This is a genomic window from Nonomuraea sp. NPDC005730 (genome assembly GCF_040630865.1).
In the GTDB taxonomy this organism is placed as follows: Bacteria; Actinomycetota; Actinomycetes; order Streptosporangiales; family Streptosporangiaceae; genus Nonomuraea.
In genome coordinates this window covers 1-55093 of sequence record NZ_JBEXYK010000067.1, presented here as the reverse complement: position 1 = coordinate 55093, position 55093 = coordinate 1, and the positions used below count along the sequence as shown (strand labels likewise).

At 71.8% G+C, this 55093-nt stretch carries 52 protein-coding genes; 23 read left to right on the top strand and 29 right to left on the bottom strand.

Annotation, left to right across the window (positions count from 1 at the left end; translation table 11 throughout):
- From ABZ444_RS43595 to ABZ444_RS43570, 6 genes are all read right to left on the bottom strand, one after another.
- The coding region (locus ABZ444_RS43595) for a type IV secretion system protein (RefSeq protein WP_358010065.1) at window positions 1–1810 on the bottom strand (1810 nt) is incomplete at its 3' end.
- Complete coding sequence (locus ABZ444_RS43590) at window positions 1807–4284, bottom strand: ATP-binding protein (protein ID WP_358010064.1); 2478 nt, start codon at window positions 4282–4284, stop codon at window positions 1807–1809. The genes ABZ444_RS43590 and ABZ444_RS43595, both read right to left, overlap by 4 nt.
- 47 nt (window positions 4285–4331) lie before the next feature.
- Window positions 4332–7352, bottom strand: coding sequence for a TcpE family conjugal transfer membrane protein (locus tag ABZ444_RS43585; RefSeq protein ID WP_358010063.1), 3021 nt, complete (start codon window positions 7350–7352; stop codon window positions 4332–4334).
- Between the two features lie 55 nt (window positions 7353–7407).
- Window positions 7408–7653: a hypothetical protein gene (locus ABZ444_RS43580; RefSeq protein WP_352325464.1), complete on the bottom strand. Its 246-nt coding sequence runs from the start codon at window positions 7651–7653 to the stop codon at window positions 7408–7410.
- A gap of 81 nt (window positions 7654–7734) precedes the next feature.
- The gene (locus ABZ444_RS43575) at window positions 7735–8487 is read right to left on the bottom strand and encodes a conjugal transfer protein (RefSeq protein WP_358010062.1); all 753 of its coding nucleotides are present in this window, start codon (window positions 8485–8487) and stop codon (window positions 7735–7737) included.
- A 624-nt stretch (window positions 8488–9111) separates the two neighbouring features.
- Window positions 9112–9411 (bottom strand): hypothetical protein, encoded by a 300-nt coding sequence (locus tag ABZ444_RS43570; RefSeq protein ID WP_352325459.1) that lies wholly within the window; start codon window positions 9409–9411, stop codon window positions 9112–9114.
- Between the two features lie 197 nt (window positions 9412–9608).
- On the opposite strand from ABZ444_RS43570, the gene ABZ444_RS43565 reads away from it, so the two are divergent.
- Window positions 9609–9908, top strand: a complete 300-nt coding sequence (locus tag ABZ444_RS43565) for a hypothetical protein (protein ID WP_358010060.1) — start codon at window positions 9609–9611, stop codon at window positions 9906–9908.
- Window positions 9909–9914: 6 nt separating this feature from the next.
- On the opposite strand, the gene ychF is transcribed toward ABZ444_RS43565, so the two are convergent.
- Window positions 9915–10991, bottom strand: a complete 1077-nt coding sequence (gene ychF / locus ABZ444_RS43560; RefSeq protein WP_357974518.1) for a redox-regulated ATPase YchF — start codon at window positions 10989–10991, stop codon at window positions 9915–9917.
- 11 nt (window positions 10992–11002) lie between these two features.
- Window positions 11003–11728 carry a hypothetical protein gene (locus ABZ444_RS43555; protein ID WP_358010059.1) on the bottom strand — a complete coding sequence of 242 codons (726 nt, stop codon included), beginning with the start codon at window positions 11726–11728 and terminating at the stop codon, window positions 11003–11005.
- A gap of 86 nt (window positions 11729–11814) precedes the next feature.
- On the opposite strand from ABZ444_RS43555, the gene ABZ444_RS43550 reads away from it, so the two are divergent.
- Window positions 11815–13080, top strand: coding sequence for a DNA recombination protein RmuC (locus ABZ444_RS43550; RefSeq protein WP_358010068.1), 1266 nt, complete (start codon window positions 11815–11817; stop codon window positions 13078–13080).
- Between the two features lie 14 nt (window positions 13081–13094).
- Complete coding sequence (locus tag ABZ444_RS43545) at window positions 13095–13604, top strand: DUF6542 domain-containing protein (protein ID WP_358010058.1); 510 nt, start codon at window positions 13095–13097, stop codon at window positions 13602–13604.
- Here ABZ444_RS43545 and ABZ444_RS43540 read toward each other — a convergent pair.
- Window positions 13601–14566 (bottom strand): 4-hydroxy-3-methylbut-2-enyl diphosphate reductase, encoded by a 966-nt coding sequence (locus ABZ444_RS43540; protein ID WP_357974529.1) that lies wholly within the window; start codon window positions 14564–14566, stop codon window positions 13601–13603. The genes ABZ444_RS43545 and ABZ444_RS43540 overlap by 4 nt on opposite strands.
- Window positions 14567–14666: 100 nt before the next feature.
- Between ABZ444_RS43540 and ABZ444_RS43535 the strand changes: the two genes are divergently transcribed.
- Window positions 14667–15785: a hypothetical protein gene (locus tag ABZ444_RS43535; RefSeq protein ID WP_358010057.1), complete on the top strand. Its 1119-nt coding sequence runs from the start codon at window positions 14667–14669 to the stop codon at window positions 15783–15785.
- A 26-nt stretch (window positions 15786–15811) separates the two neighbouring features.
- On the top strand, window positions 15812–17014 hold the full coding sequence (xseA, locus tag ABZ444_RS43530) for an exodeoxyribonuclease VII large subunit (RefSeq protein WP_357974535.1): 1203 nt from the start codon (window positions 15812–15814) through the stop codon (window positions 17012–17014).
- Here the strand turns inward: xseA and ABZ444_RS43525 are convergent.
- Entirely contained in the window at window positions 17011–17616 is a 606-nt protein-coding gene (locus ABZ444_RS43525) for a TetR/AcrR family transcriptional regulator (protein WP_358010056.1), read from the bottom strand. The genes xseA and ABZ444_RS43525 overlap by 4 nt on opposite strands.
- An 82-nt stretch (window positions 17617–17698) precedes the next feature.
- Between ABZ444_RS43525 and ABZ444_RS43520 the strand changes: the two genes are divergently transcribed.
- Window positions 17699–18112 carry a nitroreductase family deazaflavin-dependent oxidoreductase gene (locus ABZ444_RS43520; RefSeq protein WP_358010055.1) on the top strand — a complete coding sequence of 138 codons (414 nt, stop codon included), beginning with the start codon at window positions 17699–17701 and terminating at the stop codon, window positions 18110–18112.
- Window positions 18113–18116: 4 nt separating this feature from the next.
- On the opposite strand, the gene ABZ444_RS43515 is transcribed toward ABZ444_RS43520, so the two are convergent.
- From ABZ444_RS43515 to ABZ444_RS43505, 3 genes are read right to left on the bottom strand one after another with little or no spacing between them, the layout of a single operon-like run.
- The gene (locus ABZ444_RS43515) at window positions 18117–18344 is read right to left on the bottom strand and encodes an exodeoxyribonuclease VII small subunit (protein WP_352325447.1); all 228 of its coding nucleotides are present in this window, start codon (window positions 18342–18344) and stop codon (window positions 18117–18119) included.
- A 36-nt stretch (window positions 18345–18380) separates the two neighbouring features.
- A complete protein-coding gene (locus tag ABZ444_RS43510) occupies window positions 18381–18911 on the bottom strand; it encodes a DUF4245 domain-containing protein (RefSeq protein WP_358010054.1) in 531 nt (176 codons plus the stop codon).
- An 11-nt stretch (window positions 18912–18922) separates the two neighbouring features.
- Window positions 18923–19531 carry a TetR/AcrR family transcriptional regulator gene (locus tag ABZ444_RS43505; protein ID WP_358010053.1) on the bottom strand — a complete coding sequence of 203 codons (609 nt, stop codon included), beginning with the start codon at window positions 19529–19531 and terminating at the stop codon, window positions 18923–18925.
- Between the two features lie 248 nt (window positions 19532–19779).
- On the opposite strand from ABZ444_RS43505, the gene glpX reads away from it, so the two are divergent.
- On the top strand, window positions 19780–20814 hold the full coding sequence (glpX, locus tag ABZ444_RS43500) for a class II fructose-bisphosphatase (protein ID WP_358010052.1): 1035 nt from the start codon (window positions 19780–19782) through the stop codon (window positions 20812–20814).
- Between the two features lie 6 nt (window positions 20815–20820).
- On the opposite strand, the gene ABZ444_RS43495 is transcribed toward glpX, so the two are convergent.
- On the bottom strand, window positions 20821–21471 hold the full coding sequence (locus tag ABZ444_RS43495; RefSeq protein ID WP_358010050.1) for a DUF1707 domain-containing protein: 651 nt from the start codon (window positions 21469–21471) through the stop codon (window positions 20821–20823).
- Window positions 21472–21684: 213 nt separating this feature from the next.
- Here ABZ444_RS43495 and ABZ444_RS43490 point away from each other — a divergent pair, with 213 nt between their 5' ends.
- Window positions 21685–22347 (top strand): DUF998 domain-containing protein, encoded by a 663-nt coding sequence (locus tag ABZ444_RS43490; RefSeq protein WP_358010049.1) that lies wholly within the window; start codon window positions 21685–21687, stop codon window positions 22345–22347.
- On the opposite strand, the gene ABZ444_RS43485 is transcribed toward ABZ444_RS43490, so the two are convergent.
- Window positions 22322–22927: a TetR/AcrR family transcriptional regulator gene (locus ABZ444_RS43485; protein WP_358010048.1), complete on the bottom strand. Its 606-nt coding sequence runs from the start codon at window positions 22925–22927 to the stop codon at window positions 22322–22324. The two genes, ABZ444_RS43490 and ABZ444_RS43485, sit on opposite strands and share 26 nt — an antisense overlap.
- Window positions 22928–23032: 105 nt before the next feature.
- On the opposite strand from ABZ444_RS43485, the gene ABZ444_RS43480 reads away from it, so the two are divergent.
- A complete protein-coding gene (locus ABZ444_RS43480) occupies window positions 23033–24196 on the top strand; it encodes an MFS transporter (RefSeq protein WP_358010047.1) in 1164 nt (387 codons plus the stop codon).
- A 16-nt stretch (window positions 24197–24212) separates the two neighbouring features.
- On the opposite strand, the gene ABZ444_RS43475 is transcribed toward ABZ444_RS43480, so the two are convergent.
- Window positions 24213–25151 carry a Gfo/Idh/MocA family oxidoreductase gene (locus tag ABZ444_RS43475; RefSeq protein ID WP_358010046.1) on the bottom strand — a complete coding sequence of 313 codons (939 nt, stop codon included), beginning with the start codon at window positions 25149–25151 and terminating at the stop codon, window positions 24213–24215.
- Window positions 25152–25176: 25 nt separating this feature from the next.
- The gene (locus tag ABZ444_RS43470; protein ID WP_358010044.1) at window positions 25177–26553 is read right to left on the bottom strand and encodes a PLP-dependent aminotransferase family protein; all 1377 of its coding nucleotides are present in this window, start codon (window positions 26551–26553) and stop codon (window positions 25177–25179) included.
- Between the two features lie 68 nt (window positions 26554–26621).
- Here ABZ444_RS43470 and ABZ444_RS43465 point away from each other — a divergent pair, with 68 nt between their 5' ends.
- Both ABZ444_RS43465 and ABZ444_RS43460 read left to right on the top strand, forming a co-directional pair.
- Window positions 26622–27488: a DMT family transporter gene (locus ABZ444_RS43465; RefSeq protein ID WP_358010043.1), complete on the top strand. Its 867-nt coding sequence runs from the start codon at window positions 26622–26624 to the stop codon at window positions 27486–27488.
- 31 nt (window positions 27489–27519) lie between these two features.
- Complete coding sequence (locus ABZ444_RS43460; protein ID WP_358010042.1) at window positions 27520–29169, top strand: fumarate hydratase; 1650 nt, start codon at window positions 27520–27522, stop codon at window positions 29167–29169.
- Window positions 29170–29251: 82 nt separating this feature from the next.
- On the opposite strand, the gene ABZ444_RS43455 is transcribed toward ABZ444_RS43460, so the two are convergent.
- Together ABZ444_RS43455 and ABZ444_RS43450 are read right to left on the bottom strand one after the other, a co-directional pair.
- Window positions 29252–29440, bottom strand: coding sequence for a DUF5999 family protein (locus ABZ444_RS43455; RefSeq protein WP_352327892.1), 189 nt, complete (start codon window positions 29438–29440; stop codon window positions 29252–29254).
- Window positions 29441–29903: 463 nt separating this feature from the next.
- On the bottom strand, window positions 29904–30575 hold the full coding sequence (locus tag ABZ444_RS43450) for a CHAP domain-containing protein (RefSeq protein ID WP_358010041.1): 672 nt from the start codon (window positions 30573–30575) through the stop codon (window positions 29904–29906).
- Between the two features lie 341 nt (window positions 30576–30916).
- Between ABZ444_RS43450 and ABZ444_RS43445 the strand changes: the two genes are divergently transcribed.
- The 9 genes from ABZ444_RS43445 to ABZ444_RS43405 all read left to right on the top strand — a co-directional run bounded on the left by ABZ444_RS43445 (window position 30917) and on the right by ABZ444_RS43405 (window position 42391).
- Window positions 30917–31525, top strand: a complete 609-nt coding sequence (locus ABZ444_RS43445; protein WP_358010040.1) for a superoxide dismutase — start codon at window positions 30917–30919, stop codon at window positions 31523–31525.
- A 70-nt stretch (window positions 31526–31595) separates the two neighbouring features.
- Window positions 31596–32705 (top strand): serine/threonine-protein kinase, encoded by a 1110-nt coding sequence (locus ABZ444_RS43440; protein ID WP_358010039.1) that lies wholly within the window; start codon window positions 31596–31598, stop codon window positions 32703–32705.
- A 35-nt stretch (window positions 32706–32740) separates the two neighbouring features.
- The gene (locus ABZ444_RS43435; protein WP_358010038.1) at window positions 32741–34456 is read left to right on the top strand and encodes a protein kinase; all 1716 of its coding nucleotides are present in this window, start codon (window positions 32741–32743) and stop codon (window positions 34454–34456) included.
- 87 nt (window positions 34457–34543) lie between these two features.
- Complete coding sequence (locus ABZ444_RS43430; RefSeq protein ID WP_358010037.1) at window positions 34544–35941, top strand: class II fumarate hydratase; 1398 nt, start codon at window positions 34544–34546, stop codon at window positions 35939–35941.
- A 75-nt stretch (window positions 35942–36016) separates the two neighbouring features.
- Window positions 36017–36769: a 3-hydroxybutyrate dehydrogenase gene (locus ABZ444_RS43425; RefSeq protein WP_357974593.1), complete on the top strand. Its 753-nt coding sequence runs from the start codon at window positions 36017–36019 to the stop codon at window positions 36767–36769.
- Window positions 36770–36965: 196 nt separating this feature from the next.
- Complete coding sequence (locus ABZ444_RS43420; RefSeq protein WP_358010036.1) at window positions 36966–38936, top strand: GAF domain-containing protein; 1971 nt, start codon at window positions 36966–36968, stop codon at window positions 38934–38936.
- Window positions 38937–38967: 31 nt separating this feature from the next.
- Entirely contained in the window at window positions 38968–40242 is a 1275-nt protein-coding gene (locus ABZ444_RS43415; RefSeq protein ID WP_358010034.1) for an MFS transporter, read from the top strand.
- The gene (locus tag ABZ444_RS43410; RefSeq protein ID WP_358010033.1) at window positions 40239–41240 is read left to right on the top strand and encodes an alpha/beta hydrolase; all 1002 of its coding nucleotides are present in this window, start codon (window positions 40239–40241) and stop codon (window positions 41238–41240) included. The genes ABZ444_RS43415 and ABZ444_RS43410 overlap by 4 nt, the downstream gene beginning before the upstream one ends.
- The gene (locus ABZ444_RS43405; RefSeq protein ID WP_358010032.1) at window positions 41240–42391 is read left to right on the top strand and encodes a tannase/feruloyl esterase family alpha/beta hydrolase; all 1152 of its coding nucleotides are present in this window, start codon (window positions 41240–41242) and stop codon (window positions 42389–42391) included. Before ABZ444_RS43410 ends, ABZ444_RS43405 begins: the two co-directional genes overlap by 1 nt.
- Here the strand turns inward: ABZ444_RS43405 and ABZ444_RS43400 are convergent.
- Entirely contained in the window at window positions 42381–44381 is a 2001-nt protein-coding gene (locus ABZ444_RS43400; protein ID WP_358010031.1) for a glycosyltransferase family 2 protein, read from the bottom strand. The genes ABZ444_RS43405 and ABZ444_RS43400 overlap by 11 nt on opposite strands.
- Before the next feature lie 71 nt (window positions 44382–44452).
- Window positions 44453–45055 carry a lytic transglycosylase domain-containing protein gene (locus tag ABZ444_RS43395; RefSeq protein ID WP_358010066.1) on the bottom strand — a complete coding sequence of 201 codons (603 nt, stop codon included), beginning with the start codon at window positions 45053–45055 and terminating at the stop codon, window positions 44453–44455.
- A gap of 378 nt (window positions 45056–45433) precedes the next feature.
- On the opposite strand from ABZ444_RS43395, the gene ABZ444_RS43390 reads away from it, so the two are divergent.
- The 3 genes from ABZ444_RS43390 to ABZ444_RS43380 are packed head-to-tail and all read left to right on the top strand — an operon-like array spanning window position 45434 to window position 48050.
- A complete protein-coding gene (locus ABZ444_RS43390; protein WP_125636689.1) occupies window positions 45434–46108 on the top strand; it encodes a response regulator transcription factor in 675 nt (224 codons plus the stop codon).
- A complete protein-coding gene (locus ABZ444_RS43385) occupies window positions 46105–47520 on the top strand; it encodes a HAMP domain-containing sensor histidine kinase (RefSeq protein ID WP_358010030.1) in 1416 nt (471 codons plus the stop codon). The genes ABZ444_RS43390 and ABZ444_RS43385 overlap by 4 nt, the downstream gene beginning before the upstream one ends.
- A gap of 8 nt (window positions 47521–47528) precedes the next feature.
- Window positions 47529–48050: a hypothetical protein gene (locus tag ABZ444_RS43380; protein WP_358010029.1), complete on the top strand. Its 522-nt coding sequence runs from the start codon at window positions 47529–47531 to the stop codon at window positions 48048–48050.
- A 12-nt stretch (window positions 48051–48062) separates the two neighbouring features.
- On the opposite strand, the gene ABZ444_RS43375 is transcribed toward ABZ444_RS43380, so the two are convergent.
- The 8 genes from ABZ444_RS43375 to ABZ444_RS43340 all read right to left on the bottom strand — a co-directional run bounded on the left by ABZ444_RS43375 (window position 48063) and on the right by ABZ444_RS43340 (window position 54909).
- A complete protein-coding gene (locus ABZ444_RS43375) occupies window positions 48063–49382 on the bottom strand; it encodes a PhoH family protein (RefSeq protein WP_358010028.1) in 1320 nt (439 codons plus the stop codon).
- Between the two features lie 207 nt (window positions 49383–49589).
- Window positions 49590–50351, bottom strand: coding sequence for an isoprenyl transferase (locus tag ABZ444_RS43370; RefSeq protein WP_357974621.1), 762 nt, complete (start codon window positions 50349–50351; stop codon window positions 49590–49592).
- Window positions 50352–50406: 55 nt separating this feature from the next.
- Window positions 50407–50955, bottom strand: coding sequence for a hypothetical protein (locus tag ABZ444_RS43365; RefSeq protein ID WP_358010027.1), 549 nt, complete (start codon window positions 50953–50955; stop codon window positions 50407–50409).
- A 25-nt stretch (window positions 50956–50980) separates the two neighbouring features.
- Window positions 50981–51808, bottom strand: a complete 828-nt coding sequence (locus tag ABZ444_RS43360; protein WP_358010026.1) for an amidohydrolase family protein — start codon at window positions 51806–51808, stop codon at window positions 50981–50983.
- 27 nt (window positions 51809–51835) lie between these two features.
- On the bottom strand, window positions 51836–52714 hold the full coding sequence (locus tag ABZ444_RS43355) for a hypothetical protein (protein WP_358010025.1): 879 nt from the start codon (window positions 52712–52714) through the stop codon (window positions 51836–51838).
- A gap of 36 nt (window positions 52715–52750) precedes the next feature.
- A complete protein-coding gene (locus ABZ444_RS43350) occupies window positions 52751–53149 on the bottom strand; it encodes a hypothetical protein (protein ID WP_358010024.1) in 399 nt (132 codons plus the stop codon).
- A complete protein-coding gene (locus tag ABZ444_RS43345) occupies window positions 53142–54002 on the bottom strand; it encodes a DUF692 domain-containing protein (RefSeq protein WP_358010023.1) in 861 nt (286 codons plus the stop codon). Before ABZ444_RS43345 ends, ABZ444_RS43350 begins: the two co-directional genes overlap by 8 nt.
- A gap of 1 nt (window position 54003) precedes the next feature.
- Window positions 54004–54909 carry a TIGR04222 domain-containing membrane protein gene (locus ABZ444_RS43340; RefSeq protein WP_358010022.1) on the bottom strand — a complete coding sequence of 302 codons (906 nt, stop codon included), beginning with the start codon at window positions 54907–54909 and terminating at the stop codon, window positions 54004–54006.
- Window positions 54910–55093 lie beyond the last annotated feature (184 nt).

The following is a 55093-nucleotide window of genomic DNA, read 5'->3' as shown; positions in this document are numbered from 1 at the left end:
GACTCCACGACGTTGCGGGAACTGCCGCCGTTCGGTCACGTCGTGATGGGCAGGTCCTGCCGGGCTGGCCGCCGAGGTTGAGCGGGGGCGCGGTGCCCCTGCGGGGTTCGAGCGGGGGCCGGGCCCCCGCCTTGCCGCCGTGCTGGTCGGTGTCGAGCGGCGCGGCCGCCACCGGCATGCGGGTGCCGGCCGAGACGCCCTCGCCCTCCTCGCCGCGCATCCGCGCCTGGGCGACCGCGGCCCCGGCCGCCGCGCCCGCGCCGCTGCCGGCCGCCGCCGCCCTGATGAGCGGCTCGGCCTTGCGCAGGCCCCACCGGCCGAGCTTGGCCCCGGCGACCGGCGGCAACACGTTCGCGGCCCGCTCCAGGACGGGCGAGCTGGCGGCGTCGCCGAGCATGCGGGTGGTGACCGTGTGGCCGCTCAGGGACGCGAACAGGTGCTGGAACGGACGCCGGTAGAAGAACACCGCGATCGTCAGCAGGGCCATGAACAGCACCTGGAGCCCCCAGGGCATGGCCGTGGAGATGATCAGCGCGTACCCGTAGACCAGGACGCTGAGCACGAGCGTCAGCACCGCCTGCCTGAGCAGCGTGCCGACGAGCATCTCCACCCACCGCATGGCGATGATGCGCCCGCTGCCCGGATGTACGCCGACCAGCAGGAACACCGGCCCGAGTATCAGCAGCAGCAGGAAGCCCACCTTGAGCACCAGCAGCGAGACCGCCACCAGGAAGATCAGCAACCCGGCCACCACCGCCGCGATGAGCGCGCCGACGGCCACGCCGAGCCTGCTCGACCAGTCGCGGCCGGAGAAGACGGTGTAGCGGGAGTCGTTCTTGAGCAGCTCGGCGACCTTGGCGTACTCGGCCTGGTGAGCGGCGATGTCGGGGGCAGGCTGTCCGGCCACGGCGGGGGCGATCGACTGGGTCTCCAGCATCTTGCGCCCGAAGTCGCGCACGATCGGCTGCTGCGGGTCGGAGGTGCCGAACATGCCCACCAGCCACGGCTTGCAGACCAGCGTGGACCACAGGGCGTCGGCGTTCTGGTCGACGCCGGCGGTGCCGACCTGGCCGTAACCGCCCGGCTTGACCTGCGGGTTCGTCTGGCCGGGTGGCGGCAGGCAGGACGCGCCACCGGCGCCCGGCAGGCCGGAGAAGGCGGAGTTGACCACCTCGCCCGTCTTGTCGGTCACGACCTTGCCGAGCCCGGTGAAGTCGCCGGGCCTGCTGAAGAACCACACGGCCACGGTGACCGCGAGGACCATCCAGATCACGCCTTCGGCGGTGGTGGTGGCCCGCTTGCGGATCAGGCCGTACCAGGCGAGCCAGATGGCGCCGAGGATCACGATCGGCCGCAGGAACGGCCAGTACATGGCCTCGGACAGGTTCTGGACGATGTCGTCGACGACGTCCTTGATCGACTGGAGCGGTCCTTCCGTCGCAGCCGCCTGGTACGTCGTGATCGTCAGCCGGTCGATGGCCTTGGCCGCGGTGAAGACGCCGTTGGCCCACATGTTGCCGAGCACGGCGACGTAGTCGGAGCAGCCGAGCCCGTGGGTCTGCCAGAACTGGCCGGCCATGCCGAACTGGCCGTAGTTCGTCGTCGGGGCCTGGACGCCGCCCGCGGGAGGCGGCGGCTGGATCATGCCGTCGGTGCCGCCGCCGATCATCTCGGGGTTGAGCGGCCCCGACAGGTCACAGGGCGCCGCGGCGACGGGCGTGGAGAAACCGCCCACCACCAGCGGAACCACGAGGACGGCACTGACGAGCGCGAGCGCCAGCGCCAGTCGTCGGGATAGTCGGATCTTCATGACCGTACCTCCTGCGCCCTGCCCACGCCCCCTCGAAGATCATCATGCCCGCCACCGTCTGGTTTGTCGTGTGTCGGGTTCGTGTCGAGCCAGCGGAGCAGTTCTTCGGAGATCAGGTCTACTCCGATGCGCCCGGCTCTGCCATCCAGATCACGGAATACGCATTCACCGTTGCCGAGCGAGCGGAGCACGGCCTTGTGCTCCTCCGACGGCTCCACGCCGAGCAGCGACATGACGTGCTCCACCTCCACCCTTTCGGTGGAACGGAACGCGAACACCGAGGACAGACAGTTGGTCACCTGCTCGTTCAGCAGGTCTCCGGCGTTCTGGGAGACCAGGACGAGCGCGGTGTTCCTGGATCGGCCCATGCGGCTGACCTCGGGGACCAGCTTGGCGCCCTCCGGCGTGGAGGTGATCGCCCACGCCTCGTCCAGGAAGATCGCCTTGGGGGCCCGCCGGTCGAGGCCGTTCATCAGCCTGCGGGCGAACTGCGAGACCAGGTAGAGCAGGGCCACCGACAGCCGCTGCTCGTAGGAGTAGTCGTCCCTGGTCGTGGCGACGTCGGGCAGCGTCAGGCCGCCCAGGGTGAACACGGTGGTCCACCCCTCGCTGTCGATCTGGTCGCCGCCGGAGGGGTCGAAGCAGAGCCTGGCCAGGTGCATCTCCGACATGGAACGCAGCACCGCGCCCAGGTTCTTGGAGGCCGGGTCGTCCGCCTGTTCCAGGTAGTCGACCACCTTGCCCAGCGACGGGTCGGGGCCGTTGGAGACCGCGGCCACGGCCTGGATCATGGCCGACTCGCGCTCCTCCGACATGCGGGGCAGCAGCAGCCGCAGCGTCTCGGTCGCCATGGTCTTCTTCGCCGCGATGTCGTCGCCGAACGAGAACGGGTCGAGCAGCCCCGGCGCCGCCGAGCCCAGCGGGATCACCCTGGCCTTGCGCCCGCGCTTCTCCAGGAGCTGGACCAGCGACTCGGCGTCGCCCTTCGGGTCGATCACCGCGACCGTGACCCCGCGCAGCGCCATCTGGTAGATCATCAGCAGCGCGAGCGTGGTCTTGCCGCCGCCCGGCTCGCCGGTGATCGCGATGGCGGTCGGCCGGTTGCGGCTCGCGGCCAGCAGCGGGTCGAAGTGCACGATGCTGCGCGCCCTGCCGACCGTCTCCCCGATGTACGGCCCGAGCCAGCCCTCGCTGCCGTCGTCGAGCCGGTCGCCGAGGTCGACGGTGGCCGTGGCCATGCCGCCCGCGATCGTCCGCAGCGGCTGGCGCTGGGCGTAGGCGTTGACGCGCACCTTCTCGCCCGGCAGCGTCTCGCAGAACAGCGAGAACTGGTCGCCGGTCGAGTTCACCACGTCGATGCCCATGTCGCGGTAGTGCTCGACGACCGCCTCGACCCGCTGCACGCAGATGTCCTCCGTGGGGGCCGAGATGATCAGGCGGTGCCAGCCGTACACGAAGGGCAGTCGTTCCTTGGTGATGCCATGTTCGAGCATGCGGGCCGCGTCGATCTGCTCGGCCAGCGCGATCGGCGCCTCGGCGCCCGCCTCGCGGATGTGGTGGTCCATGTCGCGGGCGTGGGCCAGCTTGCGTGCGACGTCCTTCGACGCCTTGACCGGCGGGATCAGCCGCATCCTGGACGAGATCTCCACCGGGAAGGGCAGCTGGTCGGCGAAGTGCATCCACGGCTCGCCGTCGGGGAACGGCATGAGGTCGGGGAAGCGGGCGAACGACAGGTGGGCCACGTACGAGTCGCCCTGCGGCTGGACGATCCGCAACAACGACCTGCCGTTGTGGATCTCGCCCTCGACCAGCGACTCGATCTCGCCCTTGCCCCAGCGCCGCTTCGGGCTGGCCGAGGACGGCGGATCGCCGACCGCTCCGGCGGCGGCGTGCTGGAACAGCCAGGCCACCTCGACGGACGTGGCGTGCCTGGCGTACAGGGCGCTGGACGCCAGCGCTCTGCCCAGCCGTTCGGCCGACTCCGTCCAGCGGCCGATCTCGCTGTCCGGGACGTGGTCGTCCTCCATGCCGAGCGCCCTCTCGGTCTTCTGGTAGAAGCCGAGGAGCTGGGCGAGCACGCCACTGCCGAGCTGCTTGCCACGCGGCCCGAGGCGGACGCCCAGGTAGACCTCCTTCGACCAGAAGTCCTTCGCCCAGACGTGCCGGTACATCTCCTCCAGGTAGTCGCGCCAGCCCGGTCCCTCGTCGGAGGTGGCGTTGAGCGCCATCGCCCACTCGGCCGCCGGGTAGGTGCGGTGCGCGACCCGCAGGTGCACCTCGGCGTCGGGCATCCTGATCGCGGCCAGCGCGATCGTGACGTTGGTGGCCAGCGCCTCGCGCTCCTCCGGCGTGACGAACTCGTAGCTGACCGTCGGAAGCCGGAAGTACGCCCACGCGCAGGTGTCCGTGAGCAGGATGCGGTCGTCGAAGTAGCGGACCGCGAGACGCTGGTGCGCTCGGGACGCCCTGCTCATGCCGCCCCCTCGGCGCATGAACGGGCCAGACCTGCTCGCATGTTCACTTAACGCTCACCGATTCTCGTGCCCGGGGGGTCACTCGCCAACTCCTCTTCGCTCGGTCGGACGGCCTGTCCGTGTGCCTGTACCGCGAAGCCTGCAACCACGACCCCGGCGAGGGCGAGGTAGGCCCGCCGTCCGGCCGCGCGCAACTGACCGGGGTCGACGATCTCCGCGCCGCCGGGCGCCAGGCCGTCCTCCCACGGGACCCGGACGATGGCCCGGCACCTGCCTCTGGCCACCGCCTCCGCCTGCTCGACGTCGGCCATCGACCGCCTGCTCACGCCGTTGACGACCATCACCGCACGCCTGCGCAGCTCGCCGCAGCCGTGCCCGTCGAGCCATTCGTACGTCATCGCCACGGCCTCGGCCGCCTCCTCGCTCGCCGGGACCACCAGCACGAGCTGGTCGGCGTACGGCAGGATGCGGGCCGCGAGCGCGGCGGCCGGGTCGATGACCGACAGCTTGTAGTGGCGGTCGAGCAGGCGCATCGACTCGCCCAGGCGGTGGTCGGAGAAGAAGCTGCGGTCGGCGAGCCGCTGCTCGGCGCCCGCGTCGGTGTCGGCCGAGATCACCTCAAGGCCGGAGGCGGTGCGGGTGGTGAAGCCCCGCATCGTCAGGTAGCCGCTGACCTGGTCGAGGCCGGACAGCAGCGACGTGAGGGTCTCCGGCGTCTCGGGCTCGATCCTGCTGGTCAGCGTGGTGCCGCCGGTGTTGGCGTCGACGGCGACGATCCGGTCGTCGCGGTAGGTGGCGAAGGTGTGGCCGAGCATGAGCGCCGTCGTGGACTGGCCCGCGCCGCCGGTGCAGCCGAGCACCACGATCCGCCGGCTCCCGCCGAACACTGCCCTGGCCCTGGCCTCGTCGATCTCGGACCCGTCGGTGCGTACGCCGCCTCCGCCCACCACGACCTGGGCGATCCTGCGCCATCCGCCGGAGTCCCGGCCCACCACGGACTCGACCCTGCGCACCCGTCCCTCGGCCGGCCTGCCGCCTTCACCGGGCCTGGGAACCGGCACGGGCGCCACGAACCCACCGGCCCTGTCCCCCGGCCTGCCGCCACCGGGCCGCCGCCGCGCCGCCACGTCCCGTCCGGGCTCGCCGTACGCCTCGGAAGGTCTGGGCTGCTCGTCCGGTGCGGGTCCATCGCCGGCGGACCGGTCGGCCGGTGCCTCCGTACGTGCGACCCCAGGCCGTTCGGCGGCCGGGTCGGCGGGAACCTCTGCGGAAGCCCTCCGCTCGGTGGCGGCATCCTCGCCCTCGGCAACGGCCCGCCTCCCGGCACCGGCCCTCCTGTCGGGAGTGCCCTGCCCAGCGGGGGCATCCTCCTCGCCGGTGACAGCCTGCCCGGAGGACGCGCGCACTTCGCCGGCGACGGGCCGCTCGCCATCAACGGGGGCTTCGGCAGGGGCGGAGGCTTCGGCGGCGGCCTCGTGCGCGGTCTCGAAGGACCGTTCGGCGTCGGGCGCGTCGGGCCTCGGAGCGTCCGGGCCGGCGGCAGGAACGGTCTCCCCGACAGGAGCACCTTCGGCTGCCGACTCGCCCTCGCCCGCCGGGACACCCGCGCCCGGCCGCGCCTGCTCGCCCACGTGCGCGCTTTCTCCCAGGTGCACGCTTTCTCCCGCGTGCGCGCCCTCGCCCACGTGCCCGGTTTCCGCTGCGGGTGGGGTGTCGGCGGGGGGCTGGGGGTTGGGGATCTGGTCCTCAAGGCGGAGGGGCGGGCCGGAGAAGGGCTTGGCGTCGGGGTCGACCGGGGGCCAGGAACGCTGCGCGCCCAGGATCACCGTCCCGGGCGCGACCCGCGGCGGCTGTCCCTTCCTGTGCTGGTCGCGGGCGGTCGTGTTCTCGTCCTCGCGGCCCACGCCTTCGGGACGGCCGGTGACGCCCTGGCGGCGCTCGTCCGTGCTCTCACGACGTCCGGTGACGTCGTCGCGGCGCTCTGCGGCGCCGCGCTCGCCTTCCGCGCGACCCGCCGCCTCACCGGGCGCGTCGGCGGTGGCGGCGAGCCGCCGCAACCGACGCAGGGCCTCGGTGTCGATCGGCTTGCCGGCCACGGGCCTGAGCCCCTCCGCCGGCCGGATCGGCACGACCGCCCCACGGCCACCCTGCACCTCGCCCGCAGCGGAGCCCGTACGCTCGCCCGACGCCCTGCCCGTGGCGCCCCCGCGCCCGCTCGGCTGCGCCGCCTCCGAGGCAGCCCGCTCCTCGGGAGCGGCGGGCTCGGGAGCGGCGGACTCGGGAACGGCGGTCTCGGAGCCGGTCGCGTCGCGTTCGGGGCGGCGGTCGGGGGTGGCGCGGCGGGGGCGGGCCGGGAGGGCGCCGCCGGTGAGCTCGCGGCTGGCCAGCTCTCCGGCGGCGACGTCATGCTCGACCGGCGGCAGCGCCGGTCCGTTCTCATCCCCGGGGACCAGGGCCAACGGCACGTCCCGGCCGAACGCGGGGGCGGGACGGCGGGCCTGCGGCCCCAGCGCGGGCGCCGTGCCCCGCCTGGTACGCGACCCCCACCCGGTACGCGCCTCGGCCACCGGCGCCTGCTGGGCGGCCGCCGCCGCGGCGGCCACGGCCGGACGGACCTGGCGCGGACCCGTGATCCGCTGCCCCTCGCGCCTGCGCTGCGGCTGGCGGGACTTGCGCGCCGCCTTCGCCTTGACCCGGACCGGAGTGGTACGCCAGATGCGCCCCGAGAACGCGACCGCCTCCGGCTCGGAGCTGGGCGCGAGCCGGTACCAGGCCTTGGGCTGACCCAGGTAGCGCAGCTGGGACTCCAGAAGCTCGGTGAGCCGCTTGCCCTCGATGACGGGACGCGTGGACAACCACGTCACGATCCCCGGCGGGACCAGGAACAACACGTGCCACGGCATGGCCACCGGCACGCCCACCAGGATCAGCAGGAGCGACCACGGCACGAACACCCCGACGAACACGCCGATCCAGACGATGGGGAGCGGCATCGGGAGGCGAAGGTCGTAGAGCTTGTAGAGCCGCTTCTCGATGCGCCAGATGTTCGTATACGTGGGCAGGTCCACGCAGTCCTCCTCTCCACCCGCTCGTACATGACCGCCCTGGAGCGGTCTCAACCCTTTACTTGATGCCGAGAGCGCCCGCGATCGCCTTCGCCGTCACCTCGATGATGTTGGGAACGTAGAAGATCACTCCGATGGCCACAGCCAGGATGAGGAACTGGACGAAACGCGTGATCTCGCGGGTGAAGAGGAAGAAGAGCGCGACCACGGAGACGACTACCAGGAACAACGGGGCGAAGAAGGCACGCAGGAAGTTGGCGAGCCCTCCGGTGTCAATGCCGGTCGGCGACGGCGACGGCGACATTTCGATCAAGGTGAGCACTACGGTCTTCAACGTCACTTCTTGTCCTCCCGGGGGGTACCGAACAACAGCGCGGCCGTGCGTCTATCCAACGGCCCGACCAGCGCCGCGGATGTCGGCGACGTACCACTTGTCGCCCTGCTTCTCCACGGTGAGGCGGTAGGCCTGCTCCAGCCGCCCACCGACGGCGGCCGGGTCGGTGGCACTCGGCGTGGCCGGAGCGTCGCCGTTGGGCACGATCCACACCACGACCGCCTGGATCTCTCGGGTGGCACCCCCCACAGGCACCACGATGTCCTTCAGCTCCGCGAAGGTGAAGGCGCTGCCGAAGCTCGGCAGGTTCTTCCCGGCGGCCACGTAGCGCTGCAGCCCGGCGGTGTCGCCGGAGGCGTAGTCCTTGAAGAAGCCCTCCAGTTGCGGCTTGAGCTCGGCCGCCGCCGCGTCGTCGGTCTCCGGCTTCGCGAGCTGCGGCAGGTCGGCGGGGGCCGGCGCGGGAAGGATCGCCGGACGGCCCGAGATGACGAACCGCCTGCCGTTGTCGTCGCCGGAGTAGTAGATCGGGACCGACAGCATGAGCCGGCGCGGCCCGGACTGGAAGGCCACGCTCACCACGGCGTTCTGGGCGTCGGTCGCGTCGATGTCGTACGGCTGGATGGCGACGGCGGCCATCTTGCCGAAGCCGTCCCACCACATCTGCGCGTCCATGCCCTCGGCCAGGAACGCGGCGAGCTTCCTGGTGCGGCTGGCCGCGTCTTCCGGGCTGAAATTCAGATAGACCCCCGCGAACTGGGCGGCGAAAGCCATGCCCTGGTCGGCGGGGAATCCCTTGTGCGCCACGGCGGCGCCATTCGTCGTCGTGGGCTCTTGCTGGGTAAACCGCTCAAATGGGGCACGAATCCCATTCACCACGATAACCACAATAAGCGCCCAGAGAATGATGCGGCCGGCCCAGACCAGCCACCGTCCGCCGCCACCGGACCAGCCACCCCGACGTGGCCTGCGCGAGGGCGGCGCGTCGAAGTCAGCCATGTCCGGGCGCGCGGAAAGCTCAGGCTCGCCAGCGATCCGAGGATCGTGCTGGACGGTAGACCTACGAGCCATCACGCCTCCGCTCGCGCCGATCCCCCCGGTTGGCGCGGTGTCGTCCGTTGCCGATCCCCATCATCCGCGGTGAAGTAGTCACCCTATCCGGTCCCGCCATTCTTCCAGGAAAGCCACGCCCATGCTGCAGGCATGACCGCCCTGACGGCAAACCGGATCCGTATGGCAGGCGTCAGTGCCGCTTCCCGTCACTTACTGGCGGAATCACCATTTGACCAGGCCAGACGCCCATTTCCGCCTAGCGCGGCGGACATGAGTTCCTGTCCAAAACAGGCATAGATGCTCACGACCTGCGCATTTGGCATGAGAGGGAGGACAGAGGGTGTTATGCACCACTTCTGGGGGTACGACAGTCTCGGCTCAGGCGGGCTCGGGGTCCTGGCTCGCGCGTGCCCGGCGACGGCTGTGCAGGTCGACGACCGTGGGCGACACCGCGCGCTCCAGCGACCCCCGCAGGTCGGCGAGCATCGAGGCGGCGTCCCGCTCCCGCATGCGGCTGGCCAGCTCGTTGCGCTCGTCGACCTTCCTGCGCAGGTATGCCTCACGGTTGACGCGCAGCCCGTACATGAGCTCGACCCTGATCAGGGCCAGCTCCTCCTCCAGGCTGATGCCCGCGAGGGTGGGCGCCGGACGTCGTTTCCGGATGATGCGTCGGATCATGAGGGCCTCCCGAGTCAGCGTGATCGCCGTGACGATTCGACGCGTAGGGACCCAAAGTGGTTGACGCGTCAGTTGTCCCGGAATCACATAATCCCGGAAGGGCCTGCGCGTTCGTCATCCGGACGATGGGCTTTCGACGGCGATCCGCCGGTAACCTAGCGTAGCGAAAGTTAGCCCACCGTGATTGGACTGATGTGATGCGTCGCCTCGCCGCCGCCCTCCTGCCCGCCGCCGCGCTCGCCGCGTTCGCCCTCTGCGCGCCCTCCCCGGCCGCCGCCGCGCCCTCCTGGGTCACCGACAGCGAGTGCACCAGGGCGGGCGGCAAGGTCTCCCCCGTCGGCCGCGGCAAGGCCGTGTGCCAGGGCGGCACGTACGCGAACGAGCTCATCCACTTCGACAAGAAGCCCGCCGGCAACGGCGGCGGCGGGCCGCTCAGCGGCGGCGGCGGCGCGCTCAGCGGCGGCCCCGCGGCACTGCTCGGCGGGCTGCTCGGCTAGCGCGGATCAGACGTTGAAGCGGAACTCCACCACGTCGCCGTCGCGCATGACGTAGTCCTTGCCCTCGATGCGGGCCTTGCCCGCGGATCGGGCGCTGGCGATGGAGCCCACTTCGACCAGGTCGTCGAAGGAGACCACCTCGGCCTTGATGAAGCCGCGCTGGAAGTCGGTGTGGATCACGCCGGCCGCCTCGGGCGCCGTGGCGCCCTTGCGGATCGTCCAGGCCCTGGTCTCCTTCGGGCCGGCGGTCAGGTAGGTCTGCAGGCCCAGCGTCTCGAAGCCGACCCGGGCGAGCTGGCGCAGGCCCGACTCCTCCTGGCCGACCGACTGGAGCAGCTCCAGGGCCTCCTCCTCGTCGAGCTCGACCAGCTCGGACTCGATCTTGGCGTCGAGGAAGACGGCCTCGGCGGGCGCGACGATCGCCGACAGCTGCTCCTTGAGCGCGGTGTCGGTCAGCTCGTCGGCGTCGAGGTTGAAGACGTAGAGGAAGGGCTTGGCGGTGAGCAGGTGGAGCTCGCGCAGCTCCTCCCGGTCGAGGCCGCTCTCGAAGATGGTCCTGCCGGTCTCCAGGACGGCCAGCGCGGCCTCGGCGGCCTCCAGCGCCGCCTTCTTGTCCTTGTTGTTGCGCGCCTCCTTCTGCAGGCGCGGCACGGCCTTCTCGACCGTCTGCAGGTCGGCCATGATCAGCTCGGTGTTGATGGTCTCGATGTCCCGCTTGGGGGAGATCTCGCCGTCGACGTGCGTGACGTCGGGGTCGCCGAAGACGCGGATGACCTGGCAGATCGCGTCGGTGTCGCGGATGTTGGCGAGGAACTGGTTGCCCCTGCCCTGCCCCTCCGAGGCGCCCTTGACCAGGCCCGCGATGTCGACGAACTCGACCTTGGCGGGCAGCACGCGGGCCGAGCCGAAGATCTCGGCCAGCTTGGGCAGGCGGTCGTCGGGCACGCCCACGATCCCCACGTTGGGCTCGATGGTGGCGAACGGGTAGTTCGCGGCGAGTGCGTTGCCGGTCTTGGTCAGCGCGTTGAAGAGCGTGGACTTACCGACGTTGGGCAGGCCGACGATGCCGATGGAAAGGCTCACGGACAGCGAGTTTACTTGCTGAGCAGGTGCAGGCAGGTCACCGGACGGTAGGTCCCGGGCGCCGCGCGCAGGTAGCGCTGCACGCCGGCCGGGCAGGCCGCGGGCGTGGTCTCGAAGGAGACGACGCGGGCCCAGGCCGTGGACGAGTCGCAGGCGGCCCTGGTCACGGCCGATCTGGCGACGACCTCGGCGGCCGGTCTGGCCACGCACGCGCCCGCGGCGAGCACCTGACCGCCGGGGCCCAGGCAGACGACATCCGCTCCGCTTTCGAGGGTGTCGAGGGTGGTCGAGGGGCATTCGTCCGCAGTCGAGGCGATCGCGATGGATCTGCCGTACCAGCCGGTGCCCGTGCACGGGCGTTCCCGGCCGTCGAGCGCCACGCAGTCGCCGGGCCTGAGCACGCCGCCGCCACCGCCGGGCAGACCGGCGTGCGGGGCCAGGAAGGACCGTACGCAGGCCGTGCGGCCCAGGCCGATGCGGAGCACGTCGTCGGTGTCGTCGGGGCAGTCGGCGGGCCGCGGCGGATCGTGGGCGATGGCCAGCACCTCGAAGTCGCCGCCGTTGCAGGGGATCAGCGCGTAGCGGTCGGTGACGCAGGCGCCGGGCGTCCAGCGCAGGGTCGGGCGGGTGGCCGCCGGCTCGTCGGCACCGGGCCCGGTGATCACGGCTCCGGCCAGGGCGATCAGGGCGACCGACACCGCGGACACGGCGACGGCGACACTCGTACCGGTAGCCATCTCAATACTGTGCGTGACGGATCAGTCGGCGCACAAGCGGATTCCGCAAGCGTGTCGGGAAGATCCAGACGCGATGTGCTGCAATCATCTTTGGAGTGGATGTCGTCTCGCTGCTCATCGGACTCGCCCTCGGACTCCTCGTCGGCTTCCTGGTCGCCAGGACCCGCGCGGCGGTGCGGGTGGCCGAGGCCGACGCGCGGGCCAGGTCGGCCGCCGAGAAGCTGGTCTACGTCGAGGAGCAGCTCGCCGAACGGTTCCAGGCCCTGTCCACACGCGCCCTCGACGTCAACAACGTGCGTTTCCTCGAACTGGCCGAGACCCGGCTCTCGGCCAGCCGCGCGGAGGCCGCCGGTGACCTCGACCAGCGCAGGCAGGCCGTCGAGCACCTGGTCGAGCCACTGAAGGACGCGCTCGCGCGGGTCGAGTCGCAGCTTCGCGACACCGAGGCCGGGCAGCGGGCGGCGCGGGCGGAGCTGGCCAAGCAGATGGAGTTCGTGCAGCAGAGCAACGAGCAGCTGCGCTCGCAGACGACCGCGCTGGTCAGGGCCCTGCAACGGCCCGAGGCGCGCGGACGGTGGGGCGAGCTGCAACTGCGCCGGGTGGCCGAGATCGCCGGGATGCAGCGCCACTGCGACTTCGAGGAGCAGGTCGTCGAGGGCGCGATGCGGCCCGACATGGTGATCAGGCTGGCCGGCGGCAAGAACATCGTGGTCGACTCCAAGGTCTCGCTCGCGGCCTACCTGGAGGCGGCCGAGGCGGGCGACGAGTCGCTGGCCACCGTCCGGCTCGACGCGCACGCCAGGCACGTGCGCGAGCACGTCGACCGGCTGGCGGCCAAGGCGTACTGGCAGGGGTTCAACCCGTCGCCGGAGTTCGTGGTGCTGTTCATCCCGGGCGAGGCGTTCCTCGCGCCCGCGCTCGAACGCGACCCCGCGCTGCTGGAGTACGCCATGGCGCGGCGGGTGCACATCGCCACGCCGACCACGCTGATCACGATGCTGCGCACCGCCCACTACGCCTGGCAGCAGGCCGCGCTGAGCGAGAACGCGCGGGCGGTGTTCGAGCTGGGCAAGGAGCTGTACGAGCGGCTGTCGTCCCTCGGCAGGAACGTGGAGTCGCTGGGCAAGGCGCTGACGCGGGCGGTGGAGGCGTACAACAAGTCGGTCGGTTCGCTCGAAAGCCGCGTCCTGGTCACCGCGCGCAAACTAAACGATCTGGGCGTCGTGGACGGCGACCTGGACGCCCCGGAGATGCTCGAAGGGCTGCCGAGACCCCTGGCCTCGCCCGAACTGCTCGAAACCACGTCTCTGATTTCGCACTCGAACGGTAAGTTGGCAGGCGGGTCGCCGTAAACGGGGGTGGGACAGTGGCAGAGAAGGGCAGGCGTTCTGGCGTCAGGCTGACCGCTCGCGGCGCCATCGCGCTCACCTTGGTCGCCACCCTGGCGGGCTATGTCCTGGCCGCGGTGCTCGGCCTGTCCTACCTGGTGGGGGCCGCGTTCGTGGCGTCGAGCCTGCTCGGCGTGCTCCTGGTCAATAAGCGCGAGCTGCTGTCGCTGGTGGTCACGCCGCCGCTGGTGTTCTTCTGCGCGACGCTCTTCGTCGAGCTCGGGCGCGCGTTCGGCTCGGTGTCGATCGTGCAGTCGCTGGCCCTCGGCCTGTACGGCTCGCTGACCCGCGGCGCCCCCTGGCTGTTCGCCGGCTCGGCGGTCGTGCTGGCCGTCGCCTGGCGGCGCGGCCTGCGCGACAACGTGCGGGAGCTGCGCGAGGAGCTGAAGGCGGGCGCGGAGATGCCGCGCCCGCGCCAGCCGTTCGTGCCCGAGCCGGAGGGCTACTTCGAGCCCAAGGTCTACGGCACCCCGCGCAGCGACGACTAGCCGACGCGAAGGTCCTTGCGCAGCTCGTGCGGGAGCGCGAAGCGCATGCTCTCCTGCACCGACTCGACCTCGTGCACGTCGCCGAAGCCGTGGCCGGCCAGCCGCGCGAGCACCTCGTCGACCAGCTCCTCCGGCACCGACGCGCCGCTGGTCACGCCGACCGTGGTGACGCCTTCGAGCCATTCGTCCTGGATGAAGCCGGCGTTGTCCACCAGGTACGCGGCCTCGGCGCCGTAGTCTTTGGCCACCTCGACCAGGCGCTTGGAGTTGGACGAGTTCTCCGACCCGACCACGATCACGAGCTGGGCCTCGGCGGCGATCTCCTTCACCGCGACCTGCCGGTTCTGGGTGGCGTAGCAGATGTCGTCGCTCGGCGGGTCGATCAGCGTGGGGAAACGCTCCTTGAGGCGGGCGACCGTCTCGGTGGTCTCGTCGACCGACAGGGTGGTCTGCGACAGCCACACGAGCTTGTCGGGGTCCTTCACCTGGACCTTCTCGACCGAGTCGAGGCCGTCGACGAGCTGGATGTGGTCGGGGGCCTCGCCCGAGGTGCCCTCGACCTCTTCGTGGCCTTCGTGCCCGATGAGCAGGATGTCGTAGTCCTGGGCGGCGAACCGCTTGGCCTCGTTGTGCACCTTGGTGACCAGCGGGCAGGTGGCGTCGACGGTGCGCAGGCCCCGCTGCCTGGCCTCCTCGTGCACGGCGGGCGAGACGCCGTGGGCCGAGAACACCACGATCTCGCCCTCGGGCACCTCATCGGTCTCCTCGACGAAGATGGCTCCCCTGGCCTCCAGCGTCCTGACGACGTGGGTGTTGTGCACGATCTGCTTGCGGACGTAGACCGGCGCGCCGTACTGCTCCAAAGCCTTCTCGACCGCTACCACGGCTCGATCGACTCCGGCACAGTAGCCGCGCGGCTTGGCTACGAGTACTCGGCGGGAAGTGGGGGTCTGGGGCTCCATACTTCTTATGCTACGTGGAGCGGCCATCAGGGCTGCGCGTGCGTGGTCGCCCGCCGTTTGCCAGACTGGCCGTCCAATACAGACCTCCCAGGGAGACGTCATGTCCCTCAGCGACGTGATACGCAACATCGCCAGAACCGTTACCAACAAGGACGAACTCAAGGAGAAGGCCAAGGATCTGCCGCTGTTCGTCGTCCAGACCACGCTCAGCGCGGCCGGGCAGGCGCTGCTGGTGGTGGACCGGGTGAAGAACTCCATCAAGGGGCTCGGCACGAAGGAGGAGCAGGAGGAGGAGCAGGAGTCCCGTCCCTCCGCCGCCGCGCAGGTCGCCGCTCCCCCGGCCGAGGAGGAGAAGCCGGCGCGCAAGGAGCCGGTGATCTTCACGCCGCGTCCGGAGGCCGCGCCCAACGGGTCGGCCAAGAGCAAGCCGGACCCGGTCATCTTCGCCCCCGCGGGCAAGACCGCCACCAAGCCGGAGACCGAGCCGAAGGCGACGACCGACCCCAAGCCGACGACCGACGCCAAGCCGACGACCGACGCCAAGACCGCGACCGAGCCCAAGCCGGAGGCCGCCGCCGAGACGGAGGCCCCGGCGAAGGCCGACGCGCCGGCCAAGGCCGAGGTCAAGGCCGAGGCGCCGGCGGAGGCCGAGCCCGCCGCCGTGGTCAGGCCGACCGCCGAGAGCAAGGCCGCCGCCGAGGTCGAGCCGGTCGCTGACACCAGGGCCGCCGCAGAGGCCGAGCCGGTCGCTGAGGCTGAGGTCGCGCCCGAGGCCGAGCCCGTCGCCAAGAGCGCCGCGAAGCCCGCCAGGAGCGCCAAGGCCACGAAGACCGCCAAGAGCACGAAGGCCGCCACGACCGCCAAGCCCGCGAAGGCGACGAAGGCCGCCAAGGCCGCCGCCGAGCCCGCCGCCGTCACCGAGGTCACCGAGGAGCCCGCGCCCGTCGCCGCGCCCCAGGACGGTGTACTCAAGGCCGCCGCGGAGGCCGTCACCGAGCCGGCCGTCCCCGTGGCGGAGCCCAAGGCCGTCCCGGACGACCTGGCCGAGCCGCTGCCCGGCTACTCCGAGCTGACCGTGGCCTCGCTGCGGGCCAGGATGCGCGGCAAGTCCGCCGAGCAGATCGGCGACTACCTGGCCTACGAGCGCGCCACCCAGGCCCGCGACGAGGTCGTGCGCATGTTCGAGAACCGGCTGGCCAAGCTGCAGACCGGGGAGTAGTCGTGGCGAACCCGTAGTCTTCCGCCATGACCTCGAAGACCACACCCGAGTCTCCCCTGCCGATCCGCACGGTCCTGCAGATGGTGGGCGGCTGGATCGGCAGACTCGGCACGGTGTGGGTCGAGGGCCAGATCACCGATCTGAGCGCGCGCGGCGGCACGGTGTTCCTGACCCTGCGTGACCCGGTGGCCAACGTCTCGGCCCGGGTCACGGCTCCGCGCGGCGTCTACGAGGCCGCCGAGCCGCGTCCCTCCGACGGCGCGAGGGTCGTGGTGCACGTCAAGCCGGACTTCTGGGTCAACAAGGGCTCGTTCGCCTTCACGGCGATGGAGATCCGGCCGGTCGGCGTGGGCGAGCTGCTGGCCAGGCTGGAGCGGCTGCGCCGGCTGCTGGCCACCGAGGGGCTGTTCAACGCCGACAGGAAGCGGCGGCTGCCGTTCCTGCCGGGCACGATCGGGCTGGTCTGCGGGCGCGACTCGGCCGCCGAGCGCGACGTGCTGGAGAACGCCCGCCGCCGCTGGCCGGCCGTGCGGTTCAAGGTGGAGGAGGTGGCCGTCCAGGGGCCGTACGCGGTCGGGGAGGTCACCGAAGCGCTGCGCAAGCTCGACGCCGATCCCGAGGTCGAGGTGATCGTGGTGGCCCGCGGCGGGGGTTCGCTGGAGGACCTGCTGCCGTTCTCCGACGAGACCCTCGTGCGCGCGGTGGCCGCCTGCCGTACCCCCGTGGTCAGCGCGATCGGCCACGAGCAGGACAGCCCGCTGCTCGACCTGGTGGCCGACGTACGCGCCTCCACGCCCACCGACGCCGCCAAGAAGGTCGTCCCCGACGTGGGCGAGCAGCTCGCGCTGATCCGCCAGCTGCGCGACCGCGGGCGGCGGGTGCTCAACGGCTGGCTCGACCGCGAGATGTCGTGGCTGACGTCGGTGCGCTCGCGGCCGTCGCTGGCCGATCCGGTGCGCGAGCTCGAACGCCGGGCCGAGCAGGTCGACGCGCTGCGGGAGCGGGCCAGGCGCTCGCTGACCGGCTCGCTCGACCGGGCCGCCGACGACCTCACGCACCTGCGGGCCCGCCTGGTCGCGTTGTCGCCCGCGGCCACGCTGGAGCGTGGCTACGCGATCGTGCAACATCCGTCGGGCGAGGTCGTGCGCCTGGCCAAGGACGTGCCGCCGGGCACCCCGCTGACGATCAGGCTGAGCGACGACCGGCTCACGGTCCGTACGGAGGACTAGGGCTGCCGCACGACGGCGGCGGCCAGCTCGGCGAGGCCGGCCTTGACGCTTTCCACCGTCATGCCCCGCTCCTCCCGCTGGAACTTGATCAGCCAGGCGGTGACCGGCGCGAGCAGCGCGTCGGCCAGGTAGGCGACGTGGGCCCCCGGCCGGGCCGCGGCGAGCAGGCTCGCCAGATGCACCTGATGCACCTTGTACGGCCCGCTGTAGCGCGCCTTGCCCGGCCCGTTCTCCAGCAGCAGGAACAGGTCCTGCTGCTCGACGATGCGATCGACCAGCGCGTGCAGGAACGCCGTGACCCGCTCGGCCGGCGGCGCGCCGGGCCCGAGCGGCGGCGGGCCGCTCAGGAACGCCGCCTGGAACCGCTGCTCCCGCTCGTCGATCAGCGCGAGGACGAGCCCCGCGCGATCGCCGAAACGCCGGTAGACGGTGCCCACCCCGACGCAGGCGGCCTTGGCCACCTCGTCGAGCGAGAGCTCCTCGGCGCCGCGCTCGGCGATCATCGTGGCGGCCACCTCGATGATCTTCCGGCGGTTGCGCGCGGCGTCGGCCCGCTCGGGCTGGGCCTGCCCGACGACGGGCAGCAGGGGACGTGCGCACACGCCTGGAGCATAACTCCCTTGTGAGCGGAGAGCTCTCCGGTATTCTCCGAATCGGAGAACTCTCCGATTATCAGGAGCTGAGATGACCAACTCGTTCAACCAGCAGATCATTGACGAATTCCGGGCCAACGAGGGCCGGGTGGGCGGCCCGTTCGAGGGCGCGTCGCTGGTGCTGCTCACGACGACGGGCGCCAAGAGCGGCCGGCTGACGACCACGCCGGTGATGTACCTGGCCGACGGCGACCGCTACGTGATCATCGCCTCCAACGCGGGCGCCGACAACCACCCGGCCTGGTACCACAACCTGCGCGCCACCCCCACGGCGACCGCCGAGATCGGCACCGAGACGTTCGAGGTGAAGGCGGACTTCGTCGAGGGCGACGAGCGCGACCGGCTCTACGCCCGCATGGTCGAGATCGCCCCCGGCTTCGCGGAGTACGAGGCCAAGACCAGCCGCCGCATCCCGGTGGTGGCGCTCAACCGCACCGCCTCCTGACGGATCAGAAGGGGGCGTCGTCGGCGCCCGGCTCCGAGCGCCTCGCCATGGCGGCGGCGAGCTTGACCCGGGCGCCCTGCAGCCACTCCTCGCAGACGGCCGCGAGCCTCTCGCCGCGCTCCCAGAGCTCGATCGACTGCTCCAGGGTGAGCCCGCCCGTCTCCAGGCGGCGCACCACCTCGGTCAGCTCCTCGCGGGCCTGCTCGTACGAAGGTGTCTTCTCGTCTGCCACGGCCACCACCCTAGACGCCGCCGCGCCCGGCCAGGGTCACCCCTTGGCGCGCTGCTGCAGGAGCCCGGCCAGCTCGGTCAGCTCGGGCCAGTCGGCGGTGCCGGTGACCACGAGGGTGACGTCGGGGAGCACCCGTACGAGCGAGCGCTGGTTCTTGTCCTCGCGGAACCGCTTCTCCCAGGTCACCCCGCCGACCTGCTGGCTGCCGGACGGCTTGGCGATGCCGGTCATGCGGTTGGCGAACTCGGCGGCCGGCTTCTCGTCGCTCTGGGCGAACATGGCGTGCTGCCGCTTGGCGGTGGCGTAGCCCAGGTAGAGCACCTGAGCGCCGTTCTCGCCCTTGGCGATCCTGTTGCTGTTGGGCACCCAGCCCGCCGGGTCCTTCTGCGGGGACCACACCTGGTAGGGCACGTCGTGCCCGAAGTTGGCGACGGTGATGGAGTAGTCGAGCCGCGGGATGTGCTCCTCGCGGCTCTGCGGGGCCACGAGCATGAAGAGCCCCACGCCCGCCAGGCACACGAAGAGGGCTACCGCGTAGCCGTAGAAACTTTGGCTGAACCGTCGCACACTTGGCGAGGTTACCCGCTGGAGGGCGCGGTCGCCGAAGCGGCGGGCCTGATCTGGCCGATGATCGCCAGCACGTCGTCGACCATCGCGCGGTCGCCGGAGAAGACGATCTCGCTGACAGCCGCGGCCAGTGCGCCGGTGACCACGACGACGAGCGCGGGCTCGCCCTCGAACAGCGCGGCGTTGCGCTGGGCCCACGTGCGCAGCCGGTCGCGCATGACCACCTCGAAGCCGGGCGGGCCGTCGCCGCGCAGGAACAGGGCGGCCAGCTCGCGTTCCTCCAGGCAGCCTTCGAGGTAGGCGCGGGCGGCGTCGATGAACACGCGCATGGGGTCGCCCTCGGCGGCGGCGCGGGCCGTACGGGCGGCCTGCTTGGTGCGCTGGGCCTGGCGGGCCTGCCATTCCTCCCACAACGTGAGGTAGAGGTCGGCCTTGCCGGAGAAATGGTGGTAGAGGCTGCCCACGCTGGCGTCGGCCCTGGCGACGACGTCCGTCACGCCGGCCTCGGCGAACCCCTTGGAGACGAAGACCTCCCTCGCGGCGGCCAGCAGCGAGCTCCGCGTCGCAGCCCCCCGCTCGGACGTGCGAGGCTGGGTCACCGCGTGTTCCACTTCGCTCATTCGATCTCCTCCACGGCGGGGGCGCATGTCCATGGTGGAGGCGAGATCTCCTACGCGCACGCGATATGGCGCAAAATCCGGTCTCCGTCATGCGGGGCACCCATATAGATATCCCTTTTCGCCGGTCCCTGACCATCGCGCGGCGGCCCTTGCGCGGAGGGCTGAGCCGGGCTGGGCAGATTATCCCCCTCTGACCGGGAATAGACCGGCAACTACGATCGAGAGAGTTCTCAACGAGGAGGCTCAGCATGTCCGATCAGACGTCGGTACCGGCAGCGCTCGCGACGGGCGAGCACGCCCCCGACCGCAACCTGGCGATGGAGCTGGTACGCGTGACGGAGGCGGCCGCCATGGCCGCGGCCCGCTGGGTGGGCCGCGGCGACAAGAACGGCGCCGACGGCGCGGCGGTCAACGCCATGCGCCAGCTGATCAACACGGTGTCGATGAACGGTGTGGTGGTCATCGGGGAGGGCGAGAAGGACCACGCCCCGATGTTGTACAACGGCGAGCGCGTCGGCGACGGCAGCGGCCCCGACTGCGACGTGGCGGTGGACCCGATCGACGGGACCAGGCTGACGGCGCTCGGCATGCCGGACGCGGTGTCGGTGATCGCGGTGAGCGAGCGCGGCTCGATGTACGACCCGTCCGCGGTGTTCTACATGGAGAAGCTGGTCACCGGGCCGGAGGCGGCCGACGTGGTGAACATCGAGGCGTCGGTGGCCGACAACATCAACGCGGTGGCCAGGGCCAAGCACTGCTCGCCGTCCGACGTCACGGTGGTCGTGCTGGACCGGCCGCGGCACGAGAAGCTGGTCAAGGAGATCAGGGAGACGGGCGCGCGGATCAAGTTCATCGTCGACGGCGACGTGGCCGGCGCGATCATGGCGGCCCGCGCGGGCACCGGCATCGACCTGATGCTGGGCATCGGCGGCACGCCCGAGGGCATCGTGGCCGCGTGCGCGCTCAAGTGCCTGGGCGGCGTGATCCAGGGCCGGCTGTGGCCGCGCGACGACGCCGAGCGCGGCAAGGCCATCGACGCCGGGCACGACCTCAGCCAGGTGCTCACCACGAACGACCTGGTCAGGTCGGACGACGTGTTCTTCGCCGCGACCGGCATCACCCAGGGCGAGCTGATGCAGGGCGTGCGGTTCAGGTCGGGCGCGGCGGTGACCAGCTCGCTGGTGATGCGCGGCCGGTCGGGGACCATCAGGAAGGTCGAGAGCGAGCACCAGCTCTGGAAGCTGCGCGCCTACAGCGCGATCAACTTCGACACGGCCGGCTGACCCGCCTCAGCGGCGGCGTTTGCGCTTGGGCGGTTCCTTGACCTTGATGTCGCCGGCGAAGTTCGTGGTGCGCACCTCGACCACGGGCCCGCCGGGCTCGACCGGCTGCTTGGTCAGGCGGACGGTCTCCCCCTTGGCGACCCTGATCACCTCAAGGTCCTCCGGCACGTGGATCTCCAGGCCGCCGAAGACCAGGGTGGCGTTGATGACGATCCGGCTGTTCTGCAGGATCGCCTCACGGAAGTCCAGCTTGGTCGTGCCGAACATGGCCGTGACGTCGAGCTCGGCGGGCACCACCCAGCGCCCGCCGCGCTGCTCCTTCTTGAAGATGGCCGACACCGGCCGGCCGTCGAGGTTCAGCGGCTGCTCCTCGGCCGGGAGCAGGTCGGCGGTGAGCCCGGCGAGGTCGCCGAGCGTGCGCGCGGAGTAGACGACGCCGAGCCGCTCCTCCAGCTCGACGAGGTCGAGCCGGCCGTCGGCGTGGGCGTCCTGGAGCACCTGCGCGATGCGTTCGCGGTCGGCGTCGGAGGCGCGCAGCTCGTGCGGCTGCGGCAGGCCGGACGCGGCCGGTGCGCGCCGGGACGTCACGAACTCCTCAGCAAGCCGCTCTCCGACTTCCTGCAGCTTCGGCAACCACGATCCCGCGCGTTCGTTCACACTTCTGACGATATCCGGCGGCCCGGGTATTCGCTCGCCCAAGAGCGGACCAACAGGGCGCACATCGGCTAATCCGCACGAGCAACGCGCCGATCTCCCGAACTGGCTCTCCGTTCGCGTCGGCGTGCCGGTGGCCGTACGCCGGAATCGTCCGGCGTTTCTCGCCGTTGATCCACGCGACAGGCTTCTGACCGCTGATCCCGGGAGGCGGGCGTGCATCAACCGGCGCGATGGGGGCTCGGTGCGGCGGGGGTGGGCATCGCCGTGATCGTCGGCCTGGACGTGATCAGCCTCGACGAGACGAACCCGTTCAGGCGCACGATCAGCGAGCACGGTCTCGGCCCCGACGGGTGGATCTTCGGGCTCGCCGTGGGCCTGCTCGCGGCCGGGTCGGCGGCCATCGGCGTCTCGCTGGCGCGCAAGCGGCTGGCCGGGGCGGTCGGCACGGTCGCGCTCATGGCCTGGAGCGTGGGGCTGCTGCTGACGGCGTCGTTCCAGAAGCACGACTGGGCGGTCGGGCCGAGCACGAGCGGCAGCATCCACCGGGTCGGCAGTTTCGTGGCCTTCCTCAGCCTGCCGCTCGCCGCGCTGGTCATCGCCCGGCCCTGGCGGCACCGGGAACGCCGCAGGTCGGCGACGGTGGCGTTCGGGCTGGGGGTGTGCTCGGCGCTGTGGGTCGTGGGCATCGGCGCGGCGGTGCTGATCGGCGCCGGCCACGGCCTGCCGTGGTACCGGGTCATGCCCCTCGGCCTGGTCGAACGGGGGCTGGCGGGGACCGAGGTGGCCGCGTTGCTGGCCCTCGGGGTGTGGGCGGCCGGGCGGCTGGCGGAGGCCGAGCCCGTGCGGGCGGTCAGGCGGGCCGTAGAGCGGCGATGAGGTCTTCCACGTAACCGCGGAAGACGGCCGCCATGTCCACCTGGCCGGGGTCGATCAGCCACTGGGTCTGCAGGCCGTCCATCATCGCGATCAGGCGGTCGGCGTGGGCCTCGGCGTCGAGGCCGGCCCGGAACTCGCCGCGCTCGACGCCCGCGCGCAGCGCGTCGGCCACGTCGGCGCGCAGCCGCCGGTAGCGCCGCCTGGCCCACTCGTGGCCGGGGTGGCCGGGGGTCACCGCCTCGCCGCTGATCACCGAGAACAGCTGGACGAGGCCCGGCACCCGCGCGTTGTGGTCGACGACGTCGGCCAGGGCGCGCAGCGCGTCGGCGCCGCCGACGTCGTGCCCGTCGCGCCCCGGCCCGAACCGGCGCCGGTCGAGCTCGTCGCGGTAGTCGAGCACCGCGAGGAGCAGACGTTCTTTGCTGCGGAAGTGGTGGAGCAGCCCGGCCTGGGAGAGCTCGACCCGCTCGGCGATGCGGGCCAGCGAGGCGCCGCGGTAGCCGTGCTCGGCGAACTCCAGCAGCGCGACCGCCAGGATGCGCTCCTTGCGCGCCTCGCCGGTCGCGTAGCCCCGTTTCACCCAGGCACCCTATCCACCGCTGGATCTGCCGCTGGCGTACGGCCCTGACCAGCCGCTAACCTGACTCCGCCTCACGTTTGATTCCCCCCCGATCAGGAGGCCGTCGTGCCGTCCCCGCGTGATCGCCAGGCCCGTGCCGCCACGTACGTCGTGTACGGCGTGCAGGGCCTCTCCTTCGCAACCCTGCTCGTCCAGGTGGCCAGCCTCCAGACCGAGCTGGAGCTCACCGACGGTGCCCTCACGCTCCTGCTGCTCATCGTGCCCGTCTTCGCCGGCGTGGGCAGCGTCGGCGCGGGCACGTTCGCCGCCCGGTACGGCAGCAAGCTGCTCCTGCGGGTCGCGCAGCCCGCGGTGGCGCTCGCCGTGGTGCTCACCGGCCTCGCGCCCTCGGTGCCGCTGGCCGTGCCCGCGCTGCTGCTGTTCGGCCTGGCGGTCGGCGCGGTGGACGCGGGCATGAACATGCAGGGCGTGGCCGTCGAACGCCGGTACGGCACCGCCGTGCTGAACGGCTTCCACAGCGTGTGGAGCGTCCTCAGCCTGGCGGGGGCCCTGTGGGCGGTGTTCGCGGCCGGCCGGGTCTCGCTGGCGGTCACGATGGCGATCCCCATGGTCCTGGCGGTGGCCGGCTCGGTCTACGCCGGGCCGAAGCTGTGCACGATCGCCGAGGAGAAGGTCGAGAACGTCGTCGAGGCCGCGACCGGGAAGTTCCCCTGGCGGCCGATCATCCCGCTCTGCCTGGCGATGGGCTTCCTCTACATCGGCGACGCGGCGGTGTCGAACTTCGCGACCGTCTTCATGGGCAAGGCCCTGCTGGCCCAGGACAGCGTGGCGAAGCTGGCCTACAGCGTCTACCAGGGCGCGACGCTGGCCGTGCGGCTCGGCGGCGACGTCGCGGTCCGCCGCTACGGCCCGGCCGTCATCGTCCGGCTCGGCGGCGCGCTGGCCACGCTGGGCTTCCTCGGCGTCGTGGTGGCCCCGAACCAGCCGCTGGCGATCGTCGCGTTCGGGCTGACCGGGCTGGGGTTGTCGGTGGTCGCGCCGCAGTCGTTCTCGGCGGCGGGCAAGCTGGACCCGGCGGGCACCGGGGTGGCCATCGCCCGGGTGAACCTCTTCAACTACGTGGGCTTCATCGTGGGAGCCGCGCTGATCGGCGGCATCGCCGACGCCACGGACTGGCGGCTGGCGTTCGTCGCGCCGCTGCTGCTGGCGGGCGTGATCATCGCGCTCGCGCCGGGCTTCGCGCCCAGGCGGGCCGCCGCGCAGGCGTGAGGCGCGGGCCGCCGCCTCAGCCGCGCACCTCGGCCATCTGGACCGTACGGGACTCGCGCAGCGACAGGTCGGCGGCCTCGGCGACGTACAGAGCGGCCAGGGCGTCCTCGACCGAGCACAGACCCTCGCCGCCGCGCAGGAAGGTGTCGATCTCGGCCGCGTAGGCGGGGCCGAACCTGGCGGCGAAGTCGGGCCAGGGCGGGCCGGACGGCCGCAGGCCCTCGGCGCTGCGCAGCGGGGCGCGCGGGCCGAGCCCGGCCACCTGGGTGCCCTTCGTGCCCGCCAGCTCCATGCGCACGTCGTAGCCGGCGCCGTTGTAGCGGGAGCCCTGGAGCGTGGCCAGCGTGCCGTCGTCGAGGGTGAGCAGCGCGGCGCTGTTGTCCACGTCGCCGGCCTCCTTGAAGAACGCCGCGCCCCGGTTCGCGCCGACGGCGTGGACGGAGACGACCTCACGCCCGGTCACCCAGCGCAGGACGTCGAAGTCGTGGACGTGGCAGTCGCGGAAGAGGCCGCCGGACAGCGGGACGTACGCGGCGGGCGGCGGCGCGGGATCGGCCGTCACCAGGTGGACGCGGTGCAGCTCCCCCAGCTCGCCGGCCCGCAGCGCCGCGCGGGCGGCCCGGTAACCGGGGTCGAACCTGCGCTGGAACCCGATGCACACCCGCCGGCCCACGCTCGCCTCCAGCACCTTGACCGTCTCGGCGACCGTGCCCGCCGCCGGCTTCTCGCACAGGACGGGGACGCCCAGCTCGCAGGCCCGGATCAGCAGCTCGGCGTGCGTGCTCGTCGGCGTGGCTATGACCACGGCGTCGGCGTCGAACGGGTCCCCCGGCCTGCCGTACGGCGAGGTCCTGACCGGGTCGGCCACGATCAGCTCGTCGACCAGGGGATGTGCGGCCAGGTTCGCGGCGTGGAGCGCGCCGATCCGGCCCAGGCCCAGCAGTCCCACCCGCATGCCGCCTCCAGTCCCGCTTTCCGCCTCAGTCCATGATATGTCCAGACATTCGGACTTTTAAGCCTTGCACGGCCTCCGCCGCCTGATGCACCGGCAGCCGGGCGAACCCGACCACGACCGCCGGCGGGCCGGGCGAGAACCGCATCGGCGCGACCGGCTCGGCGGCCAGGCCGACGCCCTCGGCCGCGCGGACGACCCGCAGCTCGTCCCAGCCGTCCGGCAGGTCGAGGTAGACGTGCAGCCCGGCCTGGATGCCGCGGACGCGGATCTCCGGCAGCTCCTCGGCCAGCGCCCCGACCAGGGCGTCCCGGCGGCGGCGGTACTCCCTGCGCATGCGCCGCAGGTGTTTGTCGTAGCCGCCCGTGCGCAGGAAGTGGGCCAGCGCGTACTGCTCGATGACCGGGGAGCCCAGGTCGAGCTCGCTCCGTGCGCGGCGGATCGCCTCGGCCAGGTGGGCGGGGGCGGCGACCCAGCCGAGCCGGAGGCCGGGCGCGAGCGACTTGCTGACGCTGCCGGTCAGGATCACCCGGTCGGGGGCCAGCCCCTGGAGGCAGCCGACCGGGTCGCGGTCGTAGCGGAACTCGGCGTCGTAGTCGTCCTCCAGGACGGTCCGGTCGCCCGCGCAGGCCCATTCCATGAGCGCGGCCCGTCTGGCCGGGGAGAGCACGACGCCCGTCGGGTACTGGTGTGCGGGCGTGACCAGCGCCGCGTCGCCCTCCATGGCGCCGGTGACCAGGCCCTCGCAGCCCACGGGCACCGGCACCAGGCGGGCCCCGGCCCGTTCCAGCAGCGGGACCTGGCGCCGGCTGGTGGGGTCCTCGACGACCAGGCGCAGGCCGCCGCGCCGGGCCAGGACGTGCAGCGCCAGGCTCAGCCCCTGCGCCACGCCGCCCACGACGACCAGATTGTCGGGATGGACGTCGGCCGCCCTGACCCGCCGCAGGTAACCGGCCAGCTCCTCGCGCAGCTCGGGGACGCCGCCGGGGTCGCCGTAGTCGAGCGCGTCGGACGGCACGGTGGCCAGCACGTGCCGCAGGGCCGACGACCACCGCTCCCGAGGGAAGTGCCCCAGATCGGGGGACGTGGCCCGATGCCCCTGGTACGGCCCGCAGGCGCCGCCGTCGGCCACCGGCCAGGGACGGGCGGACCGGACGGCGCCCAGCGGGGCCACCTCGGTCCCGGCCCCCACCCGCGAGACCAGGAACCCCTCGGCCACGAGCTGCTCGTACGCCTCCACCACCACGCCCCTGGAGACCTGGAGGTCGGCGGCGAGGTCGCGGGTGGCGGGCAGGCGGGTGCCGGGCACGAGCCGCCCGAGGCGCACGCCCTCGCGCAGCTCGGCCGCGATCTGCCCGGCGATCCCTCCCGCGTCCCGATCTATCTGGATGTGCAGGTCGGCCATATTGGTCCTGTCATATAGCGGCCTATTGGACTGTTTATACGAACCATTGTCTCCCTACGATCCTGCCCATGAGAAACGGAATCGCCGGCGCCGCCACCGCCATGTTCCTGGTGGGCACCCTGGCCGGAGTGTCCGGCCTGATCGGCTCCTATCCCGTGTACGGCGGCCAGGCCGTGCGCTACCTCGCCGCCGCGGTCATCCTGCTGGTCGTCACCAGGGCGCTCGGCCTGCGCTTCGTCCGGCTGACCGGGCGCGAGACCCTGTACCTGGGCGGGCTCACCCTGCTCGGGCTGGTGGTCTTCAACGTCTGCGTCGTCGAGTCCACCCGGGCCTCGGGGCCGGCGCTGGTGGGCACCGTCCTCGGCACCGTGCCGCTGGCGCTGGCGCTGGCCGGCGGGCGTCCGGCGCCGCGCCTGCTGGTGGGCGCGTCCGCGGTGGTGGCCGGCGCGACGCTGGCGACCGGGCTGGGCAGCGGGAACCCGACCGGCCTGCTGTGGGCGCTCGGGGCGCTGGTGGGCGAGGTGAGCTTCTCCATGCTGGCCATCCCCCTGCTGCCGAAGCTGGGGGCGATCCGGGTCTCGGCGTACTCGACGGCGCTGGCCGTGCCCATGCTGGCCGTGGTCGGCCTGGTCCAGGAGGGCGCCACCATGTTCAGGACGCCCACCGCGGCCGAGACGCTGGGCTTCGTGTACCTGGCGGTCGTGGTCACGGTCATGGCCTTCTTCCTCTGGTACACCTCGCTGCCCAGGCTCGGCCCCGGGACGGCCGGGCTGTTCGCCGGGCTCATCCCGGTCGGCGCCATCGTGACGGGGCTCGCGCTCGGCATCGCGACGCCGAGCGTCTACGACCTGGCGGGGGCCGGTCTGGTGATCGCCGGCATCCTGGTGGGGCTCACCGCGCGGCGCTCGCCGGAGCCCGTCCCGGCCCCGGGATGACCACCTGACGGGGGGCGTACCCTCTATGGACATGGACTTCGACTACACCGATCTGCTTCCCCTGGGCGCCGATGAGACCGAGTACCGGCTGATCACGTCGGAGGGGGTGCGGAAGGTCGAAGCGGCCGGGCGTACGTTCCTGGAGGTCGACCCCGAGGCCCTGCGGCTGCTCACCGAGACCGCGGTCCACGACATCTCCCACTTCCTGCGCACCTCGCACCTGGCGCAGCTCCGCAAGATCGTCGACGACCCCGAGTCCAGCGGGAACGACCGGTTCGTCGCCCTCGACCTGCTGAAGAACGCCTCGATCTCGGCGGGCGGCGTGCTGCCGATGTGCCAGGACACCGGCACCGCCATCGTCATGGGCAAGCGCGGCCGCCACGTGCTGACCGACGGCCGCGACGCCGAGCACCTCTCGCGCGGCGTCTACGACGCCTACACCAAGCTCAACCTGCGCTACTCCCAGATGGCCCCGCTGACCATGTGGGAGGAGAAGAACACCGGCAGCAACCTGCCCGCCCAGATCGAGCTCTACGCCGAGGACCCCCACGGCCACGCCGACGAGTACAAGCTGCTGTTCATGGCCAAGGGCGGCGGCTCGGCCAACAAGTCGTTCCTCTACCAGGAGACCAAGGCGGTGCTCAACGAGAAGCGCATGCTGGCCTTCCTGGAGGAGAAGATCCGCTCGCTGGGCACCGCGGCCTGCCCGCCGTACCACCTGGCCGTGGTGGTGGGCGGCACCTCCGCCGAGTTCGCGCTCAAGACCGCCAAGTACGCCAGCGCCCGCTACCTCGACTCCATCCCCACCGAGGGCTCGCCCTCCGGGCACGGCTTCCGCGACCTGGAGCTGGAGGCCAAGGTCTTCGAGCTGACGCAGAAGCTCGGCATCGGCGCCCAGTTCGGCGGCAAGTACTTCTGCCACGACGTGCGCGTGATCCGCCTGCCCCGGCACGGCGCGTCCTGCCCGGTGGCCATCGCGGTGTCGTGCTCGGCCGACCGCCAGGCGCTGGCCAAGATCACGGCCGAGGGCGTGTTCCTGGAGAAGCTGGAGACCGACCCGGCCCGCTTCCTGCCGGAGACCACCGACGAGCACCTGTCCGACGACGTCGTCCGCGTCGACCTCAACAGGCCGATGCCGGAGATCCTCGCCGAGCTGACCAAATACCCCGTCAAGACGCGGCTCTCCCTCACCGGCCCGCTCGTCGTGGCCCGCGACATCGCGCACGCCAAGATCGCCGAGCTGCTCGACGACGGCGGCGAGATGCCCCAGTACCTCAAGGACCACGCGGTCTACTACGCCGGCCCGGCCAAGACCCCCGAGGGTTACGCCTCCGGCTCGTTCGGCCCCACCACGGCCGGCCGCATGGACTCCTACGTCGAGCGTTTCCAGGCGGCGGGCGGCTCGATGGTCATGCTGGCCAAGGGCAACAGGTCCAGGCAGGTGACCGAGGCGTGCCAGAAGTTCGGCGGCTTCTACCTGGGCTCCATCGGCGGTCCGGCCGCCCGGCTGGCCCAGGACTGCATCAGGAAGGTGGAGGTGCTCGAATACCCCGAGCTGGGCATGGAGGCGGTGTGGAAGATCGAGGTCGAGGACTTCCCCGCCTTCATCGTCGTCGACGACAAGGGTGACGACTTCTTCACCGACCGCACCGGGCCGGTGCTGAGCATCGGGCGCAGGTAGGGCCCGAGCGCGTCGAAGGGTGCCGGGCGGCGGTCGAAGCCCACCCTCGGCACCGGACGACGGGGGGTTGCCCTCGGGCGTCTCAGGCGGCGACGGGGGCTCGGTGGGGGGCGACGACGCTGCCGTCAGGCAGGAGCAGACCCGTGTCCTCGAACAGCACCACGCCGTTGCAGAGGAGGCTCCAGCCCTGGTCGGGGTGGGCCGAGATCACGTGCGAACGCTCACGGTCGGGCGAGTCCGCACTGGGGCATACGGGAAAGTGACTGCACATCATCGCGCACCTCTCAGATGGCGCTCCTGCTTCCTGATGTTCAAAAGGGCAACTGTCGCCCCGACGGCGTGCGAAGGTCCAGGGTGGCGCCGACCGGCTTCTTCGGCCGGCGACGAACCTGTGTCTGGCGCATCTCCATCACGTCCTTCAACTTCTGTCGTCAGTGGTGGAACTTCGGCGTCCTACCCAGTCTCAGGGCCGGCACCGACAGTTTCAGCTGCTCGCGGGTTCTCGCCTGCGCTCATGTCCTAACCATGCCCCCGTCCCCTTTCGGCACCCTTACATCTTGCTGACGGCGTGCCGTGGTTCCTGTCATTCAGCCTGCCGTACGCCGGAAAGTGCCCTACTAGGCATCATGCACATTTATCGGGGAGAGGGGTGTGCCGAGCGTCACAGTCGCTGTGACGTGCGGTAATGCCACAAAGCGCGCATCCCGGGCAGGAATGCGCGCTGTGTCGATGTGTCAGGCGGCGTAGGACGGGTAACCGTAGCCGACGACCTGGGAGGTCGGCCGGACGCGCTCCTCCACCTTGCCGTTGCCGGTGTTGCCCTCGATCGTCGAGATGGTGCCGTCACCGTTGTCCTTGACGACGAAGCCGACGTGCTGGATGTCGCTCAGGCTCTTGCTGCCGCTCCAGGAGAAGAAGACGACGGCGCCCGGCCTGGCCTCGGTGCCCCAGCGGTCGTTGGCGGCGAACCACTTGGCGTGGGCCACGGTGTAGGCGTCCCAGCCGACCTGCGGGCGGGCGCCGGTCTCCTCGCCGACCCAGGAGACGAACATCGAGCACCAGGCGGCGTTCAGGTAGTCCTGGCGGCTGCCGCCGTCGCGGGCGACGGTCTCGCCGGCGCGCTGGGAGTCGGCGTACCACTTCTGGAACTTGGTGCCGCCGCCGTTGGCGTCCTCGGAGGTGCCGACCTGGGCGCGGGCGGTCGCCAGCACCTGGGCGGCGGTGACGTTCACCCGGCCCTGGGCCGAACCCTGCGCGGCCGACTGCTGAGCGGCGGTCTGGGCGGCGGTCCGGTGCGCGGTCTCGGCGTTGACGGCGGCAGTGGCGCCCAGCGCGGTCGCGGCGATGGTCGCGCCGAGAGCGAGCTTGGCGATATGGGACGTGGTCATCATGGCGTGCTTGGCCATCGGGGGGTGCTCCTTTGCTCACCGTCCGCGCATGAGGCACGGCGGGTCACAGGTGTGAATCCTGCGATGGGTGATGACGACAGATCTGCGGGGGCGCCTCGACACGGCTGCCCTGCCGTCGCGTACAGATGGGTACAACAGCGCCCTGACCTGGGTAATTCCCACCCCAAGAAATCCCCACAGGACGCCTGTGCGCGGGCGGCTCATGCCGCCCGCGCACAAACTGGACCCAACTGACTCTCGCCACGATGCCAAGGCGAGACCTAGGTCGCAAGTCTGATGCACTTGCGAACTACTTGCAATAGTGTCCTCCAGAGATCTACTTCGAGAGGACGGAACCCATGGGGGACTACACCCTTCCCGACATGCCCTACGACTACGGCGCGCTGGAGCCCGCCATCACCGGCGAGATCCTGGAGCTGCACCACGCCAAGCACCACGCGGCCTACGTCAAGGGCGCCAACGACACCCTCGACCGCCTGGCCGAGGCCCGCGAGGGCGGCGACTTCGGCAACCTGGTGGGCCTGGAGAAGACCTTCGCCTTCAACCTGTCAGGCCACGTCCTGCACTCGATCTTCTGGGAGAACCTCTCCCCCGACGGCGGCGACCGCCCCGACGGCGCGCTCAGGGCCGCCATCGACCAGCATTTCGGCACGTTCGAGGCGTTCCAGAAGCAGCTCACCACGGCCACGGCGTCGGTCCAGGGCTCGGGGTGGGGCGTGCTGGCCTGGGAGCCACTGAGCCGCAGGCTGGTGGTCGAGCAGATCTACGACCACCACGGCAACGTCGGAATGAACACCACGCCGCTTCTCGTGTTCGACGCGTGGGAGCACGCTTACTATCTGCAGTACCGCAACGTGCGTCCGGACTACGTCGAGAAACTGTGGGGCCTCGTCAACTGGGCAGATGTGGCCCGGAGGTTCGCTGACGTAACGAGTCAGGCGGGTTGACTTAAGTTCGCAACAATTTATCGGCCCCGCCTCTACTGGTCGGTTTACACAAATAGGTAAGCTGCCTGGCATGCGTGCGCCCTCCGGTTACCTTCTCGCCGCGCGCTATCGGCTCGTGGAGCCGGTTGGTCGCGGCGGCATGGGCACCGTTTGGCGGGCGCATGACGAGTTGCTCGACCGCGACGTGGCGGTGAAGGAAGTACGGCTGCCCACCGTCCTCGACGAGGAGCTGCGCGCGGAGTTGTGCGCCCGCACCGAGCGCGAGGGCAGGGCGACCGCGATGGTGGCCCATCCGTCGGTCATCACCGTCTTCGACGTCGTGACCGAGGACGACCGTCCCTGGATCGTGATGGAGCTGCTCCGGGCCAGGTCCCTGGAGCAGCTCATCCAGGAGCACGGACCGCTCCATCCGCGCCGGGCCGCCGAGATCGGCCGGCAGATCCTCGGCGCGCTGCGGGCCGTCCACGCCAAGGGCATCCTCCACCGCGACGTGAAGCCCAGCAACGTCCTGGTGACCGAGGACCGCGCGGTGCTCACCGACTTCGGCCTGGCCGCGCTCGAAGGCGACGTGTCCATCACCCAGGCCGGCATCGTGCTCGGATCGGCCGGTTACATCGCCCCGGAACGGGTTCTCGGCTCCAAGGCCAGCCCCGCGGGCGACCTGTGGTCGCTCGGCGCGACCCTCTACACCGCAGTCGAGGGCCGGGGGCTGCACGGTCGCCGTACGGCCGCCGCCGCGCTGGCCGCGCTGACCAGTGGCGAGCCGATCCCGATGAGCAAGGCGGGCCCGCTGGCGCCCGTGCTCGACGCGCTGCTCAGGATCGATCCACAGACCCGGCTCGACTCCGTACGGGCCTCGCTCATGCTGGCCCGGGTGGCCGCGGGCGGCTCGGCGGAGGAGCCGCTGGCCCCGCGCCGGCCCGTACGCCCGGTTCCCGTGGGCACCTCACCCCCTTTCGCGCGCAGGCCCGCGCACCGCGGGCTGCACAGGGCGGAGGCCACCGCCGCCACGCTGTCGGTCCCGCCGCCGCGCCAGGAGCGCAGGCCGGGTGAGGGCGTCCACCGCAGGCGGGTCGAACCACGTCCAAGTCCGTCCACTTATGTCCGTTTCAAGGCTGCGGTGATAAAGTTGTTCCTTCCTCGGCGGTTCTGGCCAAGAGAACTTCGCAAGCGAGGGTAAAGCACTTCCCAAGCGAGAATCGATATCTTCTTCTCATGCCGGAACAGCAGACACGCCTGCTCGCGGAGCGCTACGAGCTCATCGCCCCGCTCGGCCGGGGCACGATGGGGACCGTGTGGCGCGCCCGCGACCGCGCGCTCGGGCGCGAGGTGGCGGTCAAAGAGATCCGCCAGGACCAGGGGCTCACCGAGGACCAGCGGGCCGAGCTACGCGAGCGCATGGTCCGCGAGGGCCGCATCGCCTCGCGGATCAACCACCCGTCCGTCGCCGCCATCCACGACGTGCTCATCCAGGACGACAGCCCCTGGATCATCATGGAGCTCATCGAGGCCCGCTCCCTGGAGCAGGTGATCGAGGAGGAGGGGCCGCTGCCGCCACGGCTCGTGGCCGAGATCGGCGTCGACCTGCTCGGCGCGCTGCGCGCCGCGCACTCCCAGGGCATCACGCACCGCGACGTCAAGCCGGGCAACGTGCTCATCACCGAGAGCGGCCGGGTGGTCCTGACGGACTTCGGCATCGCCAAGGCCGAGGGTGACTCGCGGCTCACCAAGACGGGCATGGTGATCGGCTCGCCCGGGTACACGGCCCCGGAACGTGCCAGGGGCGAGTACACCGGGCCCGAGTCCGACATCTGGTCGCTGGGGGCGACGCTGTACTTCGCGGTCGAGGGGCGGCCGGCGTACGAGCGGGCCACGATCGCCGAGACGCTGGCGGCGCTGCTCAGCGAGAGCGCCGACCCGCCCACGCAGGCCGGACGGCTCCGGCCGGTGCTGAACGGGCTGCTCAACAAGGACTACCGGCAGCGGCTCAGCGCCGCCAAGGCGGAGACCCTCATGCGGATGGTCGCCGACACGCCCACGAGCGAGATGCCGGCGCTCACGGCGGAAGCCCTGATGGCCCAGGAGGCCGCGTTGCCCGACCCCTTCACCGACTCCGGCCCTCGACGTCCCTCCGGCCCTCAGGGGCGCCCTTCAGGAGCGCAGGAGGCGTACGGGGCGGGCGCCCCGCCCGTCTCGGGCCCGCAGCCGGTGCGTCCCGCCGGGGCGCGGCCTCCAGGGCCTCAGGGGCCGGGGCCCGTGCCGTCCGGCGCGCAGGAGCCCGCCCGGAGCCCGCTGGGGGCGCCGACGATGCCCCAGAGCACCGCACCCGGTCAGCCGCCGCAGGGCGCGCGCCCTGCGCGGCCGCCGCAGGCGGGCGACACCGGTGACGACGGCGACTTCGACCCCGATCGGACCGTCAGCGTCATGCGTCCCAAGGGGCCGTTCCCGCCGGGACCCGAGCAGGGCGGCGGCCGTCCGCCGCAGCGCCCCGACGACGAGGGGACCGTCACGACCAGGCACATCGCCTCGCCGCGGAGCGGCTCCCCCGGCCAGCAGGTCTACCCGCCGGCGCAGCAGCCGCCGCACGCCGCGCGGCAGCAGGGCCCGGGACAGCAGGGCCCGGGACAGCAGGGCCCGGGACAGCAGGGCCCGGGACAGCAGGGCCCGGGACAGCAGGGCCCGGGACAGGGCGGTCCGCAGCAGGGTGGCCCGGTGCCGGGCGGGCCCGGACAGAACCGTCCGGGGCAGCCGGTGCCGCCCGCCGCCGGCCCGCACCAGGGCCAGGGCCTCGGGACCGACCTGTTCGCCATCGCCGGGCCGCCCGAGAAGCCGCCGGCGGGCAACCGCAACGGCATGCTCGTGCTCATGGCCGTGGCGGCGGCCGCCGCGGTCGTGATCGCCGTCCTCATCGTGGCGCTCATCTCCAGCTGAGCGTGCCGCCCCCGGTACGACGGCCCGTCCCCGCCCGGGGCGGGCCGGCCCCGGACTGATCGCACGGCCGTGGGACAGACTGGAGTCATGAGCGAGTTCAGAATCGAACATGACTCGATGGGCGAGGTCCGCGTGCCGGCGGGAGCGCGGTGGCGGGCCCAGACCCAGCGGGCGGTGGAGAACTTCCCGGTCTCGGGGCGGCCGCTCGAACCGTCCCACATCGCCGCGCTCGGCCTGGTCAAGGCGGTCGCCGCCGAGGTCAACGGCGAGCTGGGCGTGATCGACAAAGACCTGGCCGAGGCCGTCGCGCAGGCCGCCGCCGACGTCGCCGACAACGAGCACGACGCCCACTTCCCCATCGACGTCTTCCAGACCGGCTCCGGCACCTCGTCCAACATGAACGCCAACGAGGTGATCGCGACGCTGGCCGAGGAGCGGCTGGGACGGCCCGTGCACCCCAACGACCACGTGAACGCCTCCCAGTCGTCCAACGACGTCTTCCCGACCTCGATCCACGTGGCGGCCGCGATCGAGGTGACCTTCCACCTGCTGCCCTCGCTCACCCACCTGGCCGACACGCTGCACGCCAAGGAGGCCGAGTTCGCGCAGGTGGTCAAGTCGGGCCGGACCCACCTGATGGACGCCACGCCGGTGACACTCGGGCAGGAGTTCGGCGGGTACGCCGCCCAGATCGACCACGGCGGCACCCGCGTGCGCACGGCGCTGAACCACGTACTGGAGCTGCCCCTGGGCGGGACGGCGGTCGGCACGGGCATCAACACGCCGCCCGGCTTCGCGCAGCGGGCGATCGCGAAGCTGGCCGAGGCGACCGGTATCCCCTTCCGCGAGGCCGCCGACCACTTCGAGGCCCAGGGCGCCCAGGACTCCATCGTGGAGCTGTCCGGGCAGCTCAAGGTGGTGGCGGTGTCGCTCAACAAGATCGCGAACGACCTGCGCTGGATGGGCTCGGGCCCGCGCGCCGGGCTCGGCGAGATCAACCTGCCGGACCTCCAGCCGGGCTCGTCCATCATGCCGGGCAAGGTCAACCCGGTGATCCCGGAGGCCACGGCCATGGTCGCGGCCCAGGTCATCGGCAACGACGCGGCGATCACCTTCGCCGGGGCCTCGGGCAGCTTCGAGCTGAACGTGCAGCTCCCGGTCATCGCCCGCAACATCCTGGAGTCGATCAGGCTGCTGGCGAACGTGTCCAGGCTGCTGGCCGACCGCTGCGTCGCCGGCATCACGGCCAACGTCGAGCGCCTGCGCGAGTACGCCGAGTCCTCCCCCTCGATCGTCACCCCGCTCAACAGGCACGTCGGCTACGAGGAGGCGGCCAAGATAGCCAAGCAGGCGCTGGCCGAGCGCAGGACCATCAGGGAGGTCGTCGTCGAGCGCGGCCACGTGGCCGACGGGACCCTGACCGAGGAGCAGCTCGACGCCGCCCTCGACGTGCTGTCCATGACCCGGCCGCCGACGGAGGGGTGATCCACATAGGTCGGCTCGCATCTATGTCGGCCGCACCCATGCGTCCCGGCGCGGCGAGCGCCTAGGGTTCGGAGTATGGCGAAGGAGCTGACTGGGCGGACCGCGCTGGTGACGGGGGCTGGGGGCGGCATCGGCGCCGCCTGCGCACGGCGACTGGCCGCCGCGGGGGCCAAGGTCCTGGTGGTCGACAGGCAGGGCGAGGCGGCCGGGAAGGTGGCCGCGGAGGTCGGCGGGGTCGCGGTGGTGGCCGATCTGAGCGATCCGGCCTTCGCGGCGTCGCTGCCCGACGAGCCGGTGGACATCGTGGTGAACAACGCCGGGTTCCAGCACGTGGCGCCGGTCGAGGACTTCCCGCCGGAGGTGTTCTCCACCATGATGCGGGTGATGGTGGAGGCGCCGTTCCTGATCGCGCGCCGGGTGCTGCCCGGCATGTACGCCCGAGGGTGGGGGCGGTTCGTGAACATGTCGTCGGTGCACGGGTTGCGGGCCTCGCCGTACAAGTCGGCGTACACGACGGCCAAGCACGCGCTGGAGGGCTTCTCCAAGGTCGTCGCGCTGGAGGGGGCGGCCCACGGGGTGACGTCCAACTGCGTGTGCCCGGCGTACGTGCGTACGGCGCTGGTCGAGGCGCAGATCGACGACCAGGCCCGGGTGCACGGCATCGGCAGCGACGAGGTCGTCGAGAACATCATGCTCCAGCCGGCCGCGGTCAAGCGGCTGATCGAGCCCGAGGAGGTCGCCGAACTGGTCGCCTACCTCTGCGGCCCGCACGGCTCCTTCATCACCGGCACCTCCCTCCCCGTAGACGGCGGCTGGACGGCCCATTAGTGAGCACGCGAGGGAGCGCCGGTGGCTGGAGGAGCGGCGGGAGCGAAGCGACCAGAGCGGGGGAAGCCACCGGCATCTGGCGACCGAGCCCGCCTCACGAAGTGAGGCCATCAAACGCAGGCGGCGGGAGCGAAGCGACCAGAGCGGGGGAAGCCACCGGCATCTGGCGACCGAGCCCGCCTCACGGAGTGAGGCCATGAGCACGCACTTCCTGGAGTTGTTGGCGCGGGAGGCTTCGGCGGTCGAGTTCGAGGGGCCGATCGTGCAGGCCAGGGCGCAGGGCGCCGATCCGGCCACGATCGAGGAGCTGGAGCAGGCCAAGGTCGAGGCGCTGAAGGTCAGGGCGCTGCTCAGGCGGCGGGCCAGGCGGGAGGCCGAGCTGTCGGCGCTCTACGACACCGCCGGCGACCTGGCCGCGCTGCGCGACCTCGACGCCGTGCTCGAAGCCATCGTCCACCGGGCCAGGCAGTTGCTCGCGACCGACATCGCGTACATGACGTTGCACGACCCCGAGCAGGGCGACACGTACATGCGGGTCACCGACGGGTCGATCTCGGCCAAGTTCCGGGCGCTCAGGCTGGCCATGGGCGCCGGGCTGGGCGGGCTGGTCGCGCAGACGGCCACCCCGTACGCGACCGCCGACTACTTCGCCGACGCCAGGTTCCGGCACAAGGGCCACATCGACGAGGCCGTCAAGGAGGAGGGCCTGGTCGCGATCCTGGGGGTGCCGCTGCGGCTGGGCCAGCGGGTGATCGGCGTGCTGATGGCGGCCAACCGCAGCGCCAGGCCCTTCCACCAGGAGGAGGTCTCGCTGCTGGCGAGCCTGGCCGCGCACGCCGCCGTCGCCATCGACAACGCCCGGCTGCTCCAGGAGACCAGGAACGCCCTGGAGGAGCTCTCCCAGGCCCACCGCACCGCCAGGGCGCACGGCGAGGCCGTCGAGCGGGCCGCGCTGGCCCACGACCGGATGACCTCGCTGGTGCTGCGGGGCGGCGGCATCGAGGACGTCGCCGCCGTGGTGACCGAGGTGCTCGGCGGGTCGCTGGCCGTGCTCGACGACCTGGGCCGGCCGATCACCGGCGACGTGGGCGAGCTGGACGCGGGGGTGTTCGAGGCGGCGCAGGCGTCCAGGGCGCTGGGGCGTACCGTGCGCAGGGGCGACCAGCTGATCGCGTCGGTGGACGTCGGCGGCGAGCCGTTGTGCACGCTCATCCTGCGCAGCGACGACGCCGACGAGCGCATCCTGGAGCGGGCGGCGCTGGTGTGCGCGCTGCTGCTGCTGTTCAGGCGGAGCGTGGCCGAGGCCGAGGGCCGGGTCAGGGGCGAGCTGCTGGAGGACCTGATCTCGCGCCCCGACTCGCCGGGCCTGGCCGACCGGGCCCGGCGGCTCGGCGTGGATCTGCGCGCGCCGCACGTCGTGGTGGTGGCCAGGCACGGCGGCCAGCGGGAACGGGCGGCGTTCTGGGCCTCCTCGCACGCCACGGTCCGGCACGGGCTGGCGGCGGGGCGCGGCGACGAGGTGGTGCTGCTGCTGCCGGGCATGGACGCGGGCGGTCTCGCCCAGCGGGTGGCGGCCGAGCTGAGCGCGTCGCTGCACAGCCCGGCGACGGCGGGCGCCTCCCCGGCCCGCCTCCCCGAAGCCTCGACCGGCGGCTCGACCGGCGGCTCGACCGGCGCGCCGACAGGCGGCTCAGGAGGGGGCGCGGCAAGCGGACCGGAAGGCGGCGCGGCGGGGGCGCGGGACGTCGCGGAGGCGTACCAGGAGGCGCGGCGGTGCGCCGAGGCGCTGCTCGCGCTCGGCCGGGCCGGCGACGGCGCGAGCCCCGCCGAGCTGGGCTTCGTCGGGCTGCTCGTGGGCGACGGCCGCGACGTGCGTGGCTTCGTCGGCCGCGTGGTCGGCGCGGTGATCGACTACGACGCCCGCCGCGGCACCGCGCTCACCGACACCCTGTCGGCCTACTTCGGCACGGGCGGCTCACCCTCCCGTACGGCCGAGGCCATGCACATCCACGTCAACACCGTCACCCAGCGCCTCGACCGGATCGGCAAGCTGCTGGGCGAGGGCTGGCTGGAGCCCGAACGCGCGCTGGAGATCCAGCTCGCCCTCCGCCTGCACCGGCTCGGCCACACATCCTCCCCACAGACTGTGGGTCCCGGCCCCATATAAGTGACGCCGGTCACTCTTTACCGTGACCGGCATGGCCACTTCCATCAAGAGGATCGTCGCCGCGAGCCTGATCGGCACCACCATCGAGTGGTACGACTTCTTCCTGTACGGCTCGGCAGCCGCTCTCGTGTTCAACAAACTCTTCTTCCCCGAGTCCGATCCGCTGACCGGCACGCTGCTGTCGTTCCTCACCTACGCCGTCGGATTCGTCGCCCGCCCGCTCGGCGGCCTGGTCTTCGGCCACTTCGGCGACCGGGTGGGCCGCAAGACCCTGCTGGTGGTCAGCCTGCTGATGATGGGCGCCGCCACGTTCCTGATCGGCTGCCTGCCGACGTACGCCACGCTCGGCTCGTCGGCGGCGCTGCTGCTGACCGCGCTGCGGCTCGTGCAGGGCTTCGCGCTCGGCGGCGAGTGGGGCGGCGCGGTGTTGATCGTGTCCGAGCACGGCGACACCAAGCGCCGCGGGTTCTGGGCCTCCTGGCCGCAGGCGGGCGCGCCCGGCGGGAACCTGCTGGCCACGGGCGTGCTGGCGATGCTGGCCGCCTGGCAGTCCGACGAGGCGTTCCTGTCGTGGGGCTGGCGGGTGCCGTTCCTGCTGTCGGGGGTGCTGGTGATGGTCGGGCTGTGGATCCGGCTGACGATCACCGAGTCGCCGGTGTTCCAGCAGGCCGAGCCGGAGCCGACCGCGCCGATCGTGGGCGTGCTGCGGCACCACTGGAAGGACGTGCTCACCGCCATCGGCGCCCGTCTGGCCGAGAACATCTCGTTCTACCTGCTGACGGTGTTCGTCATCACGTACGCGAAGAACGCCAAGATCGACAACTCCACGGTGCTGACCGCGGTGCTGGTCGCCTCGGCGATCCACTTCGTCACGATCCCGATGTGGGGCGCGTTGTCGGACCGGGTCGGCCGCCGTCCGGTCTACCTGGCCGGGGCCGCCGGGATCGGCGTGTGGATCTTCGCCTTCTTCCCGCTGGTGGACACGGGCAACTTCCTGGCGATCACTCTCGCGGTCACCGTCGGCCTGCTCTTCCACGGCATGATGTACGGCCCGCAGGCGGCCTTCTTCTCCGAGCTGTTCGGCACCAGGACGCGCTACACCGGCGTGTCGATCGGCGCCCAGCTCTCGGCGATCGTCGCCGGCGCGCTGGCCCCGCTGATCGCGGTGGCGCTGCTCAAGAGCTACTCCAGCAGCGTGCCCATCTCGGTCTACCTTGGCCTGGCGGCGGTGCTCACGCTGGTCGCCGTGTACACCGCCCGCGAGACCCAGGGACGCGACCTGGCCGAGAGGATCCACGCGCGATGAAGGTCACCACCCCCCGCCTCACGCAGCACGTCCTGACCGTCGAGGGCAGGACGTCCGGCGAGCCCGTGCTGTTCGTGCACGGCAACGTCTCCTCCGGCGCCTTCTGGCGCGACAGCATGGCCGCGCTGCCCGCCGGCTACCGCCCGCTCGCCCCCGACCTGCGCGGCTTCGGCGACACCGACCCCGAGCCGGTGGACGCCACCAGGGGCCTGCGCGACTTCTCCGACGACCTGGCCGAGCTGGTCGAGGCGCTCGGGCTCGACGGCGTGCACCTGGTCGGCTGGAGCCTCGGCGGCGGCGTCGTCCTGCAGCTCCTGCGCGACCGTCCGGCGCTGGTCAGAAGCGTCACGCTGGTCAACCCGATCTCCCCGTACGGCTTCGGCGGCACCGAGGGCCCGGACGGCACGCTCACCCACCCCGACGGCGCGGGATCGGGCGCCGGAGCGGCGAACCCGGACTTCGTGGCCCGGCTCAAGGCGGGCGACATGTCCGACGAATCCCCCACGTCCCCCCGCAACGTGCTCCGCACCGGCTACGTCAAGCACCCGCAGATCCCCGACGAGGACTTCTACCTGCGGTCCATGCTCACCACCCGCGTGGGCGAGCCCAACTACCCGGGCGACGCCGCCGGCTCCCCCGCCTGGCCCGGCGTGGCCCCCGGCAAGCACGGCGTGCTCAACGCGTGCGCCCCCACCCACTTCCGCCTGGACGACCTGCACGAGATCGGCCCCAGGCCGCCCGTCCTGTGGATCAGGGGGGCCGACGACGTGATCGTCTCCGACACCTCGCTGTTCGACCTGGCCCACCTGGGTGCGATCGGCGTCGTGCCCGGCTCCCCCGGCACCCCGGCCCAGCCGATGGTGACCCAGACCAGGGCGGTCCTCGACCGCTACGGCCACTACCGCGAGGTCGTGCTGGACGACTGCGGCCACAGCCCCCACCTGGAGCGGCCCGCCGAGTTCGGCCGCCTGCTGGCCGAGCACCTGGAGGAGGTCTGATGCTCGTCGCCCTGACCCTGGTCGCGAGCCTGCTCACCACGCCCGCCGCGGACGGGCTGACCGTGCCCGGCGCGGAGAAGCTGATCAGCGCCACCCTCGACGACCTGACCACGGCCGGCACCGCCCTGACCGGCCACACCGACCCGGCCGACTGGGCCGGCCTGCACTCCAAGGCCACCGTCAACCCGACCGGCGTGCCCGGCACCCAGCTCGACGGCTACTTCCCCGACACCTCCACCGGCAACGCCACGCACGGCTGGAACCACGACTCCCAGTTCGTGATCCGGCTCCCCGACCGGTGGAACGGCGGCCTGGTCGTCAGCGGCACCCCGGGCAACCGGGAGCAGTACGCCAACGACTACACGATCTCCGACTGGGTGCTGTCCAAGGGCTACGCGTTCGCCGCCACCGACAAGGGCAACGTGGGCCTGACCTTCCACGAGGACGGCCGCCGCCCCGGCGACGCCATCGCCGAGTGGAACGACCGCGTCACCCAGCTCGCCGTGGCCGCCAAGGCCGTGGTCAGGCAGCGGTACGGCCGCCCGCCGGCCCGTACGTTCATGGCCGGCCTGTCCAACGGCGGCTACCTGGTCAGGTGGCAGCTGGAGAACCGCGCCTGGCTCTACGACGGCGGCGTGGACTGGGAGGGCACGCTCTTCCGGGTCAAGGGCGACAACCTGCTGAACTTCCTGCCGCCCGCGCTGAAGGCGTACCCGGACGAGGCGGGCGTGCGGGCGGCCGGGTTCGCGCCGGGGTCGGAGTTCCTGTGGCCCTTCCACCGGCAGTACTACTGGGAGCTCACCCAGCAGCTCTACCAGAAGGAGCTGGACCCGTCGTACACGGGCGCGGCGGCCGACTACGACTACGACGCGCGCCGGCCGTACGCCGCGATGGCCAGGATCGGGCTGACCGGCCGGATCACCAAGCCGCTGATCACGATCCACGGGACGCTCGACTCGCTGCTGCCGATCTCCCGCGACTCCGACGTCTACGCCAGGATGGTCGGCCCGCACCGCCCGTTCCGCTACCACCGGATCGAGGGCGGCAACCACCTCGACAGCCTCGTCGACGTCTATCCCGACCGGCTCAGGCCCATGCTCCCGGCCTTCAGGGACGCCTTCCAGGAGCTGGAGGGCTGGGTCACTCCTTGAGGTAGCGATGCCTGCCCGCGCGCGCCCAGCGCACGATGTGCCGCGCCCCGGGCAGGCGCCTGCCGAGGCGGTGGAGCGCGGTGTCCCGGCCCATGGGCGAGCGCCGCTGGGGGTCCACCGCGACGGCCGGGCGCGTCTCGACCCGGCCCCGGCGCACCTGGAGACCGAACCGCAGCCCGATCTCCTCGTCGGACGACCGCAACGACGACAGCCAGGCGCCCGGCCCGAGGTGCTCCTCGCTCGGCATGTGCCGCTTGACCGGGATCTTGGCGACGAGCTGGCCGGCGAGCTTGCCCGGCACCCCCGCCTCGACCAGCGCGGGCGCGCACACCTCGCGTTCCCGGCGGCCGGTGCTGCGCAGCACCAGCTCCAGGGGCGGCCCGCCGCTCGGCGGCACGTACGGGACCGGCAGCACGACGTACACATGGCCGTCGAGCTGACGGACGGTCACCCCGGGCGACACCAGCGCGATCGACTCCGAGAACGAGCGCGGCTCGACGGCCAGGCCCAGCTCCCCCTTGTCCGACCAGCACGGCACCACCAGCCGCATCCTGGGCCGCTGGGCCAGCACGCCCAGGCAGTTGAGCGGCCCCTCGGCCCGGCTGACCCGGCTCCTGGCCTGGTTGGCGCCGCTGAACATGCGGACGTGCACCTCCCACTGCCCGGGGCTGAGCGGCCGGCCCATCGCCGCGCTGGTCACGTCCAGGTGGGCCTCGCCCCTGATCTGCACGCGGACCCGGCGGCGGCCGTCGGGCCCGCGCTCGACGTGCTGGGTCATCGGCAGGAAGTGCACCACGCCGGTCGCGCTGTGCCGGACGTAGACGTCGACGCGGGCCCGCTCGACGTCGGCCGTGATGTCGGTGACGTCGTCGGACAGCAGCTTGGTGTCGACCGAGCGCGGCGGGATCCAGTGCAGGCGCTCGCCGTCCACGCGGTACCGGTCGGGCAGGCCGTCGCCGGACATGACCTCCACGGTCAGGCCGAGCACCAGGATGTGGGCGTCCCAGCGCATCTCGGTGAGCTCGGCGCGCAGGCCCGCGCGCCGGGTGGAGTTGGCGAACATGACGATCTGGTCCAGGCGTCCGCGCCGGACGAACGCGGCCACCGCCCGTAGCTGGACCGGCAGGTAGCGGTCGATCCGCTCGGGGAAACGCTCGCCGACGAGCTCCTGGACGACCCGGAAGTGCATGCCCCGGTCCACGGAGGAGTCGGCGAACCTGGCGGTCAGCAGCGGCCTGAGCACGGCGGAGCGGAACCAGTAGGCGTACATGCGGTCGTGCTGGCGGCCGGCGCCGACGTAGGTGTCGATGTCGGTGAGCAGCGTGCTCAGCCCGGCCACGATCACCCGGGGGTCCTCCTCGGGCGCCTCGGGCCGCGGTCCGAGCTGGCAGCAGACCTCCTCGGCCAGGACGGCGATCACCTTGGCGTGAAGGTAGGCCCGCATCACGAACGCCTGCTCGGCCAGCCGGCCGCCGGGCATCGCGAAGCCCAGCTCGTGCTCCTCCAGGAAGGCCCGGCGGTAGAGCTGCTGCGGGACGAGCAGCGTCATCAGGCGCTCGCGCAGGATGTCGGCGCGGGCGGTGCTGCGCTCGAACGCCACCATCGGCGGCCCGTAGTCGCGGGCCAGCCGCCCGATCAGCACGTCGGCGTCGGTCTCGACGGCGCGCTCGTGCATGCGGACCAGCGCGTCGCGCGCCAGCCGGTCGGTCTGGTCGAGGAAGTAGACGTAGTCGCCCTCCGCCGCGGCCACGCCCATGTTGCGGCCGCGGGAGGGCGACCCGGTGTGCGGCAGGTGCAGCACGCGGACGTTCTCGCGGAGATCGGCGATGGTGTCCAGCCGTTCCCCGATGCCGTCCGTGGAGCCGTCGTCCACGAAGATCACTTCGTATTCGGCGGCGGGCAGCGTCTGCTCCAGCGCGGAGCGGATGCACGCGTCCGCGGTGTCACCCGGGTTGTGGACATTGACGATCACACTGACCTTCGCACCCATGCGGCCAGCGTGCGCCGCTCATACACGATCGGGTGAGACGGCTTGCCGATTACAGAAGAAGAGTTGACCTGTTAGTACCATCCTGTGGACTGTGAGTGCCCCCACGCGCCACAGGGCGTGCCGTAACGGCCCTTGATGTAGCCGAGCCCCCACGCGATCTGGGTGCTGGCATTGGTCTGCCAGTCGCCGCCCGCGCTGGCCATCTTGCTGCCGGGCAGGGCCTGCGGGATGCCGTACGCGCCGGAGTAGCGGTTCATCGCCCGCTCGTTCCAGCCGCTCTCCTTCTGCCAGAGCAGCTCCAGGCAGCCCCACTGGTCGGCGCCCCAGCCCTTGGCGGCGAGCATCGACTTGGCGACGGCCTTGTTGCTGCCCGGCGAGGGGTCGCTGCCCGGCGGGAAGTTCGCGGGCGGGAAGCCGCTGCCGCCCGGCGCCTTCTTCGGCACGACCCAGTTGAGCTTCTTGGTGGTGCCGCCGCGGCCCTTCTTGAGCTGGTCGGCCCGGTACGCCTGCTCGGCGGCGTTCTTCAGCGCGTCGGTCTCGGGGTCGGGGGCGAACAGGTTGCCTCCGGCGAGCGCGCCGAGCTGCTCGGCCGTGAACGGGTCGACCGGCGGCTTGCCGGCGTTGTCGACGGCGCGGTAGGCGACGTAACCGCCACCGCCCACGACCACCACCAGGGACACGACGGCGACGGCGACGCGCTTGGGGGTGAAACGCGAAGGCCGGCGACGCGCCGAACGAAGGTCATCCTTCGGGGGGCGCTCACTCAACTGCGGACCGGGGCTCACGATCCATGAGCTTGCCCTGTCATGGGGGGTGGTCCGCAACCGGAACGCGGGATTCGGTTGACGTTCTCTTGGTCAACCAGCAGGTAACAACCTTTTTCACGAAAAATTGTGAGTTTCGTCACAGGTTGAGAGGCGCCTCCCTTCGAGCGCCCGCACCGAAGGGAGGCCGCTTTCAGGCTTCCGCCCCATCTTCAGGATCTGATCCGCACCCGGTCACAGTTTGATGACACAACCCGGGTATAGGGGACATGGAATAATAATGTGCGCGTGGCCGGCATCCTCCTTGTAGAAGACGATCCCTCCGTCCGCACAGCCTTGGAGCTGGCGTTGACGCGGCAGGGACATTCCGTCACGTCCTATGCGACGGGCGAGGAGGCTCTGGACCACATCCGCGCCCGCCGCCCCGAGATCGCGATACTCGACGTCATGCTGCCCGGCATCGACGGCGTCGAGGTCTGCCGCCGCATCCGCAAGCTCGACCAGCTCCCCGTCATCCTGCTCACCGCCCGCGGCGACGACCTGGACGTGGTGGTCGGCCTGGAGGCGGGCGCCGACGACTACGTGGTCAAGCCGGTCGAGCCGCGGGTGCTCGACGCCCGCATCCGGGCCATCCTGCGCAGGGCCGAGTCCGCGACCTCCGACCGCATCACCTTCGGCGACCTCGTGATCGACCGGGGGGCGCTCAAGGTCACGCTGGCCAGCAAGGAGATCCACCTGACGCCGACCGAGCTGCGGCTGCTGCTGGAGCTGGTCCGGCATCCCGGCCAGGTGCTCAACCGCCGCTACCTGCTGCGGGTCGTCTGGGACCACACGCACGTCGCCGACTCGCGGCTGGTGGACGCCTGCGTCCAGCGCGTCCGCGCCAAGATCGAGCCGAGGCCGGCCGAGCCCGTCTTCATCCACACCGTGCGCGGGTTCGGCTACCGGTTCAGCCCTCCGTGATCCCGCTGCCCACCGGGCTGCGGGCGCGCCTGGTCATCACCTTCACCCTCGTCGCGGTCACCGCGTCGACGCTGGTCGCCACCATCGGCTTCGAGCTGGCCAAGACCGCGCTCGTGACCAGGGCCGAGACCACCTCCCTGGACCTGGTGACCCGGGAGCTCGGCCGGATCACCTTCCCCGTGGGCAAGCTCAGGCCGGGCGAGGCGGCGCCGTCCATGAAGGAGCTGGACCAGGTCGTCCGTACGCTGTCCAGCCCCGGCCGCAGCGTCCTGGTCGAGTACGGCAACCTGCTGTCCGCCGACGGCCCGATGACCATGAAGGACGTCCCCAACGAGCTGTACGGCCGGGCCAAGCAGAACGTCGTCACCCAGCGCAAGGTGATCGGCAACGAGCTGTGGCTCATCGTCGGCGCCGAGGTCCACCGGTACGAGCCCGGCGTCGCTCCCGAGGCCACCGGGCTGCGCGCGTTCGTGTTCTTCCCGCTGCACGACGAGGAGAGCCAGCTCACGACGCTGCGCAACACGCTCACCCAGGGCGGCGCGGTGATCGTGCTGATCGCGCTGGTGGTGGCGCTGCTGTCGGCCCGGCAGGTTCTGCTGCCCGTACGGCGGCTCAGCGCGGCGGCGCAGGCGCTCGGCCAGGGCCGGCTGGACACCCGCCTGCCGGTGCACGGCCAGGACGAGCTGGCCGAGCTGACCGCCAGGTTCAACGACGCGGCGGCGGCGCTGGAGCTGAGCGTGTCGGAGCTGCGCTCGCTGGAGGCCATGTCCCGCAGGTTCGTGGCCGACGTCTCGCACGAGCTGCGCACGCCGCTCACCGCCATGACGGCCGTGGCCGACATGCTCTCGGAGGAGGCCGGCCGGCTGCCCGACGCGCCCGCGGAGGCCGTCCGGCTGGTGCTGCGCGAGATCGGGCGCCTGCGCGAGCTGGTCGAGCACCTGATCGAGGTCAGCAGGTTCGACGCCGGCACCGCGACGCTCAACGTGGAGCCCGTGAACGTCGCCGACGCCATCCTGGACTGCCTGGAGGTGCGCGGCTGGAGCGACGAGGTGGACGTCACCGCCTCCCAGGGCCTGACCGTCAATCTCGACCCGAGGAGGTTCGACGTCATCGTGGCCAACCTGGTCGGCAACGCGCTCAAGCACGGCCTGCCCCCGGTGGAGGTCACCGCGCGCGGCACCGAGAACGGCCTGGAGGTGAAGGTGCGCGACCACGGCAAGGGCATCCCCGCCAAGGCGCTGCCGCACGTCTTCGACCGGTTCTTCAAGGCGGGCGCGGGCCGGGCCCGCAGCCAGGGCAGCGGCCTCGGCCTGGCCATCGCCCGCGCCAACGTGCACCTGCACGGCGGCACGATCTCCGTACGCGCCCAGCAGCCGGGCACCCTGTTCACGGTCTGGCTGCCGCACCAATGACGGCACCGATGACCGCACCGATGAAGGGGCGGCGGGTCTTCGTCGCCGCCGCGACCCTGCTGGCCGTGGCCGCCTGCGGCATCTCGCCGACCGACGTCCAGACCAAGGGCGCCGCGCCCACCATCAAGCTCCCGCCGCCCTCGAAGACCATCTACCTGATCAGGAACAAGCAGCTCACCCTCGAACCCGCCGACGTCGAGAACGGCACCGTGGGCAGCCTGCTCGGCGCCCTCTTCGCCGCCTCCGACCAGCCACTCGGCGACCGCACCACCGAGCTGCACGGCCTGGAGTACGTCGGCATGAAGGACTCGCTCGACCCCGTGCAGCGCGACGAGATGCAGCTCCCGCGCACCTCCACGCTGACCGTGTACTTCAAGGGCGACCGGCCGCTGAGCCGGCTCGGCAAGGCCCAGATCGTCTGCACCGCGCAGCAGGACGCCGCGTTCGAGCAGGTCAAGATCGTCCGGGAGAACGACGGCCGCCCCTCCAAGGCGGAGGGACGGCCGTACACCTGCCCGGAGCTCAAGTAGGCCCGCCGCGGCTCACATCGTGATGTCCTCCAGCATCTCCGTCACCAGGGCGGCGATCGGGGAACGCTCGGACCTGGTGAGCGTGACGTGCGCGAAGAGCGGGTGGCCCTTCAGCTTCTCCACCACCGCCACCACGCCGTCGTGCCGGCCGACCCGCAGGTTGTCGCGCTGGGCGACGTCGTGCGTGAGCACCACCCGGGAGTTGGCGCCGATCCGGCTCAGCACCGTGAGCAGCACCCCGCGCTCCAGCGACTGGGCCTCGTCCACGATCACGAACGCGTCGTGCAGCGACCGGCCGCGGATGTGCGTCAGCGGGAGCACCTCCAGCATGCCCCGGTCGAGCACCTCGTCGATCACCTCGGGCGAGGTGATCGCGCCGAGCGTGTCGTAGACCGCCTGCGCCCACGGGCCCATCTTCTCGCCCTCGGTGCCCGGCAGGTAGCCGAGCTCCTGGCCGCCGACGGCGTACAGGGGGCGGAAGACGACCACCTTGCGGTGCTGGCGGCGCTCCAGGACCGCCTCCAGGCCCGCGCAGAGCGCCAGCGCCGACTTGCCGGTGCCGGCCCGGCCGCCCAGCGAGACGATGCCGATCTCCGGGTCCATCAGCAGGTCCAGCGCGATGCGCTGCTCGGCCGAGCGGCCGTGCAGGCCGAAGACCTCGCGGTCGCCGCGGACCAGGCGGACGGACTTGTCCGGCGCGACCCTGGCGAGCGCCGATCCCTTGGCCGACAGCAGCCGCAGGCCGGTGTGCGCGGGCAGTTCCCTGCCCTCCTCCAGGTCGGCCGTGCCCTTGTCGAAGAGCGTCTCGACGTCCTCGGCCGTCACCTGCAGCTCGGCCATCCCGGTCCAGCCGGACTCGACCACCAGCTCGGCGCGGTACTCCTCGGCCGCCAGGCCGATCGAGGCCGCCTTGACCCGCATGGGCAGGTCTTTGGAGACCAGCACGACGTCGCAGCCCTCGGCCGCGAGCGAGCGCGCGACGGTCAGGATGCGCGTGTCGTTGTCGCCCAGGCGGAACCCGACGGGCAGGATGGACGGATCGCTGTGGTTGAGCTCAACCCTGATCGTTCCATCCCCTGTCGGCATCGGCTCGTCGAGCCTGCCGTGCTGAACCCGCAGGTCGTCGAGGTAGCGCAGGGCTTTCCTCGCGAAGTAGCCGAGCTCGGGATGGTGCCGCTTACCTTCCAGCTCCGTGATGACCACGATGGGAAGGACGACGTCGTGCTCGGCGAAGCGCGTCAATGCCGCCGGGTCGGCCAGCAGGACCGAGGTGTCGAGCACGTACGTGCGCTTGGCCGGCTGGTGAGTAGGGTTGCTCGAGGACACTGCCACACGTTCTCCCCCGGGCGCCCATAGGTGCGGGCACCCTGCAGACGAGGTGGGAACCGGACCGGACCCGCGTCCCCGACCGCAACCTGCCGGCGGAGCCGGACTCCGGCCCCCCTCAGCAGATTTCGGTGCAAAGGCGGGCCCTCTCCGGGATGCCCGGCCTGTGGCCGGACACTTCCAACGTTACGTCTTGGATACCCGAATGTCGCATCAAGAACCGTAACGCCGGTGTCTCGCAGCGTAATCGCGCAGCGCCCGCAGGAAATCGACCCTGCGGAAGTCCGGCCAGTAAGCCTCGTGGAAGTAGAACTCGGAGTGAGCGCTCTGCCACAACATGAATCCGGACAGACGCTGCTCGCCCGACGTACGGATGAGGAGGTCCGGGTCGGGTTGGCCGCGAGTGTAGAGATGCTCCGCGATGTGTTCGACATCGAGGACCTCGACAAGGTCCTCGATGCTGGCGCCCTTACTCGCATGCTCCTGGAGGAGTGAGCGCACCGCATCGGCAATCTCACGTCTTCCTCCATACCCAACTGCAACGTTCACAATCAGGCCCGGACGGTGTGATGACGCTTCTTTTGCGTTTTTCAGGACATTGGCCGTCCGGTCGGGGAGGAGGTCGAGCGCGCCCACCGGGCTGATCCGCCAGCCCTCGTCCACGAGCTCCTGGACCACGTCCTCGATGATGCGCAGCAGCGGCTCCAGCTCCTCGCGCGGCCGGTTGAGGTTGTCGTTGGACAACATCCAGACGGTGACGACCTCGACGCCCGTCTCCCGGCACCAGCCGAGCAGCTCCGATATCTTGTCCGCGCCCTTGCGGTGGCCGGTGGCCACGTCGCGCATGCCCATGGCGCGCGCCCAGCGGCGGTTGCCGTCGATGATGACCCCGACATGCCGGGGAACGCTGTCCTTGGACAGCTTGGTCTCCAGCCGGTGTTCGTACAGCCGGTAGACCAGGTCGCGCAGGCCCACGGAGTGCCTCCCCAGCGGTGCTGTGCCTTTGGTCGAATGACCCAACAGGCAATTATCACCGCGTTTCGCCCGTGCCTGCTCCCCCAATCGGATTCCTGGCGAGATCTCTTCCGCCGAGGCACCCCTCGGCCTCATGGACCAGTTCGCGGACGAAATCGGACAACTCCGCCGACGTCAGGACGGCCCTCATGCCCACGCCGGTGGCCCCCCATGCCTCGACGTAGGCCCTGCGGGTCAGCCGCCACTGACCCGGCGCGGGCTGCCAGATGGGGATGGTGCGCAGTTGGCAGCGCAACTCGCCGCCGCCCACCAGCCCCGAGCGGGTGCGGTAGCGGAAGGAGAACAGCTCGCTCTCCGGCTCCTCGTCGGGGAAGCGGTCGTCGGGGTCGTTCCACCGCCTGGCCGCCCCCCTTCCCTGCCGCGCCTCGTCGACCCCGCGCGCCAGGCGCGCGAGCAGCCAGCCGCACCGCTCCCCCACGCTGCCGTACGGCGTGCCGTCGCGATGAAGCTCAAGGGTGATCTCGTACGGCGTGCCGACGGTGTCCGTGCACGCGACGGGCGTGACGGTCAGGTACGATCCATCGACACAGCGTAGTCCCCCCACGCCCTTCCCCGTTTCCGGCCCCAAGTCAGCTAAACCCGTAGAAACCCCTGGCTGTGTCCCCGAGGACCAGGTCCCGGTCGGTTCCGCCGAGCAGCGCGCCGGTGACCTCCCAGACCGTCCGGTAGTCGGCCGCCTGCAGGGCCACCGGCCAGTCGCTGCCGGCCATCAGCCGGTCCGGGCCGAACAACTCGACGGCGTGCTCCACGTACGGCCGCAGGTCCTCCACCGTCCAGTTCCGGTGGTCGGCCTCGGTGACCAGGCCGGAGACCTTGGCGTACACGTTGGGGAAGCGGGACGCGCGAGCCAGCCCGCCGGCCCACGGCTCCCACTCGTGGTCCCTGATGCGCGGCTTGGACAGGTGGTCCACGACGATCTTCAGGGACGGGTGCCGTCCGGCCAGCGTGACCACGTGGTCGAGGTGCCTGGGCAGCAGCGAGACCACGTCGAACGTCAGCCCGGCCGCCGCGAGCAGGCCCAGCGACTCCAGCACCTCGTCGCGGACCAGCCAGTCGGGATCGGGCTCGTCGTGAATCAGGTGCCGGACGCCGCGGAACTTCGGATGGCCGGCGTACCGGGCGATCGCCCCGGCGGCCTCGTCCGGGCGCAGCAGCGGGATCCATCCGACCACCGCGCCGACGAAGTCGTGGGCGTCGGCCAGGGCCAGCAGGGCGTCGGTCTCGGCGTAGGAGTCGGCGGCCTGCACCAGAACCGTCCGGTCCACACCGGCCCGTTCCAGCTCGGGGGCCAGGTCGTGCGGCGCGTAGGTCCGGTAGAGCACGCCCGCCTCGGGGGTGAGCCAGGGGTAGTCGCCGGTTTCGAGGTCCCAGAAGTGCTGGTGCGCATCGACAATCACTCCCCAAACCTAGGATGTCTCGATATTTCAGAGCAAGGGGTGCCAGCCGTGCTGACGCCAGCCCGGCGGCTGGTGCCACTCGGTCCAGCCGAAGCCGGTGGCGCCGTCCTCGGACGCCAGCTCGCACAGCGCCCTCGGGAACTCGGCCACCGCCCCGTCGGGCGAGACCAGCGTCACGGGGGCGAACGTGACCGGCCGCACGGTCACCGCGCGGCCCGGGAAGCTCAGCAGCGTCTCCGCCGGGCGGTCGCCGTCGAACCGGGTGCCGGCCGTGAAGCCGTCCGCGTGCTGGATCCCGCCGCCGGGCGGCACCGTGAACGCCGGCCACGGCAGCGGCGTGCCCAGGTTGACCTGGGTGCCGTGCAGGTGGGTGCCGTCGGAGAGCCGGCCGCTGCTCCACGTCCAGGAGAGCGACCACCAGTCCCTGACGCCCCAGCTGTGGTCGCGCTCGCCGTGGCCGTGGAAGGGGCGGCCGTCGACCGTCCCGGTCACCTCGCAGGGGACCTCGTAGCGGGGGGTGAGCTGGTAGCCGTACACGCCGCCGCGGGTGTGCCATTCGAGGTCGAGCGACAGGCCGGGGGCGGCCAGGCGCAGCCGGGCGGTGCGCAGGGGGTCGGGCGCGGCCAGGTCGGCCTCGTAGGCGTCGGCGGACATCGTCAGGCCGGTCGGCGGGGCCTCGTGGTCGGTGATCTCCACCAGGCCGCCGCCACGCCGGACGAGCCGGGCCCAGAACCAGGTGCGCCTCCAGTTGGGGTAGAGCCCGATGCGGACGTATCCGCCCAGCTCACCGTCGTCGGATACGAAGTCGAGATAGTAGGACTCGTTCCACAGCGGGTCGTCGCCCGGCTGGTGGAGCTGCTCGTCCTGCTCACCGAGGGGCCAGTCGCCCATGTTGACGATGCGCATGCCGGACCGCCTCCCAAGCGCTTGCTCCGAGCAAGCCTAGCGGCGATCCCGGCGGAACACGAAGAACAGGCGAGCCCACCCGCGCGGCTTCCCGGCCGCCATGAGCCCGCGGGCGCGCAGCCAGGCGGCGAAGTCGTCGGCGTCGGCCCGGTAGCCGGGCGGCGGGACGGCACGGGCCGCCGCGTAGGCGGCGAACTCCGCGGCCAGGGCGGGCCCGGCGGCACGGGCGGCGTCCGGGCGGAGCCTGGCCACCACGCCGCGCCGCTTGGCGACCAGGGCGGAGGCCTGCACGCGCAGCCGTCCGGTGTCGAAGCCCGCCGGCGGATCCGCCCCGGCCACCAGGCAAGCGACGACCCGCCCCTGCGCCTCCGCCAGCCGCGCCCGCGCCTCCTCACTCACCGCGTCCCCGCGCCGCGCCCGCGCCTCCTCACTCACCGTGCCCGCCCACGGTTCCCGCGCGCCCTGCCACGGCCTGCTCGGCCGGGGACATGGCGGCCCGGATGCGGGCCAGTTCGCCGGCGAGCGCGGCGTCGGCCGGGTAGTCGTCGTCCCACTCCAGCAGCACCCCGGGCGGCCTGGTCCGGGCGCACAGCTCGGTCAGCAGGCCGAGGACGGCCGGCGGCACGGCGGCGGTGTGCGTGTCGTGCCAGATGCCGTGGTGCTCGTGCCCACCGGCCACGTGCACGTACGCCAGGTGTTCCAGCGGCAGCGCGTCCAGCGCGTCCACGGCCGACAGCCCCAGGTTGACCTGGGCGGCGTACAGGTTGGCGACGTCCACCAGCAGCCCCACCCCGGTACGTTCCACCACCTCGGCCAGGAAGCGGGCCTCGGTCAGCTCGTCCTCCGGCCAGCCGAAGATCGCCGCCACGTTCTCCAGGGCCAGCGGCACGGGCAGCGCCTCCTGGGCCAGCCGCACGTTCTCCACGACGATCTCCAGCGACTCCCGCGTCCGCGGCACCGGAAGCAGGTGCCCCGCCTCCACGCCGCCCCCGCGGACGAACGCCAGGTGCTCGCTGACCAGCGGCGAGTCCAGGGCCCGCGCGCAGGCCGCGAGGTGGGCGAGCCGGGCCGGGTCCGGCCGCTCGGCGCCGCCGACGCCGAGCGAGACGCCGTGCGGGATCACCGGCATGCCCCTGGCCCGCAGCACGCGCAGCGACTCGGGCAGGTCGCCGGGGTCGATGTTCTCGGCCACCACCTCGACGAACCCGACGCCCGCCATCCGCTCGATCGTCAGGTCGAGCTCGGGCCGCCAGCCGATGCCCACCCCCAGGTCCGGCAGGTCCGGCATGTCAGCTCCCTCCGCCGCCGCAGCCGCCCCCGCAGCCGCCGCCTCCGCAGCCGCTCCCGCCGCCGCACCCCGCCGTGCCGCAACCGCCCGCGCCCGCGCTGTGCGACTGGTCGCCGGCACGCCGCCGCCTGGTGGCGACCGTACGGGCCGGGGAGCCGTCGAGCGCGAGGACCAGGTTGGCGTCGTTCAGCTCGCCGAGACCGTACAGCGCGACGGCCACCGGGCCCGCGGACGTGCCCGGCGGGTGGTCCAGCTTGGCCCGGTCGAGCGCGGCCTGCCCGGAAGCGGTGAGATCGGTGGGGAACGTGCGCCGGTGTCCGGCGATGGCGGTCGGCGCGCCCACGACCGTCCCGGCCAGGACGCCGAGCGCGGCCAGGGGAAGCGGCGAGGTGCCCTCGGCGGCCACCGACAGCGCCTCCACGGCCGCCCCGGCGAGCGCCAGCAGCGCCAGCACCCGTAACCGGACGATCAGCCGGTCCACCTGGGTGAAGGAGCCGGTGGGGTGGACGGCGCCGATCCTGCCCAGCCGGTACCTGAGCCCGTCCAGGGTCTCGCCCTGGCTCACGCGTTCCCTGATCGTGCTCGCCCACGCGCCGGGGTTGCGCTCGACCTCGTCCAGGACGGCGTCCTCGACCGGCTCACCGGTGCTCCGCGCGCCGGCCACCTGGTGCACCCGTCCGTCGCGGGACACGCGTACCGCCCCCGAGGCCGCCAGCAGCCCGACGGCGGTGTCGGCGACGCGCCTGGGGCCGCCCGCCAGGAAGGCCAGCTCGTAGGGGCCGAGATCGTGCGGCCGGGGCTCGACGGCGGCCCCCCGGATGGCGGCGTGCTCGCGCCGGACCGCGAGAACGGTGACCCCGGCCGCCGCGGCCAGCGCCACCGCCAGGATGAGAAGGAACAGATCCATACGCCCTCCCCTCGTGCGGCCCGTCGGGCCGCGTACCGGGAAGACGTATAAGGCAGGCATAAAGGTTCCGGGAACGATCAGGACGCCCCCGCGCGGTGCGGCGGCCCCCCCCCCCCCCCCCCGCCGCCCCGGGGAAGCGAGCCCGGCGGTCACGGCGTCGGTCTGGTGCCACCCATCCATAGGC

Excerpts from the sequence above, each read along its gene's own strand:
- ABZ444_RS43590 (WP_358010064.1), bottom strand. The coding sequence starts at position 4,284 with ATGAGCAGGGCGTCCCGAGCGCACCAGCGTCTCGCGGTCCGCTACTTC.
- ABZ444_RS43580 (WP_352325464.1), bottom strand. The coding sequence starts at position 7,653 with ATGTCGCCGTCGCCGTCGCCGACCGGCATTGACACCGGAGGGCTCGCC.
- ABZ444_RS43570 (WP_352325459.1), bottom strand. The coding sequence starts at position 9,411 with ATGATCCGACGCATCATCCGGAAACGACGTCCGGCGCCCACCCTCGCG.
- ABZ444_RS43565 (WP_358010060.1), top strand. The coding sequence starts at position 9,609 with ATGCGTCGCCTCGCCGCCGCCCTCCTGCCCGCCGCCGCGCTCGCCGCG.
- ABZ444_RS43555 (WP_358010059.1), bottom strand. The coding sequence starts at position 11,728 with ATGGCTACCGGTACGAGTGTCGCCGTCGCCGTGTCCGCGGTGTCGGTC.
- ABZ444_RS43540 (WP_357974529.1), bottom strand. The coding sequence starts at position 14,566 with ATGGAGCCCCAGACCCCCACTTCCCGCCGAGTACTCGTAGCCAAGCCG.
- ABZ444_RS43535 (WP_358010057.1), top strand. The coding sequence starts at position 14,667 with ATGTCCCTCAGCGACGTGATACGCAACATCGCCAGAACCGTTACCAAC.
- xseA (WP_357974535.1), top strand. The coding sequence starts at position 15,812 with ATGACCTCGAAGACCACACCCGAGTCTCCCCTGCCGATCCGCACGGTC.
- ABZ444_RS43520 (WP_358010055.1), top strand. The coding sequence starts at position 17,699 with ATGACCAACTCGTTCAACCAGCAGATCATTGACGAATTCCGGGCCAAC.
- ABZ444_RS43505 (WP_358010053.1), bottom strand. The coding sequence starts at position 19,531 with ATGAGCGAAGTGGAACACGCGGTGACCCAGCCTCGCACGTCCGAGCGG.
- glpX (WP_358010052.1), top strand. The coding sequence starts at position 19,780 with ATGTCCGATCAGACGTCGGTACCGGCAGCGCTCGCGACGGGCGAGCAC.
- ABZ444_RS43475 (WP_358010046.1), bottom strand. The coding sequence starts at position 25,151 with ATGCGGGTGGGACTGCTGGGCCTGGGCCGGATCGGCGCGCTCCACGCC.
- ABZ444_RS43470 (WP_358010044.1), bottom strand. The coding sequence starts at position 26,553 with ATGGCCGACCTGCACATCCAGATAGATCGGGACGCGGGAGGGATCGCC.
- ABZ444_RS43465 (WP_358010043.1), top strand. The coding sequence starts at position 26,622 with ATGAGAAACGGAATCGCCGGCGCCGCCACCGCCATGTTCCTGGTGGGC.
- ABZ444_RS43460 (WP_358010042.1), top strand. The coding sequence starts at position 27,520 with ATGGACTTCGACTACACCGATCTGCTTCCCCTGGGCGCCGATGAGACC.
- ABZ444_RS43455 (WP_352327892.1), bottom strand. The coding sequence starts at position 29,440 with ATGTGCAGTCACTTTCCCGTATGCCCCAGTGCGGACTCGCCCGACCGT.
- ABZ444_RS43450 (WP_358010041.1), bottom strand. The coding sequence starts at position 30,575 with ATGGCCAAGCACGCCATGATGACCACGTCCCATATCGCCAAGCTCGCT.
- ABZ444_RS43445 (WP_358010040.1), top strand. The coding sequence starts at position 30,917 with ATGGGGGACTACACCCTTCCCGACATGCCCTACGACTACGGCGCGCTG.
- ABZ444_RS43440 (WP_358010039.1), top strand. The coding sequence starts at position 31,596 with ATGCGTGCGCCCTCCGGTTACCTTCTCGCCGCGCGCTATCGGCTCGTG.
- ABZ444_RS43435 (WP_358010038.1), top strand. The coding sequence starts at position 32,741 with ATGCCGGAACAGCAGACACGCCTGCTCGCGGAGCGCTACGAGCTCATC.
- ABZ444_RS43430 (WP_358010037.1), top strand. The coding sequence starts at position 34,544 with ATGAGCGAGTTCAGAATCGAACATGACTCGATGGGCGAGGTCCGCGTG.
- ABZ444_RS43425 (WP_357974593.1), top strand. The coding sequence starts at position 36,017 with ATGGCGAAGGAGCTGACTGGGCGGACCGCGCTGGTGACGGGGGCTGGG.
- ABZ444_RS43420 (WP_358010036.1), top strand. The coding sequence starts at position 36,966 with ATGAGCACGCACTTCCTGGAGTTGTTGGCGCGGGAGGCTTCGGCGGTC.
- ABZ444_RS43415 (WP_358010034.1), top strand. The coding sequence starts at position 38,968 with ATGGCCACTTCCATCAAGAGGATCGTCGCCGCGAGCCTGATCGGCACC.
- ABZ444_RS43410 (WP_358010033.1), top strand. The coding sequence starts at position 40,239 with ATGAAGGTCACCACCCCCCGCCTCACGCAGCACGTCCTGACCGTCGAG.
- ABZ444_RS43405 (WP_358010032.1), top strand. The coding sequence starts at position 41,240 with ATGCTCGTCGCCCTGACCCTGGTCGCGAGCCTGCTCACCACGCCCGCC.
- ABZ444_RS43400 (WP_358010031.1), bottom strand. The coding sequence starts at position 44,381 with ATGGGTGCGAAGGTCAGTGTGATCGTCAATGTCCACAACCCGGGTGAC.
- ABZ444_RS43380 (WP_358010029.1), top strand. The coding sequence starts at position 47,529 with ATGACCGCACCGATGAAGGGGCGGCGGGTCTTCGTCGCCGCCGCGACC.
- ABZ444_RS43355 (WP_358010025.1), bottom strand. The coding sequence starts at position 52,714 with ATGCGCATCGTCAACATGGGCGACTGGCCCCTCGGTGAGCAGGACGAG.
- ABZ444_RS43345 (WP_358010023.1), bottom strand. The coding sequence starts at position 54,002 with ATGCCGGACCTGCCGGACCTGGGGGTGGGCATCGGCTGGCGGCCCGAG.
- ABZ444_RS43340 (WP_358010022.1), bottom strand. The coding sequence starts at position 54,909 with ATGGATCTGTTCCTTCTCATCCTGGCGGTGGCGCTGGCCGCGGCGGCC.